This window comes from Chelativorans sp. (assembly GCF_031180965.1).
Taxonomy (GTDB): domain Bacteria; phylum Pseudomonadota; class Alphaproteobacteria; order Rhizobiales; family Rhizobiaceae; genus Chelativorans.
Genome location: NZ_JAPSLH010000019.1, coordinates 1 through 57671, shown reverse-complemented (window position 1 = coordinate 57671; position 57671 = coordinate 1). Strand labels below are relative to the sequence as shown.

The window sequence follows — 57671 nt, the reverse complement described above, 5'->3', positions numbered from 1 at the left end:
GTAGGGCACGGTGTGTGCGCCACAGTCATTGCCGATCAGCAGCGAGTCGCAATTGGTGAAGTTGCGCGCATTCTCCGCCTTGCGGTGAATGGCGACCTGGCCGCGATAGGTGTTGTTGGAATGCCCGGCGGAGATGCCCTTGGAGATGATGCGGCTCGACGTGTTCTTGCCGAGATGGATCATCTTCGTGCCAGAATCGATCTGCTGGTGACCGTTTGACACGGCGATGGAATAGAACTCGCCGCGCGAATTGTCTCCGCGCAAGAGGCAGGACGGATACTTCCAGGTGATCGCCGAGCCGGTCTCCACCTGTGTCCAGGAGATCTTCGAGTTCCTGCCCCGGCAGTCGCCGCGCTTGGTGACGAAGTTGTAGATGCCGCCCTTGCCTTGCTTGTCGCCCGGATACCAGTTCTGGACGGTCGAGTACTTGATCTCCGCATCGTCGAGCGCGATCAGCTCGACCACGGCGGCGTGCAGCTGGTTCTCGTCGCGCTGCGGCGCGGTGCAGCCCTCGAGATAGGAGACATAAGCGCCTTCGTCGGCGATGATCAGCGTGCGCTCGAACTGGCCGGTGTTCTTCTCGTTGATGCGGAAATAGGTGGACAGCTCCATCGGGCAGCGCACGCCCTTCGGCACGTAGACGAACGACCCGTCTGTAAAGACCGCAGAATTGAGCGTCGCATAGAAATTGTCCGACTGCGGAACGACCGAGCCCAAGTATTTGCGCACGAGTTCCGGATGCTCGCGGATCGCCTCGGAGATCGAGCAGAAGATCACACCGGCTTTGGCCAATTCCTTCTTGAAGGTGGTGACCACCGACACGGAATCAAACACGGCGTCAACCGCCACACGGCCCGATGCATAGACGTTGTCGTTCGCCTCATCGCCATCTGCCTTGCCATCTCCGGGCTTTCGCACGCCGGCGAGGATTTCCTGCTCCTTCAAGGGGATGCCAAGCTTCTCATAGGTGCGCAGAAGCTCCGGGTCGACCTCATCGAGCGACTTCGGCCCCGTCTGGTTTTTCGGCGCTGAGTAGTAGTGAATGTCCTGGAAATCGATCTTGGGATAGCTGACGCGCGCCCAGCTCGGCTCCTCCATGGTGAGCCAGCGGCGGAAGGCTTGCAGGCGCCATTCGGTCATCCAGTCCGGTTCGCCCTTCTTGGCCGAGATGAAACGGACGATGTCCTCGTTAAGGCCCTTAGGCGCCTTGTCGCTCTCGATGAGCGTCTCGAATCCGTACTTGTATTGGTCCACATCGATCAGTCGGACCTGATCGATCGTCTCCTGCACAGCAGGCATCAGCGTTCTCCATCCATGCCGGATGCAAGGTCCGGCCGTCTACAAACTCTGGCAGCTAGCGCTCTATGTAGTGAGCGCTCGCCGCGAATTCACCTATGCGATCAGAAAATATGCCTCTTTTACTCCATTTTTCTCCATGCCAAAAAGCTGTTCTGGGGCTCACGCCGCAGCCGTCACAGCCCTTCGCTTTGCGACGATTTTTCCCAGCGCCTCGGCGAAAGCTTCGATCTCCGCCTCCGTCGTCTGCAGTCCTATCGAGACGCGCAGCGCGCCCGCCTGATCTTCGAACCCCATTGCCCGAAGAACATGGCTCGGCCCGACCTTTCCCGAAGAGCAGGCCGAACCCGCCGAAAGCGCGATGCCGGCCAGATCGAAGGCGATCTGCGCGGTCTCCGCCTTCATGCCGGGAATGGAAAAGAAGACGGTGTTGGGAAGGCGCGGAGCGCGCTCGCCGTGGACAACGGCGTCGGGCAGGATCTCGCCGATGACAGCCTCGATCCGCTCGCGTTTGGCCCGCACCCCAGCCATTTCGGCAAGGCCGAGACGCGCTTCCCGGGCGGCCGCACCAAAACCGGCGATGGCCGCGACATTCTCGGTTCCGGCGCGATGGCCCTTCTCCTGCCCTCCGCCTTTCACCAGCGCACGCGGCATCATCAGGTCACTCGCACCGACCAGGGCGCCAGCGCCCTTCGGGCCGCCGATCTTGTGCGAGGAAAGGATGAAGAAATCAACATATCCGGTTGATATCTCAATGCTGATGCGACCAGCAGCTTGCACCGCGTCGAAGACGGCGACACCCCCCGCCGTCTTGGCGAGGCGTCCGATCTCCGCGGTCGGTTGGATTACGCCGGTTTCGTTGTTGGCCACATGCGTTGCGACGAGCGGCAAGCCTTCCGTCCCGTCATGGCGCGCAAGCGCCTGTTCCAGCGCGGCAAGATCGATAACGCCGTCGGCGCCGACCGGGATTTTCTCCACCGCCTCCGCCGCGAAGTGTCCGCCGGAGAGCATGCAGGGGTGATCGGCCGCGCTGACATAGAGACGGGAGAAACGAAGCGGCGCGCGACCCATGGTCCAGTCGGGCGAAAGCAGCATAGTCGCCGCCTCGGTCGCCCCGGAGGTGAAGACCACATGCGCCGGGTCGGCGTTCACGAGGGCGGCCACCTCGCGCCGGGCGGCCTCCACGATCCGGCGGGCCGCGCGGCCTTCCGCATGGACGGAAGACGGGTTCGCCGCCTCCAGCGCAGCGATCATCGCCTGCCGGGCCGAAGCCGTCAGCGGCGCGGTGGCGTTGTAATCGAGATAGATGCGCGGTCCGGCCATATCCACCCGTGGAGCCGTCTGCCACATTCGTGAGCAGGGAGGCGTTATTTCCTTGAATTCTCAAGGCGAGCCGTCCTATCTACCCGGCTTGCCGGAGGGCGGCAACGCCGCCCCAGTTTTGAACAGTTCTAAACTAGTTTCTATGGACGCACAGGCGCTGCGTCAAGGCCCGCCCGTGAACTGCGGACCGCGCATGTGAAGTGGAGTAAAAATGCCCGAGGTTATCTTTACCGGCCCGGCCGGCCGTCTCGAGGGCCGCTACCAGCCGTCGAAGGAGAAGAACGCGCCGATCGCGATCATCCTGCACCCGCATCCGCAATTCGGCGGGACGATGAACAACAAGATCGTCTACGACCTCTTCTACATGTTCCAGCAGCGCGGTTTCACCGTGCTCCGCTTCAATTTCCGCGGCATCGGCCGCAGCCAGGGCGCTTTCGACCACGGCACGGGCGAGCTTTCCGACGCGGCCGCCGCACTTGATTGGGTGCAGTCGCTGCATCCGGATTCCAAGAGCTGCTGGGTGGCGGGCTATTCCTTCGGAGCCTGGATCGGCATGCAGCTCCTGATGCGCCGGCCCGAGATCGAAGGGTTCATCTCGATCTCGCCGCAGCCCAACATATACGACTTCTCCTTCCTCGCCCCCTGCCCCTCCTCGGGTCTCATCATCCATGGCAGCGCCGACCGGGTGGCTCCGCCGCCCGACGTCCAGACCCTGGTGGACAAGCTGCAGTCGCAGAAGGGCATCACCATCACCCAGAAGACAATCCCTGACGCCAACCACTTCTTTAGCAACGCCGCGGACACCCTCATCGAGGAGTGCGCGGACTACCTTGACCGCAGGCTGCGCGGCGAATTGGCCGAGCCGCGTCCGAAACGTTTGAGATGAGCGACAGAAGATTCTCCCCGGCGGGAGCTGCTTCCGAATAGAAAAGTCGATTGGCCGCCGGCGCGAAAATACACCTTGCGGCTCGACAGCCGCCTTACTGCGTGAGACGCTTCGCATGTGGCGAATCAACGTCTGCACGGGGGAATGGCTGTGAGCAAATTCGAAGTCTACAAAGACAAAAAAGGTGAGACGCGTTTTCGTTTTCGCGCCCGTAATGGTGAGGTTGTCTTCAGCTCGGAAAGCTACAAGGCAAAGGCCTCGGCCATGAAGGCGATCGAATCCTTGCGCAAGGGCGTGGCCGAAGCCACGGTCGAGGAAGTGGATACCGCGGCAAAGACGGCTGCAAAGCCGGCTGCGAAGGCATCAGCGAAGACTGCAAAGCCATCCAAGGCGGCCGCCAAGCCTGCGGCGAAAACGGCTTCCAAGCCCAAGACGGCCGCAAAGACCGCTTCCAAGCCGAAAGCCAAGGCAAACGCCTGAGCGGCGCAACTTTGCCGCCCGGCCCCTTCTGAGGGTCGGGCCGCTTTATTGCGGGCACCTTTACCAGCCGTCGCGGACGAGCATGCTTGCAGCCGTAGGCTAGCAAGCGCTCAGTCTTGCTAGACCGGCCCGCCGCGTGGAATCCGTAAGGCGTCATTTCTCCCCAAGAGCAACACCGATGCTTGTGCCGTGCAAGCGCATGCCGTTGCTTGTGCGCGGCGCGCAAGTGGTGCTAAACGCCCGCACGTCTTCCAGCCTTTTCCCCCGCGAAGGGATCTTTGGAAATGCCCCAGTTCAAGTCCGATTTCCTGCGCGTCCTCTCCGAGCGCGGCTTCATCCACCAGATTTCCGACCCCGAGGGGCTCGATGCTGCCGCGATGAAGGGCCCGATCACGGGCTATGTCGGCTACGACGCAACGGCCACCAGCCTGCATATCGGCAATCTGATCACGGGCACGATGTTGTACTGGCTGCAGGAGACGGGCCACCGTCCCGTCGCGCTGATGGGCGGCGGCACGTCGATGATCGGCGATCCATCCTTTCGCGACGAGCAGCGCCGGCTCCTTTCGCCGGAGACAATCGCGTCCAACATCGAGGGCATCAAGCGGATATTCTCGCGCATCCTGCGCTTCGGCGACGGCCCGACCGACGCCGTGATGGTGAACAATGCCGATTGGCTGCTCGATCTGAACTACATCGAGTTCCTGCGCGATGTCGGCCGCCATTTCTCGGTAAACCGTATGCTGTCCTTCGATTCCGTGAAGCTGCGGCTCGACCGGGAGCAGTCGCTGTCCTTCCTTGAGTTCAACTACATGATCCTGCAGGCCTATGACTTCGTGGAGCTGAACAAGCGTCATGGCTGCATCCTGCAGATGGGCGGTTCCGACCAGTGGGGGAATATCGTCAACGGCATCGATCTCGGCCACCGCATGGGCACGCCGCAGCTTCACGCGGTGACGACGCCGCTGCTCACCACTTCGTCAGGCGCCAAGATGGGCAAGTCGGCGAGCGGAGCGGTCTGGCTCAACGAGGACGTCTTCTCGCCCTATGACTTCTGGCAATACTGGCGCAATACGGAAGATGCCGATGTCGAGCGCTTCCTGAAGATCTTCACGCGCCTGCCACTGGATGAGATCGCCCGTCTTGCCGCCCTTGGCGGCTCGGAGATCAACGAGGCTAAGAAGGTGCTGGCGACCGAGGCCACCGCCATCGTGCACGGCCGGACGGCCGCCGAAGCGGCGGCCGAGACGGCCCGCAAGACCTTCGAGGAAGGCGCGCTGGCCGAAAGCCTCCCGACCGTCGCAATCAGCAGGGCCGGACTGGAGGAAGGTATCGGCCTGCTCTCGCTTTTCGTGACGGCGGGACTGACCGGCTCGAACGGCGAAGCCCGGCGGCATGTACAGGGCGGCGCGGTGCGGATCAATGATGTCCCCGTCGAGGACGATCGCCGCGTGGTCAGCATGGACGACGTGACCCCGCAAGGTGTCGTCAAGCTGTCGCTGGGCCGGAAAAAGCACGTGCTCGTCCGGCCGCAATAGGAGGTTCTGACCTCGGGAGAGGGCGAACCCGGGCGCTCCCGTTCGGCGGCGACGGTCGCCGGGGTTCAGCGGAACTCGAAGATCTCGCGCAGGAAACCGGGCGCGATGGCCGAGAGTGGGTTCACATCCAGCCGCGGCTCACCGACTTTGCCGCTCAGCCTATAGGTGATGCCGATCAGGCCGCGGTCGCGCCCATTGCCGAGGATCTGGCCGATGAGGGGCAGTTCGCCGAAGATCCGGTTGACGCCGTAAAGCGGCATGAACGTCCCGGTGATGTCCATATTGTTGTTCGAGTCGTAGAGCATTCCCTGGAAGGTGGAGCCAATCGCCGTTCCGCGCAGAACACCGTTGGCGAGGTCCAAGCGGCCCTTGCTCTTGGCGAGCCCCGCAGCGCCCCTCTCGAAATGGACGCGCGTCGCATCCACCTGCCCGTTGCCATTGTCGGTCGCGGCGACCAGCGAGCGCAGGCGCGGCTCGTCGGCGATCCAGAAATCGCGGATGTCGATGAACCCGGAGAGATTCTCGTTGTCGGCGCCCTGCAATGCCAGTGTGACCTGGCCCCCCTGGATGTGATCATAGAGATCGAGGAAGCGGAACACGGCGCCCGAATTGTTCGAGGATGCCCGTATGGCGGTGCCGCCGCCCTCACTGTTCTTGGTCACGTGCACGGAACCGTAGGTGGGGGTGGCGCCCGCCAGCGTAAGCTCGTCCGGCCGCTTGCCGTCAGACGAATAGGTAAATTTCACCTGTGCGAGGTTTTCGCCGTTGAAGCCGTCGACGCGCTTGAGCGATGCCTCCACGGTCACGGCCCCGCCCGCCTCCCCGCCTCCCCCTGCTCCGCCGGATCCAGCGCCGCTGCCGAAGACGCGCTTGATGACTCCCCGCGCATCGAAGGCGGCACCGCTCACCGCCACCGAATAGGCTTTCCCGGAACGGCGGATCGTCGCGGCGAAATCGTCGGAGCGGTTGAAGCGCGCATGAGTGAAGCGCGCCTCCTCCAGGCTTCCTCCGGTAAGACGCACCTGTCCGGCAAGCGAAAAGCTCTCGCCCCGCAAGGAAAAATCCGAGAGCTGGATCGTGTCGCCGTCGCGATCGAGGAAGAAATCGGCCGTCGCCGGGATCCCCTGCCCCTTCCGCCAGCCGATCCAGGGGACCTCTAGCCGCGCCGTGTCAAGCTTTACGCGGATCTTCTCGCGCTTGTCCGGCTGCTGGTCGTAGATCACCGTGAAGTGCCCGGAGACGAGCGTTCCGAGGCCGGGGAAGAGCCTGTCGCGCGAAGCGTCGTCCATCTTCAGCTCGATGTGTCGCACGCGTTCTGTCGCCGCGCCGCCGAGCGGCTCCACGATGTGCAGCGAGGCGGGAACCGCATTGAGCTTGGCTTGCGCGGAAAACTCCGCGCGGCTCGGCTCGATCAGCAGATTCCCCTTGGCCTCCGTGACATGCTGGCCGTCGAAGGGCTTGGCAAGCGAAAGCCCCTCATAATCCAGCGCCACGCGCCAATTCAGATCCTTGGCCGGGATGTCCGCCTGCAGCGGTATGTCGGCAGTGATATGGCCTCTCATGGTGCCGCTCACATCGGCCGGGGCAAGCTTGTAATAGCGCGAGAGGTCGATCGGGCGATAGGAGGCTAGCCTGACGATCGCCGGCGCCTCGCCGGCAACATCGATCTCAAGCTTGCCGATGCGCGGCTTCAGATGGGCGGCGTGGATCGCCAGTGTTCCGTTGCGCGCCTGCACCGACGCGCCGTCCGGCATAAAGATCGTGCCCGCGCTGAGTCCCACATCGACATCGGTTCCGCGGAATTCGACGGAGCCGTCGCCGTCCCGGACGGGGGGGATGTCTCCTGCGATATCGAAACGCGTGTCGGTGAGCAGGAATCGCCCAACGACCTCCTCCTTGCCCAGGGGCACTCCGTTGCCGAGCCGGCCGGGAGGAACGTTGAGGCTCAACTCGCCCTCGCGCACGCGCCCGCCGAAGACATTCTTGAGCGCCCATTCGCGCGCTCCGGGCGCGGCGAACCAGGGCCAAAACTGTTTGACCTGGGCTGTCGGAAGATCGGCCACGTTCAAATTGACGGCTATTCCGGGAGACTTGCCCGTCGGCATGAGAAGCGATGCGTTCCCCGTCAGCCCGCCGTCAGCCGTCCGCACCTCGATCTGCTCGGCGGAAAGTTTCATGGCCAGGGGATCGAACCGGCCGGCGAGGCGCATACCGAAGGGGATCGGCGGCTCGGGCGAATCCGCTGCCGCAAGAACCGATTCACGGGAGACGAGGTCGATCCCGTAGGCGGCAGAACTGCCTCCTTCGGAGCGCGCCTCCGGTCCGACCGTACCCTGGAAATTGAGAAGGGTCCGCCCGGTCTCCAGACGCGCCTCGAGCACCGAAAAGACCTTGTCGGCACCCGCTGCGGCGATCCTGATGGCGGCCCGGTCCAGCGGGATCTCGTCTTCGCCAAAGCCGAGCAGCAGCCCCGTGATCCTCGTGTCGACGCCCAGGAACCCTCCCTCCGTCCCGCCGGCCTCGCGCGCCGAGAGGCTGATTTCGAGATCCCCCATCGCGCGAACGAGGGCCTCGGCCCTCGGGCCTGATGTCTCCTGCGCAGCCGATATCTTCAACGAGAGGTCCTCGACGGCGTCCGCTGCGGCGTTCCGCCTCGCCACGCCTTCAAAGGAAAGGTCGCGTCCCCGGTAGCGCGCGCTCCCACGAAGGTCGATCTGCGCATCGCCGGTGCGGGCGATCTCCAACGCCTCGACGAACAGCCCGGGCACCGCCTGGCCTCCGCTCAGGAAACCGATATTGACAAGGCTGACGCTGGCAAGCCCCGCGCCTTCCGTTACCTCGAAGGCACGGTGAATGGCGCTGAAGATGGCCCGGCGCAACTCGTCGGGACTGATCGCCGAAGGCCGCGCGATAAGAGCGGCAAGGCTGGGACTCGTACCGGATGACAGCTGAGCGGGAGACAATTCGGCATCGGCCATCGCCACGCGCGCCAGTTCCACCCGGCCGCTCAGAAGCGGTATGGCGCGAAGCCCGAAGCGTAGCTCGCCCGCATTGGCGATCGGCGCCTTGTCGCTTGCCCTCACGATGCGGGCGTCATGCACCTCCAGCGCAAAGAGGCTCGCCTTGCCGAAGCCGAGATGCAGCCTGCCCAGTGTCACGTCCACATCCACGCCGGCGAGCCTTTCGATCGCCCGCTCGGCCTGCAGGCGCAACCGTTCATTGCCGATTGCATCCACCCCGACGAAAGACAGGCCTGCGAAGGCCAGCAGGAGGATCGAGGCGAGGAAGGCCGCAGGCATCAGCACCCAGCGCCGCAGGCGCGAGCGCCGGCCGCGGCAAGCCGCCGGCGGCGGTATGCGGGCCGACGGAAAGCTCTCCAGGGGCGTTATGTCCTCCCGCCGGAAGCGCACCTTTTCGTACTCGCCTGGCTCCTGCGCCACAAACTACCCGTCAAAGTTTAGCTCGGCTGGACCGGGTTCCGCGAATCCGGTTCAACCACTATATCCGCGCTTCCGGAGGATGCGGTCGGCCTCGCGGAAATTCAAAGGAATTGTAACGGCAGGCCTAAGCAGCAAACAGGGGTGAGAAAATGGCCAAACCGGAAAAAGGAGATATGGCGCCCGATTTCGAACTGCCGCGCGATGGCGGCGGCACGTTCCGGTTGTCGAGTCTGCGCGGAAATCCGGTCGTTCTCTACTTCTACCCGCAGGATGACACCGAGACCTGCACGACCCAGGCGATGGACTTTTCCGCCCGCAAGCACGAGTTCGACGCACTAGGCATCCCGGTCGTCGGCCTCTCGCCGGACACCCCGAAGAGCCATGATAAGTTCAAATCGAAATATGGCCTCACCATAGATCTGGTGGCCGATCCGGAACGCAAGGCGGTGGAGGCCTACGGCGTCTGGACGGAAAAGAGCATGTTCGGCCGCAAATATATGGGCGTCGAGCGCAGCACATTCCTCATCGCGCCCGATGGACGCATCGCCGACGCCTGGCGCAAGGTGCGCCTGAAGGGCCATGTCGACGCGGTGCTGAAGGCGGCCAAAGCCCTGAAGGGCGGATCAGAATAACCAGCTTTTCAGACAGCGACCCGGGCACGCAGCCCGGCGAAAGCATTTATTAAGCTTAATACTGTGTAGTCTGCCCATCGAAAATCTTCAGCAATGGGCAGTCTCCGTGAAGCTGGGAAAACGCGCAGGCTCGTTCGACAGGTCCGGCGATCTTCCCGTCATCATCTTCGCGCGCGGGCAGGATGTGCGCTATTTCACCATCCGGCCATGGATGACCCTATTCGCCTGCGCCGCCCTTGCGAGCATCACGATCGGATATTTCGCCGCGACCGCCTATCTCGTGCTGCGTGATGACCTGGTCGCAGCCGATATGGCGCGCCAGTCGCACCTGCAGCAGGCCTACGAGGACCGCATCGCGACGCTGAGGGCGCAACTGGACCAGATGGCAAGCCGGCAAGCCATGGAACAGCAGCTGATGCAGCGCAAGGTGGCGGAGCTGCTTCGCAAGCAAGACGAGTTGGTGGAACGCCACAGCCGATTGGACCCGGTCCTGCAACGCGCCGAACAGCTGAAGGCGGCCGGCGGCTCCGCCCCCCTTCCAACGCCGCGTCCGGACGTGCGGGCTGACGCGCAGATTGACCGGACCGCTATCACCGCAAGCGCCTATACGGGCCTCGCGGCAGCCAAAATCCCTTGGCCGCTTCGGAAGGGAGACGAGCCTTCGGAACCGGCGGCACGCGCCGAAGCGCTTTTCTCCGCGCTCGACCGGGCGCTCCACGACCTGGAGTCCAACCAGCTTACGCGCATCGGAACGCTGACCGAGGAAGCTTATCAAACCGCCGACGCGATAAGCGCGGCGCTTCATGATGCCGGCATAACGCTCGCCTCGGGTTATGGCGAAGAGGATGTCGGCGGGCCGCTCCTGGCCGGCGGAGACGCTCTCCCCTTCGACGAACGGGTGCGTGAACTCGACGATGCCCTCGACCGCCTGGAAGACGTGAAGCAGCGGGCGCGGCGCATTCCCGTCGCCAATCCGATCCCCGGCGCCGCGGTAACCAGCAGCTTCGGTATGCGGCGCGATCCCATACTCGGCCGGCCGGCACACCATTCGGGGATGGATTTCCGCGCCCCGCCAGGCGCTCCCGTCCGCGCAGCCGGAGCGGGCACCGTCGTCTCGGCCGGCTGGAACGACGGCTATGGTCGCATGGTCGAGGTCGATCACGGCAACGGCATCACCACCCGCTATGCGCATTTGAGCAGGATTCTGGTTCGCAAGGGCGAGGAGATCCGAAACGGAGCACTCATCGGTCGGGTCGGCAGCAGCGGCCGCTCCACCGGCCCACATCTGCACTACGAGGTGCGCAAGAACGGCAGAGCCGTGAACCCGCTGAAATTCCTCTCGGTCGGCCGCCGCATCGCCGCACTGCTTTAAAAGCAAAAACCCCCGGGCGGGCCGGGGGTTCTTTTAAGAAGCGGTGAGCCTACTCGGCTTCCTCTTTCTTGGCCGCTTTCTTCTTCGGAGCAGCCTTCTTCTTTGCGGTTTCCTTCGGCTTCTTCTCCTCGCCGTCTTCCTCGTCTTCGGCCAGAAGCTCCTCGCGGCTCACCTTCTTGTCCGTGACGGCGATCTGCCCGAGCAGATGATCTACCACCTTCTCCTCGAAGAGGGGAGCGCGGATCGAAGCAAGCGCCTGCGGGTTCTGGCGGTAGAAATCGTAGATTTCCTGCTGTTGACGCGCGGGGTAGCGCCGGATCGTCTCGATTAGTGCCCGCTGCATCTCATCGTCGGAGATCTGAACATTGGCCTCTTCGCCGATCTGCGCCAGGACCAGGCCGAGGCGCACGCGCCGCTCGGCCAGGCGCTGATACTCCTCGCGCGCCTCCTCCTCGGTCGTCTCCTCGTCCTCGAAGGTGCGGCCGGCAGTCTGGAGATCGCGCGTCACCTGCGACCAGATATTGTCGAACTCGGCCTGGACGAGCTTCGAAGGCGCCTCGAACTTGTAGGCCTCGTCCAGCGCGTCGAGCAGCTGGCGCTTGGCTTTCTGGCGCGTCATCTGCCCGTACTGGCTCTCGAGCTGACCACGCACGATCTCGCGCAGCTTCTCCGCCGACTCGAGCCCGAGCTTCTTCGCCAGTTCGTCGTCGATTGTGAGCTCCTCCGCCGACGAAACCTGCTTCACGGTCACCTCGAACTCCGCCTCCTTGCCCGCCAGGTGCTGAGCGGCATAGGATTCGGGGAAGGTGATCTTGAAGGTCTTGGTGTCGCCGGCCTTCAGGCCAGAGAGCTCGTCCTCAAAGCCGGGGATGAACTGGCCATGGCCGATCACGACCTCCGAATCCGTGGCCGAGCCGCCCTCGAAAGGCTCGCCGTCGATCTTGCCGACATAGTCGAGCGTGACCTTGTCGCCCTTCCCCGCCTTGCCTTCTTTCGGCTCGTAGGTGCGGACGGAATCGGCCACGCGCTTGACCTGGTCCTCCACCTCCTCCTCCGGCACGTCATAGACGGGCCGAGTGATCGTGATGGTGGCAAGGTCCTTGATCTCGATGGGCGGAATCACCTCGTAGGACATCGAGAACTCGAAATCCGCGGCGCCGGCCAGGACCTTCTCCGCCTCCTTCTCGTCTTCGGTCATGGAGATTTCCGGCTGCATGGCCGGCTTTTCGCCGCGCTCGGAGATAATGCTGCGCGAGGAATCGTTGAGGATCTCGTTCACCACCTCGGCCATGAAGGACTTGCCATACATCCGGCGCAGGTGCTGAAGCGGCACCTTGCCCGGGCGGAACCCCTTAAGGCGGACCTTGTTCTTGGCGTCCTGCAGCCTCTCCATGAGGCGCGCTTCCATGTCCTTGGCCGGCACGGTGACCTTAATCTCGCGCTTAAGACCGGAATTTAGAGTCTCGCTAACCTGCATTATCAAACCTTTGTGTTCACTCGTGCGCCGCCTGACGGCGCCTCACCGCACAGCCTGCCGAAATCCCTTGTCAGGAGGGTGGCCTGGTGCGGGTGGAGGGACTTGAACCCCCACGGCTTTCGCCACCAGAACCTAAATCTGGCGTGTCTACCAGTTCCACCACACCCGCTTCGAAAGCCCGCGCCTCCGAAAGCGCGGGGTTCTATATCATCTGGGCCCCGGCTATCAAAGGAAATTTGCCGAAGCAGGCGTTTTCGCGCGGAGCGGCGCACCCTTGGCCGTTCTCTGCTGCATCCCTGCCCTGTGCCGGCACGGTGCGGTCTTAACCAAGATGGCGGGCAACCGGCACATTTGGACAAGGTCGCGGCGGATTTATGGTGCAATGCACAATACGCATTGCTGCCATGCAACATTCGCACTTCCGCCGCGCCGCGACGGAGACTATCTAGGGGTCACACAGACGAACGAACTGACACGAAACGAGCAAGACAATGAACCTGATCCGCAATTATCGTAACTGGCGCCGCTACCGGCAGACGGTTAACGAGCTGACCCGCCTTTCGAACCGCGAGCTCAATGATCTCGGCATCTCCCGCGGCGATATTCCCTACGTGGCCCGCAAGTCGGTCTAACGTAGACGAGGGTTTCGTCAGGGTTACCTCCTCCCAACCCTGACGGATAGCGGCCAGCAATCTCCTCCTCCCGATCGCTGGTCGACCAAAACGACACCCGCCGGACCTCCTCCCCCGGCGGGTGTTGTTTTTTCTGCTGAATCTCTTCCGGCGCCCCCGCACTCCTGCGTTGCATTGGCGCGCGGTTGGGCCTATCTCCAGCGCATGACGCTAGCACCCATTCACGTGATCGGCGGCGGGCTCGCGGGCTCGGAGGCTGCCTGGCAAGCCGCCGAAGCCGGCGTGCCGGTCGTCCTGCACGAAATGCGCCCCGTCCGGGCCACGGACGCTCACAAGACCGACGGCCTTGCCGAGCTCGTCTGTTCCAATTCCTTCCGCTCCGATGACGCCGAGACAAATGCCGTCGGCCTCCTGCATGCCGAGATGCGGCTTGCCGGCTCGCTGATCATGCAGGCGGGCGACGCCAACCAGGTGCCGGCCGGAGGCGCCCTTGCAGTCGACCGCGAAGGATTTTCTGAGGCCGTGACCCGCGCCATCAAGGCGCACCCGCTGATTACCGTCGTCCGCGAGGAGATCGCCGGCCTTCCGCCCGAGGATTGGGACCAGGCGATCATCGCCACCGGCGCACTCACCGCTCCTTCCCTTGCCGAAGCCATCCGCGCAGCGACCGGAGCCGAGGCGCTTGCCTTCTTCGACGCTATCGCGCCCATCGTGCATTTCGACACGATCGACATCGATGTCTGCTGGTTCCAGTCCCGCTACGATAAGGCGGGCCCCGGCGGCACTGGCAAGGACTATATCAATTGCCCGATGAACAAGGCGCAGTACGAGGCCTTCGTCCAGGCCCTGCTCGACGGCGACAAGACGAGCTTTAAGGAATGGGAAGGCACGCCCTATTTCGACGGCTGCCTGCCGATCGAGGTGATGGCCGAGCGTGGGCCTGAGACGCTGCGCCACGGGCCGATGAAGCCGATGGGCCTCACCAATGCCCACAAGCCCGACGAAAAGCCCTATGCGGTCGTCCAGCTCCGCCAGGACAACGCGCTCGGCACCCTCTACAACATGGTCGGATTCCAGACGAAGCTGAAATATGCCGAGCAGGTGCGCATTTTCCGCATGATCCCCGGGCTGGAAAAAGCCGAGTTCGCGCGGCTGGGCGGGCTGCACCGCAACACCTATATCAACTCGCCTGCCCTCCTCGACTCCACCCTGCAGCTGAAAAGCCGGCCCGGGCTGCGCTTTGCCGGCCAGATCACCGGCTGCGAGGGCTATGTGGAGAGCGCGGCGATGGGGCTTTTGGCCGGCCGTTTCGCCGCCGCCGCGCGCTTGGGACGGAACGTCGCGCCGCCCCCGCCGACCACAGCTTTCGGCGCGCTCTTGGGCCACATCACCGGCGGCCACATCCTGTCGGACGACGAGCCAGGCAAGCGCTCATTCCAGCCCATGAACGTCAATTTCGGCCTGTTCCCACCCATTGAGGCGCCAAAGGCGGAGGGAAAGCGGCTGCGCGGCAAGGAAAAGACGCTTGCCAAGAAGCGCGCGATCACGGCACGAGCCCTCGCCGACTGCCGCGGCTGGCTGGGCATCGCCGCCCGCGCCGCAGCCGAGTGATCTAGCGCTGCGTCCAGTCCTGCGATCGTAGGGCGATCATTCCCTGCAGGTTCTGGATCTGCGGCTCCTCGCCGACATCTGCATAGAGATAGGACGGGAGCACCATGATCCGGCGCCCACCCGATTCGAGAGGGATCTCGACGGGAGCGCCCGCGCTGCCGATCCGCGTCATCTGTTCGATATCGCCTGCTGCCAATGGAAAGCGCGTGCGCTCCTCGCCGATGGCGACGACGATGGCATCGGGCTCCAGCGTGAAGAGAAGCTGAGGGCCCGAAGGCAAGCGCACCGAAACCGGCCTGTCGGCGGAGACGCCGAGCTGAACGTTCTGCACGACGGTGTCGAAACCGGTGACTGCAATGGCGGACGGCGTGGAACCCTCCGAGAGCGCAAAGCCGCTCGGTCCGCCGATCGCCTTGTGCGGATCGAGCCCCCAGGCGCGGGCGATCGCCTCGTAAGTTTGGTCGGATGCGTCTGCTCCCGCCGGGGCCACGCGCGCGAGCGCCTGCTGGCTCTCCAGGAACTGCAGCGCCGAAAGCGCCTCGTCGTGGCGTTTCCCCTCCACGGGCGGATTTTGCACGATGGCGAGAAAGCGGCCGGTCTGGCTGGCCAGCGATACGCCGAGCGCCCCCTGCGGCCCGAAGCTCGCAAAGAGGAGCGCGGCCGCCGGAACCGCGGCGATCACCCGGATGTCGCCGCGCAGGCGCGGCCAGAGCTGCACGAGGAGGATGGCAGCGATCACCAGGCCGAAAAGACCGAGCAGGTAGCGCTCCGGCGTTATGCCGTAGGCGCTCACCCGCACCGCCAGCGCGTAAAAGAGTAGCACCAGCGGGATCGGCAGGAAGAAGGGCCACAGCCGCAGGAACAGCCGGGTCGGCGCGCGCGCATGGTCGAAGAACGGATTGATCACCAGCAGCGCGCCGAAGATGCACAAGCCATAGACGAGCACGAGCCAGCCGATCTGGCCCTCCGGCACTTCTCCAGTGAACACGATCTTCAGCGCGTAAAGATGCAGGATGACCGCGTAGACGATGAGTAGCGGCGCGGCGACGAAATCGCCCAGAGCGCGCATCCCTCGGTCCATGAAACCGGCCATGGCGTGGCTTGGCTGCTCGTCGAACTCGCGCGGGAACTGGCCGAGGGCAAAGAGCGGCGCGGCGAAAAGACCGGTCGAGGCCCAGACATGCTGGTAGAGTTCCTCAGGAACGGTGAGGCCGAACAGCACCGTTAGGCTGGCGAGGATCGCGGAAATCCCGCCGGCGAAGAGGAGCAGGGCCAGGATTCCCAGAATCGCGGCAAAAGCCACGCGCGCCGAAAACATCCAGAACGAGCCGCTCGAGCCGCGCAATATGAACGGGGCGACAAGCACGAGACCAGCCAGGGCCGGCAGAAGCGTCCACTCGGTGGCGAGAAAGGTGCGCGGGAAGGCAAGCGCCGCGGTCGCTGTGATGCCTGCGGCAAGTGCCATGGCCGAGCGCAGCGCCGGCGCGAGGCCCCGCGCCTCGCCGAACAGCGCCGCCGCAAGCGCGGCAAGCGCGCCGCACTGGAAGCTGAATGCCAGTATCTCGTCGGAGGCGCCCGGCTGCCGATCCCCGGTGAGGAGGCCGATACCCAGAATGACCAGATTGGCCTGGATGGTGGCGGCGGCCACGAAGAGCGTCGGCACTGGAAAGCGCAGAACAGCGGCGCGCAAGCCGGTCACCATTTCCAGGATGACGCTGCGCCAGCCTTTGTCCGCAGTCTTCCCGGCCAGCACCGACATGGCGAATCTCCGAAGCTCGAACACCATGAGCATACTTTAGTGGACAAAGCAGCGCGGCGGAAATGCGGCGCCGCCGCTCGTCGGATTTTCGCCTGGGTTTACCAGCCGCGCAGTGCGTGCTTGAGGAGCAGCCAGTGGCGGCGCGGGCCAGCCAGCGCCGCGCTCTCTTCCAGAGGATCGATCGCACCGGACTGGATGCGGTCGAGATATGCCTCCGTCAGGGCGAGCGGCAGATAGGCAGCGCGCAGCGGCGCGGGAATTTTCCCTGCCCCCTGCCTGAAGGCGTTGAGATGTTCGCGTGCCAAGGCGGCCATCGCCGCTATGGCGCGCGTGGCTCCGGCGGCGTCGGCGCCGGAGAGCAGCGCATCCGGGCTCGTTCCCACGGCCTGCAGGAGGTCGAGCGGGATATAGCATTGGCCGCGTCGACGATGGATCGGAAGCAGGCGCAAGAGCCCGGTGATCGCCTGCGCGCAGCCGGCATGGCCGGCGAGAGCCGCCGTCCGCGCCGCCGCCTCCGCGTCGAGCACCAGCGCGGAAAGCTGGATGAGCGCCGAGGCCGTCTCGCCGCAATAGCCCTCGAGATCGGTCCGGCTCGGCATCGGGTCGTCGTAAAGGTCGAAGATCCGCGCTTCCAGCATGTCCTGCAAGGTTTCGACGGGGAGTCGATACGCGCGGATCGTATCGAGCAGAGCCGCCGCAAGCGGCGACTCGCCCATCGCGGCGGGATTGTGAGCATTCGCCAGCGTGTCACGCCACCATTGCAGGCGCATCTCTCCGGTGAGCGGCTGGCTCACCCGGTCGCGCACCGCAGCGATCTCCGCGTTGAAGGCGTAAAGCGCGAATATTGCGCCGCGCTTTTCCGCCGGCGCATAGAGTGCCGAAAGATAGCGGTCCGGGTCCGCTTGGCGGACGATCTGCGCCGCCTCGGACTCGGCGGGCGCCATCTCAGTCGACGGCGATCAGCGCGGCGGCGACCGCCCGTTCTTCCGCCAGGAGCACGTTGAAGGTCCGCACCGCCGCTCCGGTGGACATGGTCTCGACCGCCATTCCGGCCTCCCTCAGCGCCTTGCGCAGCTGAACCGGTAAGATTTTTAGCGACGATCCGGTTCCCACCAGGAGGATCTGTATCCGCCCGGCCTCTTCGATCGGCCGGACGAAATCCTCCTCCGCCAGCATGGCCGCATCCCGCGGCTCCCAGCCGTAGATGCCCGAGGGCAGGCAGAGCAGCGACCCGCGATGCGACATGTCGGCGAAGCGGAAGCCGCCATTGCCATAGGCGTCGATCGGGGCGCGGCCGGGAAAATGGGCCGCGCGTATCTCCATGCCCGTCATCCCTTGGCCGGCAGCTGGCCGACGCCCTGCGCCTCGCCAGCGCCCGCAGCGGCCGGGCTGCGCAGCCGAAACAGGATGAGCAGGGGTCCGGCCACGAAGATCGACGAGTAGGTGCCGATGAGGACACCGAAGATCATGGCAATGGTGAAGGACGCGAGCACCTCGCCGCCCCACAGATAGAGGGCGAACAGGGCGAACAGGGTCGTCAGACCCGTCAGGATGGTCCGCGACAGCGTCTCGTTCATCGACAAGTCGAGCAGCTGCTCGATCGGCATCTTCTTGAATTTGCGCAAGTTCTCGCGCACGCGGTCATACACGACCACCGTGTCGTTGATCGAATAGCCGACCACGGTGAGAATTGCCGCGATGGAGGTCAGGTTGAACTCTATCTGGAACCAGACGAAGAAGCCGACCATCATGATCACGTCATGCAACGTCGAGGCGATGGCGCCGACGGCGAACTGCCACTCGAAGCGGAACCAGATATAGATCAGCATCGCCAGCATGGAGACGATGACGGCGATGGTGCCCGCCCGTGCAAGCTCGGAGGAGATGGTCGGGCCGACGATCTCGACGCGGCGGAACTCGTAGTCCGCCTCGAGCGCCGAGCGGACATCGTTCACCACCGCCTGCTCGGCAGCGTCTCCGCCGTCCTTCTGCGCGCCGATGCGGATCAGAAGCTCGGACGGACTGCCGAATTCCTGCACCTGGATTTCGCCGAGATCGAGGTTCTCCAGCCTGGAGCGGACATCGCCCACGTCGGCAGCGCCGTCCTTTGCGCGCACCTCGATCGACGAGCCGCCGCGGAAATCGATGCCGTAATTCATCTCCACGGTGAAGAAGGAGGCGATCGCCGCAATGGACGCCGCGGCCGATATCACAAAGGCATAGCGCCGCATGCGCATAAAGCTGATCGCGGGCTGCTCGGGCAGGTACTGCACCATCCCGGCTGGCAGATTGGTCGGGCGGGAGTGGCGCAGCCACACGGCGATCATCCAGCGCGTCAGCGTATAGGCCGTGAACACGGTGGTGATGATGCCGACCGCAAGCGTCACGGCGAAGCCGCGCACGGGGCCCGAGCCGAGATAGAACAGGATGATCGCGGCAATGAGCGTCGTCAGATTGGCGTCCACGACCGTCGATAAGGCGCGCTGGAAGCCCGAATCGAGCGACTGCACCAGGGACCGTCCCTGCCGCCTCTCCTCGCGCACGCGCTCGAAGATGATGACGTTGGAATCGACCGCCATGCCCATGGTGAGCACGATGCCCGCGATGCCCGGGAGCGTCAGCGTGGCCCCCAGCACGGACAGCACGGCGATGATCAGGATGACGTTTGCCGCCAGCGCGATATTGGCGATAAGCCCGAGCTTGCCGTAGGCCGCGATCATGAAGGCGAAGACGAGGATCGCGGCGATGATCGAGGCGAACTGCCCCGCCGCGATGGAATCGGCGCCGAGGCTCGGCCCGACGGTGCGCTCCTCGACGATGTTCAGATTGGCCGGAAGCGCGCCGGCGCGCAGCAGCACGGCAAGGTCGTTCGCCGTCTGGATGGTGAAGTTTCCGGATATCTGCCCGGTGCCGCCGAGGATCGGTTCCCTTATCTGCGGGGCGGACACGACCCGGTCGTCCAGGATGATGGCGAAGAGGCGCCCGACATTCTGCTGCGTCGCCTGGCCGAAGCGGGTGGCGCCCCTCGTGTCGAAGCGGAAGGTGACGACCGGCTCGTTGGTCATCTGGTCGAAGCCGGCCTGCGCGTCCACGAGGTTCTCGCCGGAGACGATCACCCGATCCTCGATCAGATAGGGGACGGGGGGATCGTCGCGCGAATAGAGCACCCTTGTTCCGGGTGGCGCGCGGCCGTTGATCGCCTCCTGCACCGGCACCGACTGATCGACCATCTGGAAGGTCAGCTTGGCCGTCGTGCCGAGAATGTCCTTCAGCCGCTGCGGATCCTGCAGGCCGGGCACCTGCACCAGGATGCGGTCTTCGCCCTGGCGCTGGATGATGGGCTCGGTCGTGCCCAGTTCGTTGACGCGCCGGCTCACCACCTCGATCGACTGTGCAAGCGCGGTGGAAAGCCGGTAGTTGATGCCCTCATCCGTGAGCGTCAAGCGCAGGAGCCCGGGCTCCGGCTCGGCAAACTCGAACTCGCTGACAGCGGTTGTGCCGAGCAGGCCGCCCGCCACGGGCTGCGTGAGCTCGCTCAGCGCCTGCCGGGCGGCTTCCACCTGCCCCGCGTCGCGGATGCGCACCTGGACGAAATGTCCTGAGCTCGACAGCCCCGTATAGCCGATGCGCTGGTCGCGCAGGAGCCGGCGCACGTCGTCCCTGGCGCTCGTCAGACGTTCGTTGATGAGCTGGTTGCGGTCGATCTGCAGGAGGATATGCGAGCCGCCCTGCAGATCGAGGCCGAGCGTCATGGGCCGCGAGGGCGCCCAATAGGGTAGCGAGGAGAGCCAGGATTGCGGGACGACGTTGGGGGCCGCATAGGCGACACCGAGGGCGACGATGAGCCAGATGAAAAAGGTCTGCAGGCGAGAGAAGTGTAGCATCGTATCTCTTGTGTTCAGGCCGCCGCCCCGGCCGCGGATGCGCTTGATGCGCTATTTGGCAGCCTTCTCCGCCGGAGCCGGTTCGCCCTTCACGCGCACATCAGCCAGCATGGCACGGACGGCCGTCACCTTTGTACCGCCGCCAAGGTCGATCTCGAGCTCCTGGTCGTTGATGACCTTGGTCACCTTGCCGACGAGGCCGCCACCGGTCACGACCGTATCTCCGCGGCGCACATTCGCAAGCATCTCGGCTCGCTTCTTCATCTGCTGGCGCTGCGGCCGGATAATGAGAAAATACATGATCACGAAGATCAGCACAAAGGGCAGAATGCTGACCAGCATGTCCGGTGCGCCCGCCCCCCCCTGGGCATATGCCGGTGTCACAAACATGAAGAACTCCTGAGGTGGAAGGCTGACGCGCCAGCCGGAAAAAACTGCGCGGAATATAGATGTTCGCCCCTTCTTTGCAACCGCCCGCGAAACTCGGTCGCGCTTTGGCATCCGTGCCCGCTCGCCGGCTTGCAAATCCCTGGTACCTGTGGGAGAACCGTACCGTACGGTACTCCTCTTCTAGGTGTGACGGCAATGGCGGACAAGGCGATCGAAGCGCTGAACGAAAAGCTCGACCGGTTGATCGAAGCCGTCTCGCGCATGGCCCCGCCCCCGCCGCCGGAGCCGCGTTTCGACGCGGCGGAGTGCTTCGTGTGGCAGGCGGAGACCGGATGCTTGCTGCCGGTGGCGCGCGTCAACCGCGTCGACCTTGCGCTCATCAAGGGCGTTGATCGCGTGCGCGACATCCTGCTCGACAACACGCGCCGCTTTGCCGCAGGCCTGCCCGCCAACAATGCCCTCCTTTGGGGCGCTCGCGGCATGGGCAAGTCGTCGCTCGTGAAGGCGGTGCATGCCCAGATCAATCGCGCCGGCAAGGCTGCGGAACCCGCGCTGAAGCTGGTGGAGATCCACCGGGAGGACATCGAGAGCCTGCCAAGGCTGATGGGCCTGCTGCGGCCGGCGCCCCACCGCTTCATCCTCTTCTGTGACGACCTGTCCTTCGACCACGACGACACGTCGTACAAGTCGCTGAAGGCCGCGCTTGAGGGCGGCGTCGAGGGCCGGCCGGAGAATGTGATTCTCTACGCCACCTCCAACCGCCGCCATCTCCTGCCGCGCGACATGATCGAGAACGAACGCTCCACCGCCATCAATCCGTCCGAAGCGGTGGAGGAGAAGGTTTCGCTGTCGGACCGTTTTGGCCTATGGCTCGGTTTTCATAAATGCTCGCAGGACGAATATCTCGCCATGATCGAGGGCTATGTCGGATATCACGATCTGCGCGTCGATCCGGAGACGCTGCGGGCGGAAGCGCTGGAATGGGCGACGACGCGCGGCAGCCGTTCGGGTCGCGTCGCCTGGCAGTTCGTCCAGGATCTGGCCGGCCGCCTGGGGCAGGCGCTGAAGGCATAAGCGCGGCGGAATCACCCGTCGCGCCTCTGCAAAGCTTGGTCGCGCCTCAGCGAAGATAGGTCATCGGGTCGACCGGATTCGTGCCCTTGCGGACCTCGAAGTGGAGCTTCGGCCGGTCGGCGTCGCCCGTCATGCCGGATGTGGCGATCTCCTGCCCGCGCCGCACCTTCTCGCCGCGCTTGACCTTCACCTCCGAAGCGTGGCCGTAGACGGTGACGAGACCGTCCTCATGGCGCACCAGCACCGTGTTGCCGAAGCCCTTCAGGCCGTCGCCCGCATAGATGACGACGCCATTCTCAGCCGCATGGATCGGCGTACCCTCGGGTACGGCGATGTCGATGCCGTCGCTGCGGCGTCCGCCATTGCTGCCGAAATTGCTGACGACGCGCCCCTGCGCCGGCCAGCGCAGGCGCCCCACGCCGGTAGATTCGGGCGCGACCGCGGCGACCTCCGTCTGGTCCACCGCCTCGACTGCCTTCGGCCGCGATTCGGTTGGCGGCGTATAGGCGGCGACCTTCGGCGCCTCCTCGGCCGCCGGTGTCGGCTTGGCGGTCGCGGCAACCGTGGTTGTTTTCGGCGCGGCCGGCTTGCTGGAGGGCCGCACGGCCGTACCGGTCGTTACCGGGTCGGCGGCCTTCTTCGCGGGTGTCGCGGATGCGAGGGTGGCCGCTCCGGGTATGGTGAGACGCTGCCCGATGCGGATCGAGCCGTCGGCGGGAAGCGCGTTCGCCTGCTTGATGGCGGTGACGCTTGCGCCGGTCCTGCGTGCAATGCCGTAGAGCGTATCGCCCGAGGCGACCGTATAGGTGCCGGCGGACGAAGAGGCGGCGGCGTGGCTCTGGCTTGCCGGCTGCGGCTTCGGAGCGGAGGCCACCGGTGCGGGAGCGATTGGCGCCGACGATGCGGCCGCCGAAGGCTGGGCGCTGCCCGGCGCCGGCAGCGGCGAGGAGGAGACGCTTGGTACGGGAGCGCTGCTGACCGGGGCCGTATAGCTCGGCGCGGATGGCGCTGGAAGCGAGGATGCCGGCGCGAATCTGCGCAGGATCCCGCCGCCGCCCACATCCGCCTTTGGCCGCACCACCCGCTGGTCCCCGGGATAGGGCTGATTCGCCTGCGCGACGGTCACGGGCGCCGTCGAGCCCGTGGCCAGGCCGTCGGTCAGGTTTGCGGCGCTGCAACCGGCCGCCAGCCCGCCAATCAGGAGAACCGCTGCGCCCCTCGCCAGCGATGCCCTGTGCCGTTGCGTCATTCCCATAAACATGAGGCTACCCGCGCATTCCTGATTATTATTCCCGCCCATTAGAGCCTGTTAATCTTACTGGGCGGTTAAGCTCTGGAACGGGCGGGAAATTTAACGCGGCCGGCGGGTCAGAGGGCGAGCGCTACGCCCTTCGTCAGCGGCTGCAGGCGCACCGCTTCAAGGTCCATCCGTTCGAAGCGGCTGCCGATCTTGGTGAACCGGACCATGGTCTGCTCGTCTTCCGGCGGCCCGAGCGGCGCGATCATGACGCCTCCGCTCGCAAGGAAGTCGACGAAGCGGCGGGGCAGTTCCTCGAAGGCGGCCCAGACGACGATCCGGTCGAAGGGTCCCTCGGGCGCCCCTTCAAGCCCGTCCGCCTGCCGGACGATGATATTGGACAGGCCGAAGGCTTCGTGGCGGAGGCGGGCCTGTTCGCAGAGCCGCTTGTAGCGGTCCAGCGTCAGCACGCGCTCGGCCATGCGGGCCATGACGGCAGAAGTGTATCCGGACCCGGTGCCGATCTCGAGGACGCGCACGCCGGGCTTGAGGTCGAGCCAGTGGAGGACGGCGCCGTGCAGGTCGCAGGGCTCCAGTGTCTCGCCGCATTCGATCGGCACGGTCCGATTGGACCAGACCCATTTCTGCCACTCCGCCGGCACGAAGCTTGCCCGCGGCGTCGCCTCCATGGCGGCGAAAAGCTCCTTCGAGCCGATGCCGCGCGCGCGCATGCGAAGCATGAAGGCGGCGAAGCCCTCGCGCTCCTCCTCACCAAGGCTCATGCAAGGGCCTTCGCCAGCCGTTCGCGCACTTCATGCGCGGTGAGGTCCAGATGGAGCGGCGTCACCGAGACATAGCCGTCGCGGATTGCGGCCTGGTCGGTCCCCTCGCGCACCTCCGATTCCTTGCGGCCGAAGCGCAGCCAGAAATAGGGGAAGCCCCGGCCGTCGCGCCGCTCATCGATCCAGAGCCCGTGCACCAGCTTCCCCTGCGAGGTCACCATGGTCCCCTTCACCTTCTCGGGCGCGCAGCGGGGGAAATTCACATTGAGGAAGACGCCCTGCGGCAGCTCGGTTGCGGCCAATTTCTTCAGGAGCGCCGGCCCCAGGGCCTCGGTGGTCTCCCAGGGGATCGTGCGCACGTCGTCGGTGAAATCGTAGTCCTGGCTGAACGCGATGGAGCGGATGCCGAGCAGCGTGCCCTCCATGGCGCCGGCCACCGTGCCGGAATAGGTGACGTCGTCAGCGATATTGGTGCCGTTGTTGACGCCGGAAAGGATGAGGTCGGGCGGCGCATCCATCACCTTGCGCACGCCCATGATCACGCAGTCGGTCGGCGTGCCGCGCAGCGCGTAGTGGCGGTCGTCAATCTTGCGCATCCGGAGCGGCTCGGACAGCGAGAGCGAATGGGCGAAGCCCGACTGATCGGTCTCCGGCGCCACCACCCAAACATCGCCGGAAAGCGTCCTTGCGATGCGCTCCAGTACGGCCAGCCCCTCGGCATGGATGCCGTCGTCATTGGTCAGAAGAATGCGCACGCTAGCCTCTCACCGCTTCTATTCTCTTCAGCCCGCCCATATAGGGCTGCAGGATTTCGGGAATGCTAATGCTGCCGTCCTCCTCCTGGTAGTTCTCTATCACGGCGATCAGCGCCCGGCCGACCGCCACGCCCGAGCCGTTGAGCGTATGGACGAAGCGCGGCTGCTTCTCGCCAGCAGCGCGGTAGCGCGCATTCATGCGGCGGGCCTGGAAATCGCCGCAGACCGAGCAGGAGGAGATCTCGCGATAGGCCTTCTGGCCCGGCAGCCAGACCTCGATGTCGTAGGTCTTCTGCGCGCCGAAACCCATGTCGCCGGTGCACAGCACCACGGTGCGGAAAGGTAGGCCGAGCCGCTTCAGGACCTCCTCGGCGCAGGCCGTCATGCGCTCGTGCTCCTCGAGCGAGCTCTCCGCATTGGTGATCGACACCAGCTCCACCTTGTAGAACTGGTGCTGGCGCAGCATGCCGCGCGTGTCGCGGCCCGCCGACCCTGCCTCCGAGCGGAAGCATGGGGTGAGCGCAGTGAAGCGCAGCGGCAGTTTTTCCGCATCGAGGATTTCCTCGCGCACCAGATTGGTGAGCGGCACCTCGGCGGTAGGGATGAGCCAGCGGCCATCCGTGGTGCGGAACTGGTCCTCCTCGAATTTCGGCAGCTGTCCCGTCCCGAAGAGCACCTCTTCTCGGACGATCAGTGGCGGCTGCACTTCTGTGTAGCCGTGCTCGGTCGTGTGCAGGTCGAGCATGAACTGGCCGAGTGCGCGTTCCAGCCGCGCGAGCTGGCCGGAAAGCACGGTGAAGCGCGCGCCGGAAAGCTTTGCGGCGCGTTCGAAATCCATGACGCCGAGCGCCTCGCCGATTTCGAAATGCTCCCTGGCCCAGTTGGGCAACTTGGCTTCCCCCACCTTGCGGACTTCCACATTGCCGCTCTCGTCCGCGCCCACCGGCACGTCGTCGAGCGGCGTGTTGGGAAGGCGCGCCAGGAGATCGCGCAACGTCTCGTCGAGCTCGCGCTCCTTGGCCTCGCCGTCCTGGATGAAGCCCTTGAGTTCGGCCACTTCGGCCTTCAGCCTTTCGGCCGTCGCCTTGTCGCCCGCGCCCATGGCATTGCCGATCTCCTTCGAGGCGGCATTGCGGCGCTCCTGCGCCTCCTGGAGCTGGGTCAGATGCGTGCGCCGCGCCTCGTCGGCGGAAATCACAGCCTCGACTGCGGATCGCGCCTCCCCCTCGTCCTGGCCGCGCTTTTTCAACGCAAGCACAAGGGCTTCGGGATTGTCGCGAATCCATCTGATGTCGAGCATGGCTAGGGTCCGGGCATGGAAAGACTTCGACGCCCTGAAAGGAAGCTCAAGCCGAGGAGATCAGGCCGGGCCTGCGTTCGTCCCGGCATCCGCGGGAGCCGGCGCGTCCTTTTCAGCGGCTTCCGCCGCCTCGGCTGCCCGCCGTTCTTCCTCGCGTTTGCGCTCCACCATCCGGGCGCTCCAGATGGAGACCTCGTAGAGAAGGATGGTTGGAAGCGCAAGACCGATCTGGCTGATCGGGTCCGGCGGCGTCAGCACGGCCGCCACCACGAAGGCCGCCACGATGGCCACCTTGCGCTTGTCGACCAGCGCGTGCGAGGACAGAAGGCCCACACGCGCCATCAGCGTCGTCACGACGGGCAGCTGGAAGACCAGCCCGAAGGACAGGATCAGGGTCATGATGAGCCCGAGATACTCCGACACGCGCGGCAATAGTGAGATCTGGACCTCGGCGTCCGGCCCCACCTGCTGCATGGACAGGAAGAACCACATCACCATGGGCGTGAAGAAGAAATAGACGAGCGCCCCGCCGATAAGGAACAAGATGGGTGAGGCGATGAGGAAGGGCAGGAATGCCCGCCGCTCGTTGCGGTAAAGCCCCGGCGCCACGAATTTGTAGACCTGCATGGCGATCATCGGGAAGGCGAGCACCAGCCCGCCGAACATCGCAAGCTTGATCTGGGTGAAGAAGAATTCCTGCGGCGCCGTGTAAATCAGGTCGACCTGCTCGGAATTGAGCCCCGCCCAGCGGCTCGCCCACTGGAAGGGCACCACGAGGAAATTAAAGATTTCCTTGGCGAAGAAGAAGCAGATGAGGAAGGCGATGAAAAACGCGCCGATCGCCCAGATCAGGCGCGAGCGCAGCTCGATCAGGTGCTCGATGAGCGGCGCCGAGGACTTTTCCACCTCGTCATCTTCCGCGGCGCTCACGGGGCGGTTCCTGCTGTCTTCTTCCGGCGCGGAGCGGGCTTTTCCGCAACCTTTGCTGCCGTCCTGGCGGGGGAACCCTTCTTCGCCGCTGCCGGTCTTGCCGCGGCTTTACGCGCCGGATCGGGCGCGGGTGCCGAAACGGCCGGGGCGGCGGCGACGGCCGCAGGCGCTTCGCCCGGCAGGTTGGCCGCGCCGTTCTTCAGCGGCTCTGCGGGGACCGGATCGGCCGCCGGCGTGCTGTCGGCGAGCGGCTTCGGCCTTGCAGCCTCATTCAACCCGCTCTGTATGTCCCTGCCCGCCTGCTCCAACGGGGTCAGATGCTTCCTGATCTCCGAGCGCGGATCAAATTTCTTCAGGTCCTGCGCCAGTCCTTTCACGTCTTCCAGTTCCGCCTCGCGCAGCGCCTCGTCGAACTGGCGGCGGAAATCGCCGGCCATGGTCCGCATCTTCGCCGTCGTGCGGCCAAAGCTGCGCAGAACGCGCGGCAGGTCCTTGGGCCCGACCACGACGATCAGCACGATCGCAATGACAAGAATTTCGGACCAGCCGAGCTCGAGCATCGTCTTTTATTCCGAAGAAGCCGGAAGCGCGGAGGGCTTAGGACTTGCTCGCCTTCTGCTTGACGTCGGCGACCGGCTCGTCGGCGCGGTGCTCCACCGTCTTGGCCTCGTCGGCCTCGTCCGTCATTCCCTTGCGGAAATTCTTGATGCCCTTGGCCATGTCGCCCATCAGCTCGGGGATTTTGCCGCGGCCGAACAGAAGCAGCACCACCACGAGCACGATGAGCCAGTGCCAGATCGAGAAGGAACCCATAGTTGATCTCTTTGCCTGATTGCGAGGTCGTTACCTGATTTATGCGGTTTCGCGCCGTCTTTCAAACACTAGAACGTCGTCCGGGCGAACATTGAGCCATATGTCGCGCGCCCCCGGCGGAAGCGAGCCTGCGCGTATGCGCGCCCGCACATGCTCCTCCGCCCCCGGCACGCCCAGCTCCAGAAGTTCCGCGACACCGAGGAAGCGGCGCGACACCACCCTCGCCTCCACGGATCCGGGCGTTTCCGCCACTTCCAAGCCGGCCAGCCGCACCGCCACTGTCACCGCGTCGCCGTCCATCCGCCCGGGCGCCGCGAAGCGGCCGACAGGGGTGTCCGCTATCCCGTTGGCCACGCGGGTGTCGAACAGGTTGAGCTCGGAGAAGAAGCCGGCGACGAAAAGGTCCGCCGGTCTAAGGTAGAGCTCCTCCGCGGTGCCTGCCTGCACCAGCCGCCCGCCCTGCAAGAGCGCGATGCGGTCGCCCATGCGCATCGCCTCCTCCGCGTCATGGGTAACGACGATCGCCGTCGCCCGGCTCTGACGCAAAATGGCGAGCGTTTCTGCGCGCACGCTGTCCTTTAGCCGTGAATCGAGGCCGGAAAAGGGCTCGTCCATCAGAAGCACGGCCGGGCGCGGCGCGAGCGCACGGGCAAGCGCGACGCGCTGCTGCTCGCCGCCCGAAAGCACATGCGGATAGGCCGAGGCGTGGCGCTCGAGCCCGACGCGGGTGAGCGCGATCATCGCCTCGCGCTTGGCCTCGTCGCGGGAAAGCGCGGTGAGTCCGAAACGGACATTTTCCAGGATCGTGAGGTGCGGGAACAGAGCGAAATCCTGGAACACCAGGCCTATTGAGCGTTCCTCCGGCGGCAGGAAGACATTCGGTCCGGCGATTTCCCGGTCGTTGAGGAGCACGCGTCCGGCAGTCTGGCTCTCGATGCCGGCGGCGATCCGCAGAAGTGTGGTCTTGCCGGAGCCGGACGGCCCCAGAAGGCACAGCACCTCGCCAGGCTCCGCCGAAAGGGTCACCTCGTCGAGCGTCGCCCGGTCGGGCGTGAAGCGGTGGCTGATTCGCTCGAAGGTGAGGCGCGCGGCGAAGGTTACTCCGGCCGTGACGCGTGCCGGTTTTTCGACTGCCTCGCTCATATCACGCAAACTCCGGGCTCGCGCCGAAAGCTGGCCAGCGGCCTGTTCTCAGGCGCTGGTCATCGCGCACAGCGCCGTCAATCACCCTCGACGCGCGGTGTCAACAATCCGAGCTCCTCGAGGTCTATGTCGGTCAGCGCGTCCTCGTCCGGCGCCAGCGTATCGGAGTCGGCCGGCGGCTGCGGCATGGAAAAGTTGGACGGCATGCGCGGCGAAAGGAGGCCTGCGCCCTTGAGCTCGTCCATGCCGGGTAGGTCGCGCAGCTCCTCCAGCCCGAAATGATCCAGGAATTCCGTCGTCGTGCCATAGGTCACCGGGCGGCCTGGTGCGCGGCGCCGGCCGCGGATCTTCACCCAGCCGGTCTCGAGCAGCAGGTCGAGCGTGCCCTTCGAGGTCTCGACCCCGCGGATCTCCTCGATCTCGGCGCGGGTGACGGGCTGGTGGTAGGCGATCACGGCGAGCATCTCGAGCGCGGCGCGCGACAGCTTCTTCTGCTGCACGGCATCGCGGCTCAACAGGAAGGCGAGATCACCTGCCGTCCGGAAGGCCCAGGAATCCTCCACCCGCACCAGGTTGACCCCGCGCCGGGCATAGTCGCGCCGCAGTTCCTCCATGACGGCGGCGATGTCGACGCCGTCGGGCAGCCTTTCGGCAAGTGCCTTGGAGGAGACCGGCGCGGCGCTCGCGAAGACCAGCGCTTCGGCCATGCGCTTCGCCTCGGCAAAGGGAAATCCGGAGGGGCCGCGGCTCCCCTCTTCCGGCCTGCCGTCCTCCATGACGAAGGGAATGACATTGGCGGATTCGGTCATGGTACCGTCTCTGTTGTTTCGGGCCGCTTCTGCCCTCCGCGCACATAGATTGGCGCGAAGGGCTCCTGCTGCCGTATCTCCAGCGCCCCCTCTCGCACGAGCTCCAGGGAGGCCGCAAAGGTGCTGGCGATCGCCGTCGCGCGCTCTTCCGGCCGTGCGAGATAGGTGATCAGGAAGCGATCCAGCGTGGTCCAGTCCGGCAGTTCGCCGACCAGCCGGGTGAGGATGTCGCGCGCCTGCTTCAGCGACCAGACGCCGCGCTTGGCGATCTGCACATTGGTGACGGCGCGCCGCTGCCGCTGGCTGGCATAGGCGGTGAGCAGGTCGTAGAGCGTCGCCGAAAAGGCGCTCTTGCGCTCGATCACCACCGGCTCCGGCATGCCGCGGGCAAAGACGTCCCGTCCGAGCCGGTTGCGGTTGACCAGCCGCGCGGCGGCGTCCCGCATCGCCTCCAGCCGCTTCAGGCGAAATTGCAGGATGGCCGCCATTTCCTCGCCGGTCGGCTCCTCGTCGCCGCGCTGCTTGGGGATGAGCAGCCGCGATTTGAGATAGGCGAGCCAGGCCGCCATCACGAGATAGTCGGCAGCAAGCTCGAGCCGCATCTGCCTTACGCGCTCGATGAACTGCAGATACTGTTCGGCAAGGGCGAGCACGGAGATGCGTGCCAGATCGACCTTCTGGTTGCGGGCGAGATGAAGCAGCAGGTCGAGCGGGCCCTCGAACCCGTCGACATCGACGGCAAGCACAGGCTCGGAGACGCCGCGTTCCGGCGCATCCTCGGCCCACAACTTGTCCATCGGGATGGGTTTTCCCGCTTTCCCCGCCGCCTGCTGCTGTACCGCCTCGGCCAATCCGCCCGTCCTTATTGTCTTCAGGCCACAGCCTGGAAAAAGCGATCGAACTCCGCGCGCGCCGCCGTCTCTTCCGTGCGGTCGGCCACATGGCGCGCCGCCAGCGCTCTTTCAGCCCGCGCCGCAGCCCTGCCCGCTAATTCCGGCGTTCGTTGGGCGACCGCACGCATCTCGTCCATGACGCCGTTGCAGTGAAGGATAAGATCGCAGCCCGCCGCAAGGATTGCCTGCGCCCGCGTGCCGAAATCCCCAGAAAGCGCCTTCATGGAGACGTCGTCGCTCATCAGGAGCCCGTCGAAGCCGATCTCGCCGCGGATGATTTGTTCGATCACGCGGGCCGAGGTGGTGGATGGATTGTCGGGATCGAGGGCGGCATAGACGACATGCGCGGTCATCGCCATCGGAAGGCCGGCAAGCGCCTTGAAGGGCACGAAGTCGCGCGCCCGCAATTCCTCCAGCGAAGCGTCCACGCGCGGCAGCAAGAGGTGGCTGTCGGCCCCTGCCCGCCCATGGCCCGGCACATGCTTCATGACGGGAAGGATGCCGCCCGCCATCAGCCCTTCGGCCGCCGCGCGGCCGAGCGCGGCCACCGCCTGCGGGTCCTGCCCATAGGCGCGGTTGCCGATCACGTCATGAGCGCCGGGCACCGGCACGTCCAGCACCGGCAGGCAATCGGCGGAAAAGCCCAGCCGCGCCAGGTCGAAAGCGTGCAGCCGCGACATCAGCCAGGCGGCGCGCAGGCCCGCCGCCGGATCCTGCGCGTAGAGCGCGCCGAGCGCCGCGGCGTGAGGATAGTTCGGCGCTAGCGGCGGGCGCAGCCGCTGCACGCGGCCGCCCTCCTGATCGACGAATACGGGCGCATCCGGCCGGCCGACGCTGTCGCGCATCGCCGCGATCAGGTCGCGCACCTGCCCTTCCTCGGAAATGTTGCGCGCAAAGAGGATGAAGCCCCAGGGCCGCTCGTCGCGATAAAGGGCCTTTTCGTCCGCGGTGAGCCGTGTGCCGGCGGCACCGAGGATCATTGCTTTTGATTCGCTCATGGCCGGAGCATAGCCGGATGCGCGGCGCAAGGCACCTCCGCGTATTCACCCATCGCAAGCGGCCTTGGGATTGCCACGAGTGCCATTATCTTAGCGCTCATGAGAAAGATACTCGCAGCCGCCTTGTCCTTCGCCCTCGCCCTCCCTCCCGCCACACCTGCGCTGGCGCAGCTGAGGAGGGCCGCCGAAGCACCGCAATCCGCAATCTCGCTGGACGCCGTCGTGGATCAGGCGGAGCGGCTGGAGCCGCTCGAAACGCTGATCGTCGCCCGCGACGGCAAGGTCCTGGTCGAGGGGGGTTTTCGCGGCCATTCCACCGACGAGCCCACCAACATCAAGTCGGCGTCGAAATCGATCATCTCCGCCCTGATCGGCATTGCCATCGACAAGGGCGTGCTGGAAGGCCCCGAGCAAAAGATCGCGCCGCTCCTGCGCGACAAGCTGCCGGAGGACGCCGATCCGCGCATCAACGACATCACCATCGGCAACCTGCTGTCGATGCAGGCCGGGCTCGGCCGGACCTCGGGCGCCAACTACGGCCGGTGGGTGTCGAGCCGGGACTGGGTCCGCGCGGCGCTCGCCCAGCCATTTGCCGGCGAGCCCGGCGGCGGCATGCTCTATTCGACCGGCAACACGCATCTGCTCTCGGCGATCCTCACGCGCCAGACCGGGCGCTCGACCCTCGACCTCGCGCGGGAGTGGCTGGCGCCCCTCGAAGGTTTCGCCATCGCCGGCTGGGAGCGCGATCCCCAGGGGATCTATCTCGGTGGCAATCAGATGGCGATGTCGCCGAAATCCATGCTGGCCTTCGGCGAGCTCTACCGCAACGGCGGCAGGGTCGGCGACCGGCAAGTCGTCCCGGAGGAGTGGGTGGAGGAATCCTGGGTGCCGCGCACGCGCTCGGTCTTCCACGACGGCCGCTACGGCTATGGCTGGTTTCTCGACGAAATGGCGGGCCATCGGGTGAACTATGCCTGGGGCTATGGCGGCCAGATGATCTATATCGTGCCCGGCCTCGGCCTCACCGTCGTGATGACATCCGCGGAGGACCAGCCTTCCGCGCGCAGCGGCCACCGCGATGATCTGCACGACCTCATGGAAGGTATCATCCGCGCCGTGCAGGTGGGATAGCCGGTCGCAGCCACAAAAAAAGCCGCCGCGGGAGCGGCGGCTTTTTTGCGGGCAGACAAGAACAGCGCCTATCGCGACACGAAGCAGGTGCCGCCGGATGCTTTCAGCTGGGAGCAGAGCTTTATCGCGTCGTCCTTGGACGAGGACGGTATCCGCACGCGGTAGAAAGTGCCCTTCCCCTCGATCTCGGCCTTGACGATATTGACGCCGCGGCCTTGCAGCATGTTTCCGAAGCGCTGCGCAAGCTGCTGGTAGGACTGCTGAGCGCCTTCCACCGTGGGCTGTGAGGAGATCTGCACCGACCACTCCGAAGAGGCGGAGGCGGCATTGCCCCCGTTCTGGCTGGGCAGGGCGGCGACCTGAGTGGGCTGCTGTGCCGGCTGCGCGGCTTGCTGCGTTCGCTGCGGCTGGACGGGGGGCGCCGAGGCCACCTGCTGCGGCTGCTCGGCCGGCGCGAGATTGGCCGGCCGCGAGGGGGGAATCGGGCCGGTGCTTGGAATGGAGGCCGGCGCGGTGTTTTCGGCGGAGGCTGCCGCGGGGGCATCCGTACCAGCCATCCGAGCCGCGTCGGCAGGGGCTGTCAGCGAGCCAGGCTCGCCCTGCGGCTGTCCTTGCTCGGCGGGCGTCGTGCCCGTTGATGTGGGGTCCTGGGCCGCAGCGGTCTGCAAAGGCTCCGCCGGAGCCGCTTCGGCCGGACCGGTCTCGGCTGCCGCGGGCTGCGGCGTCGGGATTTCGCGAGGCACCATGGTTCCGTCGGGACGGACGACGAAGGAGCGCACGCGGCGCGGCGTCACCGCCAGGCCGCCATTGTCGGCACTCTCTTCTACCATCGGATTGACCAGCCGCTCTCCCGTCGCCTCGGCTTCTTGGGTTCCGGCGCCCTGCTCTTCGGCAGGCGCGAGCGCCACGTTTTCCTCGACGGGCGCCGGTTCCTCGGAAGAAGCGATCTCGTCATCATCCGGCAGCGACAGGTCGACGGGCTCCTCCGCCGCGGAGATCAGGCGCGGCTGCTCGGGATTGGCGGCCGCCTGGTCGCCGGTCACCCGCTTGTAGACGGGGTTCTCCTGGTTCGGAATTTGGATACCGCCGGGGTTTTCCGGCCGCACCTTCACAGGCGAAGCATCGGCGGAAAGCACCACCGGCTCGCCATCGCCACCGAAGGAGAGAGCAAAAACAGTCGCGCCGCCGAGAATAACGACCCCCCCGATGGCCGCAGCCGTCATCATCAGCCTAGAGCTCATGCGCGGCAACCTGGCCGCGGCCGGAGTCCGCGTCGCGGCAGATGGCGCCGGGCCATCCTCGGCCTGATCCCAGTTGTCCGCGAATCCCGCGGCGGCCGGACGCCCGGCCATAGGGGCTGTCGCGTCGAAATCGTTCAGGTGGAAATCGTCTTCCAGGGAGAACTGCTGTGCCGGCGGGGTGTTGGCCGGGCTGGTCTCGGCCCACAGGTCGCCGGCCGCATCGGGCTGTTCCGCCGCCTCGCCAAAGGCGCCGGCAAGCATCTCCTCGATCTCGTCGAATTCGGCCGCAGGCTTCACCTCTTCCCGATAGGGAACCTCCGGGATGTCGAGCTGATCGGCAAGCGCAAGCGTGTCTTCCGGCACATCGACCGTTTCAAGCTCCGGCGGGCCGTCCTCTTCGAAGGGCGTCAGGGAATGGCCGGCCGGCTCCGCTTGCTGGCCCGCCTCGGCATATTGCCACTGGTGATGTGTGGCCACCGCGGAGGACGCGGCGAGTTGAGGAAGCCAGTCCTCTACCTGGTGCTGGTGCGGCTCTTGCGGAAGTTCCTCGTCCCAGTTCCACGCCTCGTCCGAGGGGGCGCTGTCATAGGGCTGGGGCGCTTGTTCGTCCGACCGGGACTGCCCCTCGTCGAAAAGCTGGGGGCGTCCCGCGAGCGCCCTGGCATAGTCGAAGGGCGTCTCGCTCTCGGCAGCCCCATCAGAATAGTCGTGGGCTTCGGCGCGTTCGACGAGCGGCTCCTCGTCCTGGCCCTCAGGCTCGTATTCAGCCGGATAGGACTGAACTCCCTCTTCCCGCAGCTCGCCGCCAGCAGCGGCGGCAGGGAAGTCGCTCGCCGGAAGATCGGGTTGGGACGACCAGGAGGCCTCCTCGATCTGGAGCGGCTGGTCGGCCGCCCTCACGTGCTGGGCGTCATCCGCGGAAGCCTCCCAAGCCTCACCCTGATCCGACAGTGCGTCTTCCAGCATGGCGTCAAGCGTGCTGTCGAAATCCGAGGGGGCCTGCTGCTGCGGCCGAACCGCATCGAGCGCCTGGCGCCAGGCGATGAGGTCCGCCTCGGTCGGCTGGTGGGCTTCAAGGTCGTTGGCCGCGCCGCCGAGCAGCTCGTTCTCAAGATCAATGGCGAAATCCTCCGCCGGCTGCTGTTGGCGCTTCTGCGCCTCCAGCCGCGGATCGTCCCCCATGATCCGCGTGAGTTCGGCGAAAGGATCGTCCTGCGCCAGATCGAGTTTGAAATTCGTCTTGAAGATGCTTTCAGCCATTTTCCCACACCCGGTCGGACGCCGGCGACGTCATGCTTGCAGTTGGCTACCAGCGCAATGTGGGCAAATGGTGACAGTATCTGGCCGCGATCAGCGCATCTCCGTCGGAGCCTCCGCCCCCACGAGCGCCAGTCCTGACGCTACGACATCGCAAACAGCCTGCACCAGACCCAGCCTGGCATATGTCAACTCTGGGTCGTTAACTTTAACAAATCGTAACTGCTCCGTCTCGGAGCCACGATTCCACTGCGCGTGGAACTGGCTGGCAAGATCATACAGGTAAAATGCCAGCCTGTGCGGCTCCAGCGCCTGGGCTGCACTTTCGATCAGGCGCGGATATTCGGCCAGCTTGCGGATGACCGCCATCTCACCCTCGTCCTCCAGCCGGTGGAGAGAGGCACGCAGCGCCGGGCGCTCGATCTCCCGCACGCCCAGTTGCTCGCGTGCCTGGCGGAAAACGGAATGGCAGCGCGCGGAGGCGTACTGCACATAAAAGACGGGGTTGTCCTTCGACTGCTCCGTCACCTTGGCGAAGTCGAAATCGAGCGGCGCATCGCTCTTGCGGTAGAGCATCATGAAGCGGACGGGATCGCGCCCGACCTCGTCGATCACATCGCGCAGCGTGACGAACTCGCCCGAGCGCTTCGACATGCGCACGGGTTCGCCGTTGCGGAACAGCTTGACCAGCTGGCAGAGCAGCACGGTCAAATGCAGTTTGCCGTCGGAAATGGCACGGGCCAGCGCCTCCAGCCGCTTCACATAGCCGCCGTGGTCGGCGCCGAGCACGTAGATCAGGTGCTCGAAGCCACGCGAATACTTGTCCTTCATATAGGCCACGTCGGCGGCGAAATAGGTGAAGGTGCCGTCCGACTTGATCAGCGGCCGGTCGATGTCGTCGCCCACCTGGGTGGAGCGGAACAGGGTCTGCTCCCGATCTTCCCAGTCCTCCGGCAGCTGTCCCTTCGGCGGCGGCAGCTTGCCCCTGTAGACATGCCCCTTGAGGGTGAGGTCGTTGATGGCCGAGCGGATCGTACCGCCATTGCCGGCATGCAGCGAGCGCTCCGAGAAGAAGACCTCGTGATGCACGTTGAGCGCGCCAAGGTCCTCGCGGATCATCGCCATCATCGCGCCGATCGCCTTGTCCTTGGCAATCGCCAGCGCCTCCGGCTCGGGCATTTCCAGGAGCTTTGTCCCGTATTCCTCAGCCAGCGCCTTTCCGACCGGCACGAGATAGTCGCCCGGATAAAGTCCCTCGGGGATCGTGCCAATGTCCTCGCCCAGCGCCTCGCGGTAGCGCAGCAGCACCGAGCGCCCCAGCACATCCACCTGCGCGCCGGCATCGTTGATGTAATACTCGCGCGTCACGTCATAACCGGCGAAGGCGAGCAGATTGGCCAGGGCGTCGCCCACCACCGCGCCGCGGCAATGGCCCACATGCATCGGCCCGGTCGGGTTTGCCGACACATATTCCACGTTCACCTTGCGGCCTGCGCCGCTGCGCGAGCGGCCGTAGTCCCGGCCCAAATCCAGCATCTCGCCGAGCCGCGCCTGCCAGAACCCGTTGCCGAGCCGCAGGTTCACGAAGCCGGGTCCGGCCACGCTCGCCTCCGCCACATCCGGATCCTGCCGCAGATGCGCGGCGAGCTTTTCGCCGAGCGCTCGGGGGTTTTCGCCCGCCTGCTTGGCCAGCACCATCGCCGCATTGGTGGCAAGGTCCCCATGGCTCGGATCGCGCGGCGGCTCGACGGTCAGGCGCGACAGGTCGAGATCGCCGCCATCGGCGGCCCTCAGGCCGAGTGCGGTTACGGCCTTCGCCACCCGATCGGAGAAATCGGCAAAGATGTTCATGAAACCCAATTCCGGATCAATAAATCAACGCGGCGGCGCCGCTTTCAAGCCGCAAGCGCCCTAACGCAAATCGGCAGTGCGGTCAAACAGGCGCTCGTGCTCCTTCAGCGCATACGTGTCGGTCATCCCGGCGAGGAAATCGGCGACGTCCCTCGCCCGGATCCGCTCCTCGGCGCGGTCCAGCCCCTCACGCCAGCCTTCCGGCATTTCCCGTGGATCGGCGAAATAGGCGTCGAAGAGGTCGCGCACGATTTGGTCCGCCGCCCCGCGCACCGCGAGCACCGAGGAGTGGCGGTAGAGATTGCGGTAGAGGAAGGCTTTCAGCTCCTTTTCCTCCGCGGCCATGGCGGGCGAAAAGGCGACGAGGGTGCGGCCGGCATCGCGCACCGCGTCCGCCGAGTCCGGATTCAGGCTCTGCAGATTGGCCCTGGCATTGGCGATCACATCCTCGACCATGAGCGTGATCTGCCTGCGCATCAGCTCATGGCCCGTACGCACCGGATCGAGATGCGGAAAGCGCTCCTTCACCGCCTTCAGGATGCTGCCGGGCAGCGTCACCTCGCGCAGCATGTCGAGCGTCAGCAGGCCTGCCCGCAAGCCGTCGTCGATGTCGTGCGCGTTGTAGGCGATGTCGTCGGCGATCGCCGCGCATTGGGCCTCGATGCTGGCGAAGCGGTGCAGTTCCAGGTCGTGCAGTTCCGAATAATGGAGGATCGCCGGCGGCACCGGCCCCGCCAGCCCCCGGCCGTCCGCATCGGTAAGCGGCCCGTTGTGCTTGACCAGGCCCTCAAGCGTTTCCCAGGAAAGGTTGAGCCCGTCGAACTCCGCATAGCGCCGTTCCAGCCGCGTGACGACGCGCAGGGATTGCGCATTGTGGTCGAAGCCGCCCCACGGCGCCATCTTCTCGTTCAGCGCCTCCTCGCCCGTATGGCCGAACGGCGTGTGGCCGAAATCGTGCACCAGCGCGATCGCCTCGGCCAAGTCCTCGTCGACGCACAGGGCGCGCGCCAGGGCACGGGCGATCTGCGCCACCTCAATCGAGTGGGTGAGCCGGGTGCGGTAATGGTCGCCCTCATGGGCGATGAAGACCTGCGTCTTGTGCTTCAGCCGCCGGAAGGCGGTGGAATGGATGATGCGATCGCGGTCGCGCTGGAACGGCGTGCGCGTGCGGCTTTCCGGCTCGGCATAGAGGCGTCCGCGCGAGCGCAGGGGGTCGCAGGCATAGGCCGCGCGCGGCCGATAGCCGAAGCCGATGCCATCGAGATTTGCCGGGCCCGTCATCGCCGCCGCATGTTGACTCGCCGCCTGCCCGTTCATACCTATCCAACTCGGATGAAGGCAAGGTGATCCCATGGGCATTGATGCCAGGACGGAGATGAAGGGCGTCGAGCTGACCGAGGCCGCGGCAAGGCGCATCGTCAAGATCCTCGCCGCCGAGCCGGGCAAGATCGCGCTGCGCGTCTCCGTCGAGGGGGGCGGCTGCTCAGGCTTCTCCTACAAATTCGACCTCGTGGACGGCCGCAATGACGACGACACCGTCATCGAGAAGGACGGGGCGACCGTCCTGATCGACGACCTCTCCCTCGTCTATATGGGCGGCTCCGTCATCGACTTCGTCGACGACCTGATCGGACAGTCCTTCCAGATCAGGAACCCCAATGCGGTGGCCTCCTGCGGCTGCGGCACGAGCTTCTCCATCTGAATTCTTGGCGCCCCGCATCGCTGTGGAAATGGCAATCCCAGGCCGCTTGCGCTTGCCCTCCCTTTCCGGCTAATGCCCCCTGCATTCCCTGCGGGCTTTCCCCGCCCCGCTCAGGAGTGCATGAGAATGGCCCTGCCCGACAAAGCCTTCCCCGTTTCCTGGGACCAATTCCACCGCGACGCCCGCGCGCTTGCTTGGCGGCTGGCCGGCGTCAACGGCCGGTGGAAGGCGATCGTGTGCATCACGCGCGGCGGGCTGGTGCCGGCCGCGGTCATCGCCCGCGAGCTCGGCATCCGGCTGATCGAAACCGTCTGCATCGCTTCCTATCACGACTACACCGAACAGGGTGAGCTGAAGCTGCTGAAGGAGATCTCCCCCGCCCTCATGGAGGACGAAGGCAAGGATATCCTCATCGTCGACGACCTCACCGACACCGGGAAGACGGCGGCCATCGTCCGCGCCATGATGCCGAAGGCCCATTTCGCCACGGTCTATGCCAAGCCGAAGGGCCGGCCGCTGGTCGACACCTTCATCACCGAAGTCTCCCAGGACACCTGGATCTACTTCCCCTGGGACCTCGGCTTCTCCTATCAGAAGCCCATCGCCGAGGGCGAGGCCGTCTAGCCCCTCCCACTCTTCCCCTGCGGACGCCCGACGGAACCAAGCGGGCCGGCTTTCATTTGCCTATCGCGGCGGTCGGCATATCCTGCCGCCGGCCTTGCGCCGTAGCGGCCCGATTCGGAAAGGACGCGATGATCAGCCAGCTTGGCCGGTTGAATATCTTCGAGCGGCTCCGCCGGCTTTTCGGCGGCAACCCCCCGCGCGTGCAGGCGGCCGCTCTCCCCTGGCGCCGCGCCGGCGGTGACGTCGAGGTGCTGCTCGTCACCAGCCGCGGAACCGGGCGCTGGGTGCTGCCGAAGGGCTGGCCGGAAGGCGGGGAGTCGCTGTCCGAGACCGCCGCACGGGAAGCGCTCGAAGAGGCGGGCGTGGAAGGCACGACCAGCAGCGCCGAGCTCGGCCGCTATTTCTACGGCAAGCAGATGCCGACCGGCCTCACCTGGCGCTGCGAGGTCGCCGTCTTCCCGCTGGAGGTGAAGCGCGAGGTGAGGCGCTGGCCGGAAAAGAAGAAGCGGACCCGCCGCTGGGTGGCACGCGAGGACGCGCGGCGCATGGTCAACGAGCCGGAGCTTGCCGCCCTTATCGCGGGTTTCGACGGCAATCCGCGCAAAATCGCCGCGTGAGATGGGCTTTGCACCGCTATTCGCCGCCGGGCGCTTGTGCCCCGCGGCCGCATTCTCTAGTCGGGTGACCAGGGCCTTGAGCCCGCCGCCGCGCCGCCGCATCCCATCTGTCCGCCCATGACCGAAACCACAGCACACGCCAAGAAGCAGACGCTCGACAAGGATCTCGAGAAGCTCGTCTATGTCGAGGAGGCGACGAGCCTCGTCGCGCGCGGTCTGGTCGCTCCCGGCCTCGCTGTCCTCTTCCTGGCGCTGGCCACCATCTTCGCCTCGGTCTACGTGTTCGGGGAGCCGCGCGCCGTCATCGTCGTCGCCGCCGCGGCGGTCGGCGCCTATATGGCGCTGAACATCGGCGCCAATGACGTCGCCAACAATATGGGCCCGGCGGTCGGCGCCCGCGCCATGACGCTGGGTTCGGCCCTGCTGGTCGCCGCCGTGTTCGAGAGCGCCGGCGCGCTCATTGCCGGCGGAGATGTGGTCGACACCATCTCCAAGGGCATCATCGAGCCGCAGGCGGTCGGGGATCCGGCCATCTTCATCCGCGCCATGCTGGCGGGCCTTCTCTCCTCCGCCCTCTGGGTCAATCTCGCCACCTGGATCGGCGCGCCCGTCTCCACCACCCATGCGGTGGTCGGCGGCGTCGTCGGTGCGGGCATCATGGCGGCCGGATTTGGCGCTGTCGACTGGCCCGTGATGGCGCAGATCGCCGCCAGCTGGGTCGTCTCGCCGCTCGCGGGCGGCATCGTGGCGGCGCTCTTCCTCGCCTTCATCAAGACCTTCATCATCTATCAGGATGACAAGGTCGCCGCGGCCCGCCGCTGGGTGCCGCTGCTCATCGCCATCATGGCGGGCTCCTTCACCGCCTATCTTGCGACCAAGGGGCTGGGCCAGGTCGTCGAACTGGGGAACGGCACGGTGGCCGGGCTCGGCCTGGCCGCATTCCTGCTGGTCTGGGCCGCCTCGCACGTCCTTGTGCAGCGCCAGTCGGAAGGCATGGAGAACCGCAACCAGTCGCTGCGCCGGCTGTTCAACCTGCCGCTCGTCATCTCCGCCGCCCTGCTCTCCTTTGCGCATGGCGCCAACGACGTCGCCAACGCGGTCGGCCCGCTGGCGGCGATCGTTTTCACCGCCGAGGCGAATGCGGTCACCAGCGAGGTCGTCATTCCCATCTGGGTCATGGTCATCGGCGCCTTTGGCATCTCCCTCGGCGTCGTCCTCTTCGGCCCGAAGCTCATCCGCATGGTCGGCGAGCAGATCACCAAGCTGAACCCGATGCGCGCCTTCTGCGTCGCGCTTTCCGCGGCGATCACCGTGATCATCGCCTCCGGGCTCGGCCTTCCGATCAGCTCGACCCACACCGCCGTGGGCGCCGTCTTCGGCGTCGGCTTCTTCCGCGAGTGGTACACGGCCCATTCCAAGCGCCGCCGCGCCTATCTGGAGCGCAAGAACGCGCGCGCGAAGAACAGCCGACCCGCCGGGGGAAAGCGCGTCGCCGTCAAGGACATACGCGCCGCGCCTAAACTGTCGCGCGAGGAGATCACCCGCCGCAAGCTGGTGCGGCGCGCCCATGTGCGCACCATCGTTGCCGCCTGGGTGCTGACGGTCCCCGCCTCCGCCCTGCTCGCCGCCTTGGTCTTCGTTCTGCTTGACGCTTTCGTCTGACCGCCGCCGGCGCGGGCCGCGTCACTCCTCTATCGGCAGCGCATAGGACGCGGCCAGGCTGACGAGCTCGGCCTGCCGCCGCGTGTCGGTCTTCTGGAAGATGCGGTGGAGATGTGTCTTTACCGTGCTGATCTCGATGCCGAGGCTTTCCGCGGTCTCCTTCACGCTCCGGCCGGCCACGATACAGCCGAGCACGGCGGATTCCGCGCCTGACAGCCCGAACAGGGCCGCCAGGGCGGCATGGGGCTTGGCAGGCGGAGAAAAGGGCGGTGCGACGAAAATCGCGGCGACGGCGCGCGGTACAAGGCTGGCGCGCAATTCGCTGTGGCCGAGCGGCAGGACGTAGAGCAGCCTCGGCTTCTCCCCGTCCCGGGAGAGCGGGATGCCCAGCCCCTTGCCGTCGAGTGCCGCTTCATCAGCCACCGCCTGCGCAACAGCGAGCCGGAGGGCGGCCGCCGCTGCCGGCACGCTCACCTGCAGCCGGCCGGAGACGGACGCGATCGGGCCCCCGGCTGCAAACAGTTTCAAGGCCGCGCGGTTGGCATGGACGATCGCCAGATTGGCGTCAACGAGGATGACCGCCGCGGCCACCGTATCGAGAACCGTCTCGAGCGTGACGACGGAAACGGTCTTGATATCCAGGATCCGGCTTATCGTCACCGCCCGCTGCAAATGCGGAATGAAGAGACGGGCGAGTTCCACCTCGCGCTCTGTGATCGGCCCCGCATCCCGATGACGGCCAAGACCGAGGGACCCCACGGAGGCCGGATCGCGGGCTACGCCGATTCCCATCCCGTCGACGAGGCCCTGGGGCAAGCCCCATTCGTTGTAGTACCGGTTTCCTTCCCAAAGCGACCGCTCGCGAATCCACGAGAGCACCAGCGGCTCGTACAGCGGATAGCTGCGCATGGCCTCCACGCCACCCCACTGCTCGACGACGTCGGCCCCATAGTGCGGCATCCTCGCCAGATAGTCCGCGGGGATGCCGCTGGTGACGTTGAGCAGCACCTCGCCCGAGGGAAGCGCCTGCAGCGCCAGCGCAGCGTTGTGGAAGCCCATCGCCTCACGCAGGCGGGTGAGCGCGTTGGGCCACGCCTCACGGTCGATGGCGCAATCATAGATCGCCCCCACCACCTCCGAAAAGATTTCGGGCGCAAGAGAAACCGCCATCACCGTTCCCTCCCCCAGGCGAAGCGCAGTGCGCGCAGAAACCTTATCACCGGATCAGAGAATTGGCGCGCCGAAATCAATCGTTTGGAGGATGCCCGGCCGGTCCCGAATGGCTAGCTTTCGATCCGGGCCGCGCGCCGGCCTTTCATCCGGCACAAGCGGCGGAGAGGGTGCGGACAAGGGTTGGGCTGAATGGCTACGGCGTATCGATATCTTCTCTCGACGGCGCTAGCGGTCGGAGTTCTCGGCGTCGGGGCCCCCGGCGCGGGCGCAATTCGTTTGCGACAGCACGGCGGGCGGAGGCGGCGGCGCGACGGCCGGTGGCGCCGGCGCGGTCGCGTGCGGTACCGACGCAAACGCTAGTGGGGACTACAGCTCAGCATACGGATATTCCAGCCGTGCAAGCGGAATTCAGAGCTCGGCCTACGGCGTTGCAAGCGTAGCTAGCGGGGCCTCTAGCGCCGCCTTTGGCTTGTTCAGTACGGCAAGCGGAGAATCTAGCTCGGCATATGGTTCCTCGAGTTCAGCTACCGGCGACGGAAGCTCGGCCTTTGGCCCCGGTGCTACGGCCAGTGGCCAAAGCAGCTCGGCTTACGGGATAACTAGCATTGCGAGCGGCACAGATAGCTCGGCCTTTGGCCTGGCTGCTACGGCCACGGGCGTTGCCAGCACGGCGCTCGGCGCTGGCGCAGACGCCGGCGGGCATGGTGCCACCGCGGTCGGCGGCAGCTCAGAGCCGGGCGGTCTCGGCGCGCAGGCAACGGGAATCAGCAGCACCGCCGTCGGCGGCGCGAGATATGATAGTGACGGTGGGGTGCTCAGTGCTGCTGCCAATGCAAGCGGCGACTACAGCTCGGCTTTCGGAACCGGCGCTATAGCGGAAGGAATCTACTCGACGGCAATCGGTACCGGTTTCCGTGATGACGGCTCTCGTAACAATATTGCCGGCGCACGCGACGCCCGCGCCACAGCCATGGGCTATCAGGCTCGCGCGAGCGGCGATTCCAGTTCGGCCTACGGCTATCATAGCACCGCCCTCAGCCCGGAAAGTTCGGCCTATGGCGCCAGCAGTATTGCGGAAGGGTTAGGAAGCTCTGCCTATGGGGCGGGCAGCATTGCCGACGCGGTGCTCAGTTCGGCGATTGGCGCCAACAGTGCCGCGACGGGTCTCAGCGCAATCGCTCTGGGCACGGGCTTCCTCGACGATGGCTCGGGCAACAACTTTGCGGGTGCGCATGCCGATTACGCGACCGCCGCCGGCTACCAGGCCCGGGCGAGCGGTGAGAACTCGCTCGCGCTGGGCGCCCAGGCGGCCGCCAGTGCCGAGGGAGCGGTGGCGGTCGGCTGGGGGGCTCAATCCAGCGGTTCCAACGCCATCGCCATCGGCACGGGCGCCGTGGCGACCGGCTCCGTGGCGGTGGGCGCCGGCGCGCAGGCGGCCAATGGCGGCGCGGCTTTCGGCGATGCTGCCGTCGCCACGGGAACGAACAGCGCCGCTCTCGGGCCGGGAGCTACGGCGACTGCCGCCAACTCGGTCGCCATCGGGTCAGGCTCGATGGCCACTCAGGCCAACACTGTGTCCGTTGGCGCTGCCGGGGCCGAGCGCCGTATCACCAATGTCGCCCCCGGCATAGCCGCAACCGACGCCGCGACCGTGGGCCAGCTCCAGGGTTTCGCCGGCGGTCTTCAGGGGCAGATCGAGGAGACGCGGGAGGAATCGCGCCAGGGCGTAGCGGCGGCTATGGCCATGACGGCAGCGCCCATGCCTTCGGCGCCGGGCAAGGTGAGCTGGACGCTCAATGCGTCCGCCTTCCGCAGCGAATTCGGCGTCGGCGGCTCGCTCGCCTACCGCTTTGACACGCCCTTCCCGCTGGCGGTCACGGGCGGCTACGCCTATGGCGGCGGCTCCGCGCATGGCGGACGCGTTGGCCTGCAGGGCGAGTTTTGAGCGGCGGCCCGCCAGATGACATCTGTACGGCTCATGGGGGGATAGATGGGGACTACACGAAAATATCGCACTAACTTGTCCGCCAGTTCTGCCGTTGCCGCGAATGCTCCAGCTTCGGGTGCAGAGACCGCCTCGCGGGGCTTTGTGGTAAGACGCGGAACTCTGGGTTTATTTTTCCTGGGAGCTATTGCAGGCGCGGTGCTCGCGCCGCAATCGGCCCTGGCGGTGGAATGTGCGAATGGAGGGGCGGGGCCGAACCCTGCGGGTGACGACGGCGGAGACGATCTGAAGACGGCCTGCGGTTTTGAAAGCGTATCCAGTGGCACCCTCGGTTCGGCCTACGGTGCCAACAGCGAGGCGAGCGGAGACGTTGGGTCCGCCTTTGGGTTCGGGAGCACGGCGAGCGGTGATCGCAGCACTGCGATCGGCGGGCGCACGACAGCTAGCCAGGAAGGCGCTACCGCCGTCGGCGCTGGTTTTGGCGAGGGAAATGGTGCGCAGGCGACGGGTATCAGCAGCACCGCGATCGGCGGCCAGATGTTTAACAATATGGGCGAAGCCATCGGCTCTGCAGCCCAGGCAAGCGGCCGCTACAGCACGGCTGTAGGCACCGACAGCACGGCAAACAGCGACTACAGCTCGGCTTTTGGCGTAAGCAGCACCGCCAACGGCTCGGGCAGCACGGCTGCCGGTTCCGGAAGTCAAGCAGGCAGTGCCAATACCTCAGCATATGGACACCTGAGTAGCGCAACTGGCCAAATTAGCACGGCTGTCGGCTATCGAAGCAGTGCGAGCGGCTTCTCGAGCTCAGCGTTCGGCGATAGGAGCATGGCGATAGGGGACTTCAGCTCGGCCTATGGTCTTCAAAGCAATGCCAGCGGCGACAGTAGCTCCGCCTACGGCGAGCTCAGCGCGGCCAGTGGGATCGGCAGCACGTCGCTCGGCGCTCGCACGGATGCAAATGGGCACGGTACCACCGCTATCGGCGGCAACTCCGAGCCAGGCGGTCTCGGCGCGCAGGCAACGGGAATCAGCAGCACCGCCGTCGGCGGAGCGATGTATGACGCTGCGGGCAACGTGATCGGCGCCGCTGCCAATGCAATCGGCGACTACAGCTCGGCGTTCGGTACCGCCTCTATCGCGGAAGGAAGCAACTCGACCGCGATCGGCACCGGTTTCCTTGATGACGGTTCCGGCAACAATATCGCCGGCGCACGCGACTCGAACACCACCGCCGCGGGGTATCAGGCTCGCGCCAGTGGCGTTTCGAGTTCGGCCTACGGCTATCATAGCAGCGCCCTGAGCCTGGGAAGTTCCGCCTATGGCGCCGGAAGCAGCGCTAACAGCTTCGTTAGCTCGGCTTTCGGCGCCAGCAGTACTGCGGAGGGGTTGGGAAGCTCTGCCTTTGGGGCGTTCAGTGTTGCAGGGGGAAGCAGTAGCTCGGCGTTTGGCGAGGCAAGCTCGGCGATCGGCGACGGGAGCTCGGTCTTCGGCGCGTCCAGTGCCGCGACGGGCATCAACGCAGTCGCGCTTGGCACGGGCTTCCTCGACGATGGCTCGGGCAACAACATTGCCGGCGCGCATGGCGAGCAGGCTACCGCCGCCGGCTACCAGGCCCGAGCGAGCGGCGACAACTCCCTCGCGCTAGGCGCCCAGGCCGCTGCCACCGCCGGGGGAGCGGTGGCGGTCGGCTGGGGCGCTTCTTCCAGCGGCGTCAACGCCATCGCGATAGGCAGGGGCGCCGTGGCCACCGGCTCGGTGGCTGTCGGCGTCGGCGCGCAGGCGGCCAATGGCGGCACTGCCTTCGGCGATGCTGCCACCGCCACGGGAACGAACAGCGCCGCCCTCGGGCCGGGAGCCACGGCGACGGCCGCCAACTCCGTCGCCATCGGGTCAGGCTCGATCGCCACTCAGGCCAACACTGTGTCCGTCGGCGCGGCCGGCGCCGAACGCCGCATCGCGAATGTCGCGCCCGGCGTGGCCGCCACGGACGCCGCGACGGTCGGGCAGTTGAACAGCGCCCTTTCCGGAGTTGGCGGCGAGGTGGCGGAACTGCGCGAGGAGAGCCGCGGCGGCCTTGCCGCAGTCGCCGCCCTCGCCCCCGTAATTATGCCCTCGGCGCCGGGCAAGACCACCCTCTCCTTCAACAGCTCCTTCTATCGCGACAAGGTGGGTCTCGGCCTGGGCTTTGCCCACCGGCTGGACACGCAGCTGCTGACGGTCCTGCACGGCTCCTACGGCTATGGAGGCGGCGACGAGCATATCGGGCGCGTCGGCCTGGCGGTGGAGTTTTGACGACGCGGGCGGCTGCCCGATCCGCTGCGCCGCGCTGGCGCCTCCTTCGCGCCTGCGGGCTTGCGCTCGCCCTCTCCGCAGCCGCGCCCCATGCCGCCGCACAGCAGCAAAACTGGGAGCAGATGCCCCGCATGGAGCTTGAGGCGACATTCGCCGGCCCGTTGCGGGACACCATCATCCAGCGCCTGCGCGATCCCGTTGAGGGGAGCGTCTGCTATGTCTATCTGCCGGTCACCGCACCCCATACGCCACCTTCGGGAAGCGGCTATGTGGTCTATGGGCCGAACGCGATCGGCTCGATCAGCTGCGTTCCCGCAAGCGCCGCCCCGCGCGCCGAACGACTGCTGCGGGGGTCGCCGCAACCGGCCCGATAGGCCCGTTTCGGCCGCTTCCGGATCGCAAGCGGCCATTCGCGCCGTCCCCGATATCCACATGCGGGGCATACAACATCTAGCGGTCACAAAACTTACAAGAACGAATCCTTGACGCGCTAGGGCGAGTCGTTTTCTATGGTCGAGGAGCGCCTGCCAGCGGGCGCCTCCGAAAAGTCGGACAGGTCGTTCAGTTCAACAAAACCCGTATTTCTGTGCTTGCGCCCGTCGCCGCCGCGGGCGGAGATGGCGTGTCTTCGTGCGGCGGGGGCGCATGGTGGCAAAACCGTCCATTAACGCTATATTTAGCGTTTACAGGCTACGATGAACACCATATGATGTTGTTTCCTCCATGCGGAGAACGATTACGCCGGCCCCGGCCTGGCTGCCCTGGCCTCTCCCGCGGGCCGTTCGGACTGCGAATGGGAAGGCGGGAAACGGGTTTGGCTGCTGCCTTGCTTCAGGAGCTGGCAGCAGTGGCTAAGTTGAGCCGTCCGGTGGGCGGGATGTTACGGGCATTGCGTCGCGGCGGACGCTATATATAGGATCGAAGAGGGAAGAAGATGCGCATTGAACGTCGGTTCACCAAGGAAGGCCAGTCTCCCTATGCGGAGATTCCCTTCCGCAAGGCCGTGAGCGAGATCAAGAACCCGGACGGCTCGATCGTCTTCCGGCTGGCGGACATCGACGTCCCCGCGCAGTTCAGCCAGGTCGCCGCCGACATTCTGGCGCAAAAATATTTCCGCAAGGCCGGCGTGCCCGCGCGCCTGAAGCGGGTCGAAGAGAACTCCGTCCCCTCCTTCCTCTGGCGCTCCGTGCCGGACGAGGCGGCGCTGGCCGCCCTCCCCGAGGATCAGCGCTACGGCTCCGAGACCGACGCCCGCCAGGTCTTTTCGCGCCTTGCCGGCACCTGGACTTATTGGGGCTGGAAGGGCGGCTATTTCGATAGCGAAGCCGACGCCCAAGCCTTCATGGACGAGCTCTCCTACATGCTCGCCACGCAGCGCGTGGCGCCCAACTCGCCGCAATGGTTCAACACCGGGCTTCACTGGGCCTATGGCATCGACGGCCCTGGCCAGGGCCATTATTACGTCGACCCCTTCACCAAGAAGCTGACCAAGTCGAAATCCGCCTACGAGCACCCGCAGCCGCATGCCTGCTTCATCCAGTCCGTTGCCGACGACCTCGTCAACGAGGGCGGCATCATGGATTTGTGGGTGCGCGAGGCGCGGCTGTTCAAATACGGCTCCGGCACCGGCTCCAATTTTTCCCAGCTGCGCGGCGAGGGCGAGAAGCTGTCGGGCGGCGGCAAGTCGTCCGGCCTGATGAGTTTCCTCAAGATCGGTGACCGCGCCGCCGGCGCCATCAAGTCCGGCGGCACCACGCGCCGCGCGGCCAAGATGGTGATCGTCGACGCCGACCATCCCGACATCGAGGCCTTCATCGACTGGAAGGTGAACGAGGAGCAGAAGGTCGCCTCCCTCGTCACCGGCTCCAAGATCGTCCGCCAGCACATGAGCGCGATCATGAAGGCCTGCATCAACTGCGAGGGCGACGGCGACGACTGCTTCGATCCGGCGAAAAACCCGGCTTTGAAGCGCGAGATCAAGGCCGCAAAGAAGAACGCGGTGCCCGAAAACTATATCAAGCGCGTCATCCAGTTCGCGCGCCAGGGCTACACGCAGATCGAGTTCAAGACCTACGACCTCGACTGGGATTCGGAGGCCTATCTCACCGTCTCCGGCCAGAACTCCAACAATTCCGTCTCGCTCAAGGACGATTTCCTGCGCGCGGTCGAGAACGATGGTGACTGGACGCTGATCCGCCGCATCGACGGCAAGCCGGCCAAGACCCTCAAAGCCCGCGACCTGTGGGAAAAGATCGGCTACGCTGCCTGGGCATCGGCCGATCCGGGCCTGCACTTCAACACGACCATGAACGACTGGCACACCTCGCCGGAAGGCGGGCCGATCCGGGCCTCCAATCCGTGTTCGGAATACATGTTCCTGGACGACACGGCCTGCAATCTGGCGTCCATCAACCTGCTGCCCTATCGCGGCAAGGACGGCAAGTTCGACGTCGCGGCCTACGAGCACTCCGTGCGCCTGTGGACAATCGTGCTCGAGATCTCCGTCATGATGGCGCAGTTCCCGTCCAGGGAGATCGCGCAGCTCTCATACCAATACCGCACGCTCGGCCTCGGCTATGCCAATATCGGCGGCCTCCTGATGACCTCCGGCATCCCCTATGACTCCGACGAGGGCCGCGCCATCTGCGCCTCGCTCACCGCCATCATGACCGGCGTCGCCTATGCCACATCGGCCGAGATGGCCGCCGAGCTCGGTGCTTTCCCCGATTATGAGCGAAATGCTCAAGCCATGCTGCGCGTCATCCGCAATCATCGCCGCGCCGCCCACGGCCTTTCGGACGGCTATGAGAAGCTGTCGGTCAACCCGGTTCCCCTCAAGGCGGAAGACTGCCCCGATCCCGACCTCCCGGCGCATGCCCGTGCCGCCTGGGACCGTGCGCTGGAGCTGGGTGAAAAGCACGGCTACCGCAATGCGCAGGCTACCGTCATTGCGCCCACCGGCACGATCGGTCTCGTCATGGACTGCGACACGACCGGCATCGAGCCCGACTTCGCGCTGGTGAAATTCAAGAAGCTTGCCGGTGGCGGCTATTTCAAGATCATCAACCGCGCCGTCCCGGAGGCTCTCCGCACCCTCGCCTATTCCGAAGCCCAGATCGCCGAGATCGAGGCCTACGCCGTCGGCCATGGCAATCTGAACCAGGCGCCGGGGGTCAACCCTTCCACGCTCAAGGCCAAAGGCTTCACCGACGAGAAGATCGAGGCGCTGAACGAGGCGCTGAAGTCGGCCTTCGACATCAAATTCGCCTTCAATCAGTGGACGCTCGGCGCCGACTGGCTGAAGGAGACCTTCGGCTTCACCCAGGAGCAGCTTGACGATTTCTCCTTCGAGCTTCTGCCCGCCCTCGGCTTCTCCAAGAAGGAGATCGACGCCGCCAACATCCATGTCTGCGGCGCCATGACCCTTGAGGGCGCACCGCACCTCAAGGACGAGCACCTGCCCGTCTTCGACTGCGCCAATCCCTGCGGCAAGATCGGCAAGCGCTATCTGTCGGTCGAATCCCACATCCGCATGATGGCGGCGGCGCAGCCCTTCATCTCCGGCGCCATCTCGAAAACCATCAACATGCCCAACGAGGCGACGGTCGAGGATTGCAAGAACGCATATATGCTCTCCTGGAAGCTGGGGCTGAAGGCCAACGCGCTCTACCGCGACGGCTCGAAACTTTCGCAGCCGCTCAATTCCTCCCTCATCGCCGATGAGGAGGAAGACGAGGAGGATGCGATGGAAGCCCTCGTCGCCCAGCCCATGGCCGCGCGCGCGACGCAGGTCACCGAGAAGATCGTCGAGCGCGTTGTGGAGCGCCTCTACCGCGACCGCGAAAAGCTGCCCAACCGCCGCAAGGGCTATACCCAGAAGGCGGTGGTCGGAGGCCACAAGGTCTATCTTCGCACCGGCGAGTTCGACGACGGCCGCCTCGGCGAGATCTTCATCGACATGCACAAGGAAGGCGCCGCCTTCCGCGCGATGATGAACAATTTCGCCATCGCCATCTCGCTCGGCCTGCAATACGGCGTGCCGCTCGATGAATATGTGGAGGCCTTCACCTTCACCAAGTTCGAGCCGGCCGGCATGGTGCAGGGCAACGACGCCATCAAGAACGCCACCTCGATCCTCGACTATATCTTCCGCGAGCTGGCGATCTCCTATCTCGGCCGCAACGACCTTGCCCATGTGGACACGTCCGACTTCGACAAGACGGCGCTCGGACGCGGCATCACCGAGGGCAAGGCGCTCCCCTTCTCCAAGGGTCTGACGCGCGGCGCCACGCCGTTCAAGGTGGTGGCGGGCAAGACCGACCCGAAGGGCGAGCTTTCGTCCGCCTCCCCTGCCCCGGCGCGCACCGCGCCCATGGCTTCGGCCACATCGAACATCCGCTCCATCTCGTCCGGAGCCACGGTCACGGCGCTGAAGCCCACTCACCAGGGCCTGCAGGAGGAAGCAACCGCCTTCCGCCGCGACTATGAGGAGCGCGCCAGGGAGCTTGCCGAAGAAATCGTCGAGGAGGGTGAGGAGCGGTCGGTCGAAGACCGATCGGAAGCCAACGATTTGGCTTCCGAAGCGACGAACGCGCGGAGCCATAGCGGAGCGCAAGTGAACGCCCTCTTCACCGAAAGCGCCGCCAGCGAGGCCGCGGAAGCCAAGAAGGTGGAATCCCACCGCCGGGCGCAGGCTATTGCGCAGGGCTATACGGGCAACATGTGCTCCGAGTGCCAGAACTTCACGATGGTCCGCAACGGCACCTGCGAGAAATGCGACACCTGCGGGGCGACCAGCGGGTGCTCATGAGCGGCCATGCCGCCACGCAAGACTGTTCGAGACACCATCCGCCTCATCGAGGCGGATGGCTGGTATCTGGTTGCAACCAGGGCAGCCATCGCCAATAAAAGCATCCGAAGAAATCCGGCCGCGTCACAGTGGCTGGCAAGCTGTCTGACGATGTCGCGCCCGGCAGGAAGGGCGTCCCCGCGTGATCGCGAAGGAGACGCCCCTTCTCTTTAGCCAACTACTCCGCCGGAACTGGGCTGACGTCCCCGGCCGGAGCCATGCGCCCGGTCGAGCGGCCCGCTTCGGCCACGCGCGCCAGCACGGCGGCCCGGTTCACGGACCGGCGCTCGTCGTCAATGCGCTTGATCAGGAGCTCGGCGCGCTCGACACTGCCCAGAATGGCCAGGATGGCGCCCCGCTCCGCGGAGCTGATGCGCGCGCGCAGCGTTTTGGACCGCAGATCCTCCACGGTCGCCAGCTGCACGTGACCGGCAGGCAGCGCCGGCATGTCCAGTCCGCCGGCCGGCATGATGGTGCGCATCACGTGATCCAGCCTGTCGAGCGCGGCGTTGACGATTTCGCGCGCCAGCGGACCGAAATTCTCCCGCTTCACCCGGCGCGCGACCTGATGCAGCGCCTCGGCAAGGCTCGCCGTGAAGTCCGCCTCCTCGATGAGGCTCGCAACCAGGTCGAGCTGGTCATAGGGCATGTCGTCGCGAAAAAGCGAGGCCGAATAGGAGCGGATGTCCCGGTTCAGGATGTCGATCGCCGTAAAATGCTCGCCGGGATCGGCCGGCGCTCCCTTGGCATTGCGCGCGATGTCGAGGAAAACCGCCCCGGCCCGCAGATCGCGCAGCGTCTCGTTCTGCACCGCCGGCACGGCCTTCACCAGATCCGACGAGATCGAGCGGTCGAGATATTTCGGGGTCGAGTAGTCCTCCATCATCTCCTCGTCGCTGCGGCCGATGCGGGCCAGGAAGCGCTCGAACACGCCGACAAAGGGGAAGAGAAGCATCGTGTTGAAGATGTTGAAGGCGGTCGAATAAAGGCCGATCGCCACCGGCACCAGCGGGAAGGTCTCCTTGCCGTCGACCATCACCGGCGTTCCGGGGTTCCCGCCGAACCACTGCATCGCGTATTCCAGGAGCTGCATGGACAGGAAGAACAGCGGCAGCATCACCGCCACGCCGATGACGTTGAAGGAAATATGGGCGTAGGCGGCGCGCTTGGCGTTCTTCGACAGGCTGAGCGAGGCCATCCAGGACGTGATCGTCGTCCCGAGATCGGCGCCGAGCGAGAAGGCCACCGCCGTCTGCCAGTCCAGCACGCCCGCCGCCCCCAGCCCCATGACGATGCCGATGGTGGCGGAGGAGGAGTGGATCAGCGCCGTGATGGCGGCGGCGGTCAGAACGCAGGCAAGAAGGCCGCCGAAGCTCTGGGCGTTCAGCCCGGAGATGAGCTCCATGATCTCCGGCATGTTGCGCAGCGGCTTCAATCCGCCGGTCATCAGGTTGAGACCGTAGAAGATCAGGCCGAAGCCCATGCAGGCGAGCGCGATATTGCGCGTCTTCTCGTTCTTGGAGAAGACGTAGATGAGCGCAGCAACCCCGGCGAAAAGCAGGCCGAGCGGCCCCAGCGGCAGGGCGATCAGGCCGTTGCCGAGGGTTGTGCCGATATTGGCGCCCATGATGACGCTGATCGCCGGCCGCAGCGCCACCACCCCCGCATTGACGAGGCCGACGACCATCACGGTCATGGCTGTCGACGACTGCAGAATGCCGGTGATGAAGGTCCCCGCCAGCACGCCCTTGACCGGCGTGCCCGCCACCTTGCCGAGCAGGCTGCGCATCCGGTTGACGGCCAGCGCCTGGATGCCGTTTGACATGAATTCAAGTCCCAGCAGGAAGATGCCGAGGCCCCCGATCACCGGAACGATGATGTCTCTGAAATAGTCGACTTGCATGACCCCTGTCCCCACGTGGTCTTGGATTGTTTCGGGCGGCCGGCCGCTTCTGCGGCGCCGTCCCGGCTAGTATTCCGCGGCGCCCGGAAGGGCAGCGCGCCAATGGTCCTTAACCTTCGCCACCAGGTCATCCGGCAGCGGCACATAACCGAGCGCGGCGGCTGTCGGCGCGCCCTTGTCGAGCGCAAAGGAAAGGAATGCGAGCGTGCGGCGCGTGCGTGCTGCCGAGCGCTCCCTGCGGTGCATCAGAACGAATGTCGCCGCGGCAAGAGGATAAGCATCCGCCGCGTCCACATCGGTCAGGTGGACGTAGAAATCCTTGGCCGGATCCCAGTCCGCGGCACTGGCCGTGGCCGCGAAGCTCTCCGGGCTGGGAGTGACGAAGCTTCCTGCGCGGTTGCGGATCTGCGCATAGGCAAGGCCGGCACGCACCACCTGGCCGAATTCCACGTAGCCGATGGCGCCTCGCGTGTTGCGGATCGCCTCGATGACGCCGGAGGAGCCCTTTGCCGCAATCCCAGTCGGCCAGTCGATCAGCGTGTCGGCGCCAAGTTTCTCGCGCCACTCCTGGCTTGAAGCGGACAGGAAGCGGGTCCAGGTAAGCGTCGAGCCCGACCCGTCGGAGCGATGGACGACGCTGATCGGCTGATCCGGCAGCTGGAGCTCAGGATTGATCCGCGCGATCGCCGGATCGTTCCAGCGCGTGATCCTGCCCAGATAGATTTCCGCCAGGACCACGCCGTCGAGCCTGAGCTCGCCCGCGCGCAAGCCGTCCAGATTGGCCACCGCCGCGAGCCCGCCGAGCACGATGGGAAACTGCGCCAGCCCCCGCTTCTCAACTTCCTCGGGCGGAAGAGGCGCGTCCGAGGCGGCGAAATCGACCTCCGGCTGGCTCAGCCTCAGAATGCCGGCCAAGGAACCTACGGGCTCGTAATCGATCCCGCCTTCATTGGCCACGAAGTCGTTTCCGTCCGCGCGGTCGCGCAGGAAATCCCGCGCCCAGGTGCTGATGATAGGCTGGGCAAAGGTGGAACCCGACCCTTGAACGGCCTGCGCCGCCGCCGGCGACACGAGGCCGGCCGCGACCGCCAAAGCTAGCCAGGCGCGGCCGAAAAACCGCCCTGCGTCGAACCGCAATGAGGAAAGCCTACGCTCTCGACCAAGAAACGCTGATACCGCCTGCACGCCCGACCCCCACGCCACCCGCCTGGCTACTCTCTAAGCAGTGGGCATGACATCCGTGTGAACCGTTGGGCGTCGGGCTAAGCGTCGAGTCCGAGCTGGGCTAAGTCGAGGCGTTACCGAGATCGAAGGAATGTCGTCTGCTGGAGCCGTGCTGGCCCGGTGTCAGATCGTTCTAAACACCGAGACGATGCGCTCGACGCTTTCCTCCAGCGACAGGGCAGAAGTATCGAGGATCGCGCAGCAATTCTTCTCGGCCTCGACACGTAGATAGCGCGCCCAGTTCATCATGTCGGCATTCGCCAGCTCGGGCTGGTTTCGTTCGAATTGCAGGCGCTTTGTTCTGGTCTCGTCGTCGCAGTCCACCAGGACCGGAACATAGGAAGTTCCACCTGCCGCCCAAGCGCCTTCCTCTATGAACGAAAGCCGCGTCTGGCCTTCAAACAGCACGTTCTGCCCCGACCTGCTGATCTCGGCCAGTTTCGCCATCCAGTCGATGGTCTTGGCCCGCTGCCAGCCCTCGCCGGACCCATATTCCGCAATCATTTCTTCTGCGGACGGGACGCCAATCCGATCGAAATAAAACACACGGATGCGATCGGGATAGCGGCCCTCGATCGCTTTGGCGATAGTAGTCTTCCCCGACCCCGAGGCACCGATCAGAATTACGAGAGGCATCTTTTTCCCGTTGTTATACACATCAGCGCATTGTTGGGCGGTCACCTTTGATTTCGTGGAGCTGGCCTTTGCCGGCGAGATGAGGAGTGACCTGGAGCTTTGCGTCCGTAATCGCGGTACGCAGGTGACATCACGGCCGAGGACGTGCCGCCCGAGAGCCAGCGAGGACCAGGACGTGGGGCTGAAATCCACGCTCGAAATCTCGCCGCCTTCGTGGAATGTCGGTCTAAAGGTCCTTCCTGAGCTGCACACAGTCCTGGGCGATACCCTGAAGCTCGCTCGTGTTCCAATCGAACCGGCGCCATCCCACCTTCTCATAGTAGCCGACCGCGTCCGGGGCCGCGTTCACGAACAGGGTTCTTGCGCCGCGGCGCCTTGCCTCCTCCTCAACGAGCGCGCCAAGAATTCTGCCATGCCCCCTGCCCCGCTCGCTCGCGATGACCGCCACGAGCCGGACGATCGCGGCCTCGCCCCTGACGTCGAGCCGGACGACGCCGACGGGGCGGCTCTCGAAAAGAAGCAGGAGGGGGATGTTTCCCTCCGCGCGGTCGTCGGGATGGTTCTCATCATACTCCACGTCCGCATGCCGTTCCGGCGTGAAAAGCACGCTGCGGCGGATCTCGTGGAGGTGACGCCAGTCCTCAGCGGACCGGACCGCGCGCAATTCATAGGGCATTCGGCTCGTCCTTTCTTGCAAGGCTCCGTTCCAGGCACCGGCAGCGCAGCCGCCGGGCAAGAATCCCTCAGGTTTACGCTCGGGCCGCGCTCACCCCGTCCGGTTCTGGATCAGCCGCAGGAGCGTGCCGTCGGGGTCGATCAGCGCGGCCGCCCGGCCGCCCCAGTCCTCCACCCGCGGCGGATGCAGCCGCGGCTGCCCCTGGCGCGCCTCGGGAATGCCCGCCTCCCGGCACAGGGCATAAAACTCATCCAGATCGTCGAGCCTGAGGCAGCAGCTGAACCAGCTTGTCAGCGGGTCCACCTCCGGGTGGTGGAAGAATTCGAGCGTGATGCCGTCCCGCACGAGGATCATCCAGCCCTCGTCGCGCCAAGTCTCCGCAAAGCCAAGCGGCGCATAAAAGCGCGCCGTCTCCGAAAAATCGCGCGCCGGCAGGTTCGGCGTGGCGTAGCTGCTCATCTCCGCGTTCCTCCGCTGGGCTCGCGACCTTGCCCCCGGCCGGCAAGCCCTGTCAATCTGCGCCGGCCGCGCTTGGAGTCAGGAAGTCCGGGAACACACGCCTCCCCCTCTCCGTTCGGCGGACAAATCCCCCGAACAATGGAGAGTACCATGCAGGATATTTCCGGAAAGCGCGTTGCCATTCTCGCAACCCACGGATTCGAGCAGTCCGAGCTGGAAGTCCCGCTGACGAAACTGCGGGAGGCGGGCGCGGAGGTTCACGTCGTCTCGCTCGAACGCGGCGAGATCAAGGGCTGGGACGAGAAGGATTGGGGGCGGCCCGTCCCCGTCGACAGGACGCTGGATGAGGCACGGCCGGAGGACTACGACGCCCTCGTGCTGCCGGGCGGCCAGATCAACCCGGATCTCCTGCGCGTTGAGCAAAAGGCAATCGACTTCGTGAAGAGCTTTTGGACCGACCGCAAGGTGATCGGCGCCATCTGCCATGCGCCCTGGCTCCTGGTCGAGGCCGGCATCGTCAAGGGCCGACGCGTCACCTCCTATCACTCGATCAAGACCGATGTGATGAATGCCGGCGGCCGCTGGGAGGACAGCGAGGTCGTCACCGACCAGGGGCTGGTGACCAGCCGTAATCCCGGTGACCTCGACGCCTTCTGCGAGAAGCTCGCCGAAGAGATCAGAGAAGGCCGGCACGAGCGCCGCGCCGCCTGACGGAGCGGCCATTTCGGGCGGGCGGCGGGGATGGATCTTGCCCCGCCGCCTCGACGCGAAAAATTTTCACAAGCACGAACAAGCCCCTGCGCGATTTCTGCATTTTTTCGCCGGAAAATTTATCCCCACCCCCGGCAGCCCTCTTACAATCCGTCCCATCGCTCTTGCGGGAACCGGATGCGCACCGGGTGTTCGGGAGAGCGGCGGCAACCTCCCCCTCCAGGGATCGGTACCTGGAGGCATGATGAGGGCCCGCGACAG

The 57671-nt window shown here is 65.6% G+C and carries 47 protein-coding genes, 1 tRNA gene and 1 pseudogene (1 of these 49 running past the window's edge); 19 read left to right on the top strand and 30 right to left on the bottom strand.

Going from position 1 to position 57671, the window contains the following annotated elements; translation table 11 throughout:
- A protein-coding gene (gene sufB, locus RIN79_RS14675) for a Fe-S cluster assembly protein SufB (protein ID WP_309085421.1) crosses the window boundary here: on the bottom strand, positions 1 to 1299 show its 5' portion. 225 nt of this gene lie to the left of the window's left edge; 1299 of the gene's 1524 nt are visible here — the first part of the coding sequence; it begins with the start codon at positions 1297 to 1299; the stop codon falls past the left edge of the window.
- 159 nt (positions 1300 to 1458) lie between these two features.
- Complete coding sequence (locus tag RIN79_RS14670) at positions 1459 to 2619, bottom strand: cysteine desulfurase family protein (RefSeq protein ID WP_309085420.1); 1161 nt, start codon at positions 2617 to 2619, stop codon at positions 1459 to 1461.
- A 211-nt stretch (positions 2620 to 2830) separates the two neighbouring features.
- Between RIN79_RS14670 and RIN79_RS14665 the strand changes: the two genes are divergently transcribed.
- The 3 genes from RIN79_RS14665 to tyrS all read left to right on the top strand — a co-directional run bounded on the left by RIN79_RS14665 (position 2831) and on the right by tyrS (position 5523).
- Entirely contained in the window at positions 2831 to 3505 is a 675-nt protein-coding gene (locus tag RIN79_RS14665) for an alpha/beta hydrolase (RefSeq protein ID WP_309085419.1), read from the top strand.
- A gap of 144 nt (positions 3506 to 3649) precedes the next feature.
- Entirely contained in the window at positions 3650 to 3985 is a 336-nt protein-coding gene (locus tag RIN79_RS14660; RefSeq protein WP_375165938.1) for a YegP family protein, read from the top strand.
- Between the two features lie 284 nt (positions 3986 to 4269).
- Positions 4270 to 5523, top strand: coding sequence for a tyrosine--tRNA ligase (gene tyrS / locus RIN79_RS14655; protein WP_309085417.1), 1254 nt, complete (start codon positions 4270 to 4272; stop codon positions 5521 to 5523).
- Between the two features lie 65 nt (positions 5524 to 5588).
- On the opposite strand, the gene RIN79_RS14650 is transcribed toward tyrS, so the two are convergent.
- Positions 5589 to 8963, bottom strand: coding sequence for a DUF3971 domain-containing protein (locus RIN79_RS14650; RefSeq protein ID WP_309085416.1), 3375 nt, complete (start codon positions 8961 to 8963; stop codon positions 5589 to 5591).
- Positions 8964 to 9112: 149 nt separating this feature from the next.
- Between RIN79_RS14650 and RIN79_RS14645 the strand changes: the two genes are divergently transcribed.
- Entirely contained in the window at positions 9113 to 9595 is a 483-nt protein-coding gene (locus tag RIN79_RS14645) for a peroxiredoxin (RefSeq protein WP_309085415.1), read from the top strand.
- A 106-nt stretch (positions 9596 to 9701) separates the two neighbouring features.
- On the top strand, positions 9702 to 10967 hold the full coding sequence (locus tag RIN79_RS14640) for a peptidoglycan DD-metalloendopeptidase family protein (RefSeq protein WP_309085414.1): 1266 nt from the start codon (positions 9702 to 9704) through the stop codon (positions 10965 to 10967).
- A gap of 49 nt (positions 10968 to 11016) precedes the next feature.
- Here RIN79_RS14640 and tig read toward each other — a convergent pair whose 3' ends face one another.
- Positions 11017 to 12444: a trigger factor gene (tig, locus tag RIN79_RS14635; RefSeq protein WP_309085413.1), complete on the bottom strand. Its 1428-nt coding sequence runs from the start codon at positions 12442 to 12444 to the stop codon at positions 11017 to 11019.
- A gap of 84 nt (positions 12445 to 12528) precedes the next feature.
- A tRNA-Leu gene (locus RIN79_RS14630) sits at positions 12529 to 12613 on the bottom strand.
- A 322-nt stretch (positions 12614 to 12935) separates the two neighbouring features.
- Here RIN79_RS14630 and RIN79_RS14625 point away from each other — a divergent pair.
- Complete coding sequence (locus RIN79_RS14625) at positions 12936 to 13076, top strand: DUF1127 domain-containing protein (RefSeq protein ID WP_309085412.1); 141 nt, start codon at positions 12936 to 12938, stop codon at positions 13074 to 13076.
- Between the two features lie 204 nt (positions 13077 to 13280).
- Positions 13281 to 14687 (top strand): methylenetetrahydrofolate--tRNA-(uracil(54)-C(5))-methyltransferase (FADH(2)-oxidizing) TrmFO, encoded by a 1407-nt coding sequence (trmFO, locus tag RIN79_RS14620; protein ID WP_309085411.1) that lies wholly within the window; start codon positions 13281 to 13283, stop codon positions 14685 to 14687.
- A gap of 1 nt (position 14688) precedes the next feature.
- On the opposite strand, the gene RIN79_RS14615 is transcribed toward trmFO, so the two are convergent.
- The 5 genes from RIN79_RS14615 to yajC form a co-directional block, all read right to left on the bottom strand.
- Positions 14689 to 16446 carry a DUF4153 domain-containing protein gene (locus RIN79_RS14615; protein WP_309085410.1) on the bottom strand — a complete coding sequence of 586 codons (1758 nt, stop codon included), beginning with the start codon at positions 16444 to 16446 and terminating at the stop codon, positions 14689 to 14691.
- 98 nt (positions 16447 to 16544) lie between these two features.
- Complete coding sequence (locus tag RIN79_RS14610) at positions 16545 to 17390, bottom strand: phytoene/squalene synthase family protein (protein WP_309085409.1); 846 nt, start codon at positions 17388 to 17390, stop codon at positions 16545 to 16547.
- A 1-nt stretch (position 17391) separates the two neighbouring features.
- Positions 17392 to 17778 carry an Mth938-like domain-containing protein gene (locus RIN79_RS14605; protein WP_309085408.1) on the bottom strand — a complete coding sequence of 129 codons (387 nt, stop codon included), beginning with the start codon at positions 17776 to 17778 and terminating at the stop codon, positions 17392 to 17394.
- Entirely contained in the window at positions 17775 to 20330 is a 2556-nt protein-coding gene (gene secDF, locus RIN79_RS14600; protein ID WP_309085407.1) for a protein translocase subunit SecDF, read from the bottom strand. The genes RIN79_RS14605 and secDF overlap by 4 nt, the downstream gene beginning before the upstream one ends.
- Before the next feature lie 51 nt (positions 20331 to 20381).
- Positions 20382 to 20720, bottom strand: a complete 339-nt coding sequence (yajC, locus tag RIN79_RS14595; RefSeq protein WP_309085406.1) for a preprotein translocase subunit YajC — start codon at positions 20718 to 20720, stop codon at positions 20382 to 20384.
- 195 nt (positions 20721 to 20915) lie between these two features.
- Between yajC and RIN79_RS14590 the strand changes: the two genes are divergently transcribed.
- A complete protein-coding gene (locus RIN79_RS14590) occupies positions 20916 to 21794 on the top strand; it encodes an ATP-binding protein (protein ID WP_309085405.1) in 879 nt (292 codons plus the stop codon).
- 46 nt (positions 21795 to 21840) lie between these two features.
- Here RIN79_RS14590 and RIN79_RS14585 read toward each other — a convergent pair whose 3' ends face one another.
- The 11 genes from RIN79_RS14585 to nagZ form a co-directional block, all read right to left on the bottom strand.
- Entirely contained in the window at positions 21841 to 23043 is a 1203-nt protein-coding gene (locus RIN79_RS14585) for a M23 family metallopeptidase (protein ID WP_309085404.1), read from the bottom strand.
- Positions 23044 to 23162: 119 nt separating this feature from the next.
- Positions 23163 to 23813 (bottom strand): protein-L-isoaspartate(D-aspartate) O-methyltransferase, encoded by a 651-nt coding sequence (locus RIN79_RS14580; RefSeq protein ID WP_309085403.1) that lies wholly within the window; start codon positions 23811 to 23813, stop codon positions 23163 to 23165.
- Entirely contained in the window at positions 23810 to 24568 is a 759-nt protein-coding gene (gene surE / locus RIN79_RS14575; RefSeq protein ID WP_309085402.1) for a 5'/3'-nucleotidase SurE, read from the bottom strand. The genes RIN79_RS14580 and surE overlap by 4 nt, the downstream gene beginning before the upstream one ends.
- Position 24569: 1 nt before the next feature.
- Complete coding sequence (gene serS, locus RIN79_RS14570) at positions 24570 to 25868, bottom strand: serine--tRNA ligase (protein WP_309085401.1); 1299 nt, start codon at positions 25866 to 25868, stop codon at positions 24570 to 24572.
- A 60-nt stretch (positions 25869 to 25928) separates the two neighbouring features.
- Complete coding sequence (tatC, locus tag RIN79_RS14565; RefSeq protein WP_309085400.1) at positions 25929 to 26798, bottom strand: twin-arginine translocase subunit TatC; 870 nt, start codon at positions 26796 to 26798, stop codon at positions 25929 to 25931.
- Positions 26795 to 27358 carry a Sec-independent protein translocase protein TatB gene (gene tatB / locus RIN79_RS14560; RefSeq protein WP_309085399.1) on the bottom strand — a complete coding sequence of 188 codons (564 nt, stop codon included), beginning with the start codon at positions 27356 to 27358 and terminating at the stop codon, positions 26795 to 26797. The genes tatC and tatB overlap by 4 nt, the downstream gene beginning before the upstream one ends.
- Positions 27359 to 27395: 37 nt before the next feature.
- The gene (locus RIN79_RS14555; protein ID WP_309085398.1) at positions 27396 to 27611 is read right to left on the bottom strand and encodes a twin-arginine translocase TatA/TatE family subunit; all 216 of its coding nucleotides are present in this window, start codon (positions 27609 to 27611) and stop codon (positions 27396 to 27398) included.
- Between the two features lie 39 nt (positions 27612 to 27650).
- Positions 27651 to 28754, bottom strand: coding sequence for an ABC transporter ATP-binding protein (locus RIN79_RS14550; RefSeq protein ID WP_309085397.1), 1104 nt, complete (start codon positions 28752 to 28754; stop codon positions 27651 to 27653).
- Positions 28755 to 28831: 77 nt separating this feature from the next.
- Positions 28832 to 29530 (bottom strand): SMC-Scp complex subunit ScpB, encoded by a 699-nt coding sequence (gene scpB / locus RIN79_RS14545; protein ID WP_375165940.1) that lies wholly within the window; start codon positions 29528 to 29530, stop codon positions 28832 to 28834.
- A 29-nt stretch (positions 29531 to 29559) separates the two neighbouring features.
- Positions 29560 to 30360 carry a ScpA family protein gene (locus tag RIN79_RS14540; protein ID WP_309085395.1) on the bottom strand — a complete coding sequence of 267 codons (801 nt, stop codon included), beginning with the start codon at positions 30358 to 30360 and terminating at the stop codon, positions 29560 to 29562.
- 74 nt (positions 30361 to 30434) lie between these two features.
- A complete protein-coding gene (gene nagZ, locus RIN79_RS14535; RefSeq protein ID WP_309085394.1) occupies positions 30435 to 31454 on the bottom strand; it encodes a beta-N-acetylhexosaminidase in 1020 nt (339 codons plus the stop codon).
- A gap of 99 nt (positions 31455 to 31553) precedes the next feature.
- Here nagZ and RIN79_RS14530 point away from each other — a divergent pair, with 99 nt between their 5' ends.
- Positions 31554 to 32585, top strand: coding sequence for a serine hydrolase (locus RIN79_RS14530; protein ID WP_309085393.1), 1032 nt, complete (start codon positions 31554 to 31556; stop codon positions 32583 to 32585).
- Positions 32586 to 32653: 68 nt separating this feature from the next.
- Here RIN79_RS14530 and RIN79_RS14525 read toward each other — a convergent pair whose 3' ends face one another.
- The 3 genes from RIN79_RS14525 to RIN79_RS14515 form a co-directional block, all read right to left on the bottom strand.
- Positions 32654 to 35086 carry an SPOR domain-containing protein gene (locus tag RIN79_RS14525; protein ID WP_309085392.1) on the bottom strand — a complete coding sequence of 811 codons (2433 nt, stop codon included), beginning with the start codon at positions 35084 to 35086 and terminating at the stop codon, positions 32654 to 32656.
- 90 nt (positions 35087 to 35176) lie between these two features.
- Positions 35177 to 36934, bottom strand: coding sequence for an arginine--tRNA ligase (gene argS, locus RIN79_RS14520; RefSeq protein ID WP_309085391.1), 1758 nt, complete (start codon positions 36932 to 36934; stop codon positions 35177 to 35179).
- A 60-nt stretch (positions 36935 to 36994) separates the two neighbouring features.
- Positions 36995 to 38215, bottom strand: coding sequence for a deoxyguanosinetriphosphate triphosphohydrolase (locus RIN79_RS14515; RefSeq protein WP_309085390.1), 1221 nt, complete (start codon positions 38213 to 38215; stop codon positions 36995 to 36997).
- A 70-nt stretch (positions 38216 to 38285) separates the two neighbouring features.
- Here RIN79_RS14515 and erpA point away from each other — a divergent pair, with 70 nt between their 5' ends.
- The 4 genes from erpA to RIN79_RS14495 all read left to right on the top strand — a co-directional run bounded on the left by erpA (position 38286) and on the right by RIN79_RS14495 (position 41539).
- Complete coding sequence (gene erpA, locus RIN79_RS14510; RefSeq protein WP_309085389.1) at positions 38286 to 38636, top strand: iron-sulfur cluster insertion protein ErpA; 351 nt, start codon at positions 38286 to 38288, stop codon at positions 38634 to 38636.
- Positions 38637 to 38762: 126 nt separating this feature from the next.
- Complete coding sequence (gene gpt, locus RIN79_RS14505) at positions 38763 to 39260, top strand: xanthine phosphoribosyltransferase (RefSeq protein WP_309085388.1); 498 nt, start codon at positions 38763 to 38765, stop codon at positions 39258 to 39260.
- A 128-nt stretch (positions 39261 to 39388) separates the two neighbouring features.
- A complete protein-coding gene (locus RIN79_RS14500; protein ID WP_309085387.1) occupies positions 39389 to 39877 on the top strand; it encodes an NUDIX hydrolase in 489 nt (162 codons plus the stop codon).
- A 117-nt stretch (positions 39878 to 39994) separates the two neighbouring features.
- Positions 39995 to 41539, top strand: a complete 1545-nt coding sequence (locus RIN79_RS14495; protein ID WP_309085386.1) for an anion permease — start codon at positions 39995 to 39997, stop codon at positions 41537 to 41539.
- Between the two features lie 21 nt (positions 41540 to 41560).
- On the opposite strand, the gene RIN79_RS14490 is transcribed toward RIN79_RS14495, so the two are convergent.
- Positions 41561 to 42709, bottom strand: a complete 1149-nt coding sequence (locus tag RIN79_RS14490; protein WP_309085385.1) for a helix-turn-helix transcriptional regulator — start codon at positions 42707 to 42709, stop codon at positions 41561 to 41563.
- 472 nt (positions 42710 to 43181) lie between these two features.
- Here RIN79_RS14490 and RIN79_RS21585 point away from each other — a divergent pair.
- From RIN79_RS21585 to RIN79_RS14470, 5 genes and pseudogenes are all read left to right on the top strand, one after another.
- Positions 43182 to 43388, top strand: a pseudogene (locus tag RIN79_RS21585) (hypothetical protein); the annotation flags it as partial.
- Positions 43389 to 43523: 135 nt separating this feature from the next.
- A complete protein-coding gene (locus RIN79_RS14485; RefSeq protein WP_309085384.1) occupies positions 43524 to 44657 on the top strand; it encodes an adhesin in 1134 nt (377 codons plus the stop codon).
- Between the two features lie 144 nt (positions 44658 to 44801).
- Complete coding sequence (locus tag RIN79_RS14480) at positions 44802 to 46952, top strand: hypothetical protein (RefSeq protein WP_309085383.1); 2151 nt, start codon at positions 44802 to 44804, stop codon at positions 46950 to 46952.
- Positions 46949 to 47326: a hypothetical protein gene (locus RIN79_RS14475; RefSeq protein ID WP_309085382.1), complete on the top strand. Its 378-nt coding sequence runs from the start codon at positions 46949 to 46951 to the stop codon at positions 47324 to 47326. The genes RIN79_RS14480 and RIN79_RS14475 overlap by 4 nt, the downstream gene beginning before the upstream one ends.
- A 560-nt stretch (positions 47327 to 47886) precedes the next feature.
- Positions 47887 to 51762: a vitamin B12-dependent ribonucleotide reductase gene (locus RIN79_RS14470; protein WP_309085381.1), complete on the top strand. Its 3876-nt coding sequence runs from the start codon at positions 47887 to 47889 to the stop codon at positions 51760 to 51762.
- 217 nt (positions 51763 to 51979) lie between these two features.
- On the opposite strand, the gene RIN79_RS14465 is transcribed toward RIN79_RS14470, so the two are convergent.
- The 5 genes from RIN79_RS14465 to RIN79_RS14445 all read right to left on the bottom strand — a co-directional run bounded on the left by RIN79_RS14465 (position 51980) and on the right by RIN79_RS14445 (position 56699).
- The gene (locus tag RIN79_RS14465) at positions 51980 to 53704 is read right to left on the bottom strand and encodes a Na/Pi symporter (RefSeq protein ID WP_309085380.1); all 1725 of its coding nucleotides are present in this window, start codon (positions 53702 to 53704) and stop codon (positions 51980 to 51982) included.
- Positions 53705 to 53770: 66 nt separating this feature from the next.
- A complete protein-coding gene (gene pstS, locus RIN79_RS14460) occupies positions 53771 to 54841 on the bottom strand; it encodes a phosphate ABC transporter substrate-binding protein PstS (protein ID WP_309085379.1) in 1071 nt (356 codons plus the stop codon).
- 210 nt (positions 54842 to 55051) lie between these two features.
- Positions 55052 to 55609, bottom strand: coding sequence for an AAA family ATPase (locus tag RIN79_RS14455; RefSeq protein WP_309085378.1), 558 nt, complete (start codon positions 55607 to 55609; stop codon positions 55052 to 55054).
- Between the two features lie 181 nt (positions 55610 to 55790).
- A complete protein-coding gene (locus RIN79_RS14450) occupies positions 55791 to 56240 on the bottom strand; it encodes a GNAT family N-acetyltransferase (RefSeq protein WP_309085377.1) in 450 nt (149 codons plus the stop codon).
- A 90-nt stretch (positions 56241 to 56330) separates the two neighbouring features.
- Positions 56331 to 56699: a bleomycin resistance protein gene (locus RIN79_RS14445; RefSeq protein ID WP_309085376.1), complete on the bottom strand. Its 369-nt coding sequence runs from the start codon at positions 56697 to 56699 to the stop codon at positions 56331 to 56333.
- Positions 56700 to 56849: 150 nt separating this feature from the next.
- Here RIN79_RS14445 and RIN79_RS14440 point away from each other — a divergent pair, with 150 nt between their 5' ends.
- Entirely contained in the window at positions 56850 to 57410 is a 561-nt protein-coding gene (locus RIN79_RS14440; RefSeq protein ID WP_309085375.1) for a type 1 glutamine amidotransferase domain-containing protein, read from the top strand.
- Positions 57411 to 57671: the final 261 nt, after the last annotated feature.

Bases quoted from the DNA above. Each gene is read 5' to 3' on its own strand.
- RIN79_RS14670 (WP_309085420.1), bottom strand. From the start codon at position 2,619: ATGGCCGGACCGCGCATCTATCTCGATTACAACGCCACCGCGCCGCTG.
- RIN79_RS14665 (WP_309085419.1), top strand. From the start codon at position 2,831: ATGCCCGAGGTTATCTTTACCGGCCCGGCCGGCCGTCTCGAGGGCCGC.
- RIN79_RS14660 (WP_375165938.1), top strand. From the start codon at position 3,650: ATGGCTGTGAGCAAATTCGAAGTCTACAAAGACAAAAAAGGTGAGACG.
- tyrS (WP_309085417.1), top strand. From the start codon at position 4,270: ATGCCCCAGTTCAAGTCCGATTTCCTGCGCGTCCTCTCCGAGCGCGGC.
- RIN79_RS14645 (WP_309085415.1), top strand. From the start codon at position 9,113: ATGGCCAAACCGGAAAAAGGAGATATGGCGCCCGATTTCGAACTGCCG.
- tig (WP_309085413.1), bottom strand. From the start codon at position 12,444: ATGCAGGTTAGCGAGACTCTAAATTCCGGTCTTAAGCGCGAGATTAAG.
- RIN79_RS14625 (WP_309085412.1), top strand. From the start codon at position 12,936: ATGAACCTGATCCGCAATTATCGTAACTGGCGCCGCTACCGGCAGACG.
- trmFO (WP_309085411.1), top strand. From the start codon at position 13,281: ATGACGCTAGCACCCATTCACGTGATCGGCGGCGGGCTCGCGGGCTCG.
- RIN79_RS14615 (WP_309085410.1), bottom strand. From the start codon at position 16,446: ATGTCGGTGCTGGCCGGGAAGACTGCGGACAAAGGCTGGCGCAGCGTC.
- RIN79_RS14610 (WP_309085409.1), bottom strand. From the start codon at position 17,390: ATGGCGCCCGCCGAGTCCGAGGCGGCGCAGATCGTCCGCCAAGCGGAC.
- RIN79_RS14605 (WP_309085408.1), bottom strand. From the start codon at position 17,778: ATGACGGGCATGGAGATACGCGCGGCCCATTTTCCCGGCCGCGCCCCG.
- secDF (WP_309085407.1), bottom strand. From the start codon at position 20,330: ATGCTACACTTCTCTCGCCTGCAGACCTTTTTCATCTGGCTCATCGTC.
- yajC (WP_309085406.1), bottom strand. From the start codon at position 20,720: ATGTTTGTGACACCGGCATATGCCCAGGGGGGGGCGGGCGCACCGGAC.
- RIN79_RS14590 (WP_309085405.1), top strand. From the start codon at position 20,916: ATGGCGGACAAGGCGATCGAAGCGCTGAACGAAAAGCTCGACCGGTTG.
- RIN79_RS14585 (WP_309085404.1), bottom strand. From the start codon at position 23,043: ATGACGCAACGGCACAGGGCATCGCTGGCGAGGGGCGCAGCGGTTCTC.
- RIN79_RS14580 (WP_309085403.1), bottom strand. From the start codon at position 23,813: ATGAGCCTTGGTGAGGAGGAGCGCGAGGGCTTCGCCGCCTTCATGCTT.
- serS (WP_309085401.1), bottom strand. From the start codon at position 25,868: ATGCTCGACATCAGATGGATTCGCGACAATCCCGAAGCCCTTGTGCTT.
- tatB (WP_309085399.1), bottom strand. From the start codon at position 27,358: ATGCTCGAGCTCGGCTGGTCCGAAATTCTTGTCATTGCGATCGTGCTG.
- RIN79_RS14555 (WP_309085398.1), bottom strand. From the start codon at position 27,611: ATGGGTTCCTTCTCGATCTGGCACTGGCTCATCGTGCTCGTGGTGGTG.
- RIN79_RS14550 (WP_309085397.1), bottom strand. From the start codon at position 28,754: ATGAGCGAGGCAGTCGAAAAACCGGCACGCGTCACGGCCGGAGTAACC.
- scpB (WP_375165940.1), bottom strand. From the start codon at position 29,530: ATGGAGGACGGCAGGCCGGAAGAGGGGAGCCGCGGCCCCTCCGGATTT.
- RIN79_RS14540 (WP_309085395.1), bottom strand. From the start codon at position 30,360: ATGGACAAGTTGTGGGCCGAGGATGCGCCGGAACGCGGCGTCTCCGAG.
- nagZ (WP_309085394.1), bottom strand. From the start codon at position 31,454: ATGAGCGAATCAAAAGCAATGATCCTCGGTGCCGCCGGCACACGGCTC.
- RIN79_RS14530 (WP_309085393.1), top strand. From the start codon at position 31,554: ATGAGAAAGATACTCGCAGCCGCCTTGTCCTTCGCCCTCGCCCTCCCT.
- RIN79_RS14525 (WP_309085392.1), bottom strand. From the start codon at position 35,086: ATGGCTGAAAGCATCTTCAAGACGAATTTCAAACTCGATCTGGCGCAG.
- argS (WP_309085391.1), bottom strand. From the start codon at position 36,934: ATGAACATCTTTGCCGATTTCTCCGATCGGGTGGCGAAGGCCGTAACC.
- RIN79_RS14515 (WP_309085390.1), bottom strand. From the start codon at position 38,215: ATGACGGGCCCGGCAAATCTCGATGGCATCGGCTTCGGCTATCGGCCG.
- erpA (WP_309085389.1), top strand. From the start codon at position 38,286: ATGGGCATTGATGCCAGGACGGAGATGAAGGGCGTCGAGCTGACCGAG.
- gpt (WP_309085388.1), top strand. From the start codon at position 38,763: ATGGCCCTGCCCGACAAAGCCTTCCCCGTTTCCTGGGACCAATTCCAC.
- RIN79_RS14500 (WP_309085387.1), top strand. From the start codon at position 39,389: ATGATCAGCCAGCTTGGCCGGTTGAATATCTTCGAGCGGCTCCGCCGG.
- RIN79_RS14495 (WP_309085386.1), top strand. From the start codon at position 39,995: ATGACCGAAACCACAGCACACGCCAAGAAGCAGACGCTCGACAAGGAT.
- RIN79_RS14490 (WP_309085385.1), bottom strand. From the start codon at position 42,709: ATGGCGGTTTCTCTTGCGCCCGAAATCTTTTCGGAGGTGGTGGGGGCG.
- RIN79_RS14470 (WP_309085381.1), top strand. From the start codon at position 47,887: ATGCGCATTGAACGTCGGTTCACCAAGGAAGGCCAGTCTCCCTATGCG.
- RIN79_RS14465 (WP_309085380.1), bottom strand. From the start codon at position 53,704: ATGCAAGTCGACTATTTCAGAGACATCATCGTTCCGGTGATCGGGGGC.
- RIN79_RS14450 (WP_309085377.1), bottom strand. From the start codon at position 56,240: ATGCCCTATGAATTGCGCGCGGTCCGGTCCGCTGAGGACTGGCGTCAC.
- RIN79_RS14445 (WP_309085376.1), bottom strand. From the start codon at position 56,699: ATGAGCAGCTACGCCACGCCGAACCTGCCGGCGCGCGATTTTTCGGAG.
- RIN79_RS14440 (WP_309085375.1), top strand. From the start codon at position 56,850: ATGCAGGATATTTCCGGAAAGCGCGTTGCCATTCTCGCAACCCACGGA.